The organism is Helicobacter pylori (assembly GCF_001998165.1).
GTDB lineage: Bacteria > Campylobacterota > Campylobacteria > Campylobacterales > Helicobacteraceae > Helicobacter > Helicobacter pylori_DL.
Map to the genome: position 1 here is coordinate 4739 of NZ_MTWR01000023.1, position 42584 is coordinate 47322.

General features: G+C 39.1%; 41 protein-coding genes, 1 tRNA gene and 4 pseudogenes. 31 read left to right on the forward strand and 15 right to left on the reverse strand.

Annotated elements, in window-relative coordinates; all coding sequences use genetic code 11:
- Positions 1-520 (reverse strand): annotated as a pseudogene (locus tag BZK24_RS09575) (hypothetical protein); the annotation flags it as partial.
- A 144-nt stretch (positions 521-664) separates the two neighbouring features.
- Here BZK24_RS09575 and BZK24_RS03325 point away from each other — a divergent pair.
- Positions 665-1207, forward strand: a complete 543-nt coding sequence (locus BZK24_RS03325; RefSeq protein ID WP_000932487.1) for a phospholipase D-like domain-containing protein — start codon at positions 665-667, stop codon at positions 1205-1207.
- A 6-nt stretch (positions 1208-1213) separates the two neighbouring features.
- Here BZK24_RS03325 and BZK24_RS03330 read toward each other — a convergent pair whose 3' ends face one another.
- Positions 1214-1951, reverse strand: coding sequence for an outer membrane protein (locus tag BZK24_RS03330; protein ID WP_171972385.1), 738 nt, complete (start codon positions 1949-1951; stop codon positions 1214-1216).
- Positions 1952-2082: 131 nt separating this feature from the next.
- Between BZK24_RS03330 and flgH the strand changes: the two genes are divergently transcribed.
- Genes flgH through pseH form a run of 4 tightly spaced genes read left to right on the forward strand, consistent with a single transcriptional unit; the run spans position 2083 to position 4899 of the window.
- Positions 2083-2796: a flagellar basal body L-ring protein FlgH gene (flgH, locus tag BZK24_RS03335; protein WP_042629912.1), complete on the forward strand. Its 714-nt coding sequence runs from the start codon at positions 2083-2085 to the stop codon at positions 2794-2796.
- 17 nt (positions 2797-2813) lie between these two features.
- Entirely contained in the window at positions 2814-3497 is a 684-nt protein-coding gene (pseF, locus tag BZK24_RS09785) for a pseudaminic acid cytidylyltransferase (RefSeq protein ID WP_143424371.1), read from the forward strand.
- A complete protein-coding gene (locus BZK24_RS09790) occupies positions 3488-4360 on the forward strand; it encodes a CMP-N-acetylneuraminic acid synthetase (RefSeq protein ID WP_277921257.1) in 873 nt (290 codons plus the stop codon). The genes pseF and BZK24_RS09790 overlap by 10 nt, the downstream gene beginning before the upstream one ends.
- Entirely contained in the window at positions 4357-4899 is a 543-nt protein-coding gene (gene pseH, locus BZK24_RS03345) for a UDP-4-amino-4,6-dideoxy-N-acetyl-beta-L-altrosamine N-acetyltransferase (protein ID WP_000742715.1), read from the forward strand. The genes BZK24_RS09790 and pseH overlap by 4 nt, the downstream gene beginning before the upstream one ends.
- Here pseH and BZK24_RS03350 read toward each other — a convergent pair.
- Positions 4832-5770, reverse strand: coding sequence for a tetraacyldisaccharide 4'-kinase (locus tag BZK24_RS03350; protein WP_077656564.1), 939 nt, complete (start codon positions 5768-5770; stop codon positions 4832-4834). The two genes, pseH and BZK24_RS03350, sit on opposite strands and share 68 nt — an antisense overlap.
- On the reverse strand, positions 5767-6549 hold the full coding sequence (locus BZK24_RS03355; protein WP_077656565.1) for an NAD+ synthase: 783 nt from the start codon (positions 6547-6549) through the stop codon (positions 5767-5769). The genes BZK24_RS03350 and BZK24_RS03355 overlap by 4 nt, the downstream gene beginning before the upstream one ends.
- Before the next feature lie 84 nt (positions 6550-6633).
- Here BZK24_RS03355 and BZK24_RS03360 point away from each other — a divergent pair.
- The 15 genes and pseudogenes from BZK24_RS03360 (at position 6634) to BZK24_RS09875 (ending at position 14951) form a co-directional block, all read left to right on the forward strand.
- Positions 6634-6710 (forward strand) — tRNA-Arg (locus tag BZK24_RS03360).
- A gap of 87 nt (positions 6711-6797) precedes the next feature.
- A complete protein-coding gene (gene ilvC, locus BZK24_RS03365; RefSeq protein ID WP_077656566.1) occupies positions 6798-7790 on the forward strand; it encodes a ketol-acid reductoisomerase in 993 nt (330 codons plus the stop codon).
- A gap of 24 nt (positions 7791-7814) precedes the next feature.
- The gene (gene minD / locus BZK24_RS03370; protein ID WP_001019048.1) at positions 7815-8621 is read left to right on the forward strand and encodes a septum site-determining protein MinD; all 807 of its coding nucleotides are present in this window, start codon (positions 7815-7817) and stop codon (positions 8619-8621) included.
- The gene (gene minE / locus BZK24_RS03375; RefSeq protein ID WP_077656567.1) at positions 8618-8851 is read left to right on the forward strand and encodes a cell division topological specificity factor MinE; all 234 of its coding nucleotides are present in this window, start codon (positions 8618-8620) and stop codon (positions 8849-8851) included. The genes minD and minE overlap by 4 nt, the downstream gene beginning before the upstream one ends.
- 11 nt (positions 8852-8862) lie before the next feature.
- Entirely contained in the window at positions 8863-9663 is an 801-nt protein-coding gene (gene dprA, locus BZK24_RS03380; protein WP_077656568.1) for a DNA-processing protein DprA, read from the forward strand.
- Positions 9660-10064: a Holliday junction resolvase RuvX gene (gene ruvX, locus BZK24_RS03385; RefSeq protein WP_077656569.1), complete on the forward strand. Its 405-nt coding sequence runs from the start codon at positions 9660-9662 to the stop codon at positions 10062-10064. Before dprA ends, ruvX begins: the two co-directional genes overlap by 4 nt.
- Positions 10065-10196: 132 nt before the next feature.
- Positions 10197-10551 (forward strand): annotated as a pseudogene (locus tag BZK24_RS03390) (tetratricopeptide repeat protein).
- 186 nt (positions 10552-10737) lie between these two features.
- Positions 10738-11043, forward strand: a complete 306-nt coding sequence (locus BZK24_RS03395; RefSeq protein WP_000699886.1) for a hypothetical protein — start codon at positions 10738-10740, stop codon at positions 11041-11043.
- Positions 11027-11593 (forward strand): hypothetical protein, encoded by a 567-nt coding sequence (locus tag BZK24_RS03400; protein ID WP_077656570.1) that lies wholly within the window; start codon positions 11027-11029, stop codon positions 11591-11593. The genes BZK24_RS03395 and BZK24_RS03400 overlap by 17 nt, the downstream gene beginning before the upstream one ends.
- A 30-nt stretch (positions 11594-11623) precedes the next feature.
- The gene (locus tag BZK24_RS09355) at positions 11624-12280 is read left to right on the forward strand and encodes a glycoside hydrolase family protein (RefSeq protein WP_240146607.1); all 657 of its coding nucleotides are present in this window, start codon (positions 11624-11626) and stop codon (positions 12278-12280) included.
- Between the two features lie 355 nt (positions 12281-12635).
- Positions 12636-12953, forward strand: a pseudogene (locus tag BZK24_RS03420) (DUF1294 domain-containing protein).
- A pseudogene (locus BZK24_RS09585) lies at positions 12953-13738 on the forward strand (hypothetical protein). The pseudogenes BZK24_RS03420 and BZK24_RS09585 overlap by 1 nt, the downstream one beginning before the upstream one ends.
- The gene (locus BZK24_RS09865) at positions 13728-13913 is read left to right on the forward strand and encodes a hypothetical protein (RefSeq protein WP_001875306.1); all 186 of its coding nucleotides are present in this window, start codon (positions 13728-13730) and stop codon (positions 13911-13913) included. The pseudogene BZK24_RS09585 and the gene BZK24_RS09865 overlap by 11 nt, the downstream one beginning before the upstream one ends.
- A 214-nt stretch (positions 13914-14127) precedes the next feature.
- A complete protein-coding gene (locus tag BZK24_RS09870; protein WP_001874143.1) occupies positions 14128-14772 on the forward strand; it encodes a hypothetical protein in 645 nt (214 codons plus the stop codon).
- Complete coding sequence (locus BZK24_RS09875) at positions 14769-14951, forward strand: hypothetical protein (protein ID WP_001874144.1); 183 nt, start codon at positions 14769-14771, stop codon at positions 14949-14951. The genes BZK24_RS09870 and BZK24_RS09875 overlap by 4 nt, the downstream gene beginning before the upstream one ends.
- A gap of 8 nt (positions 14952-14959) precedes the next feature.
- Here BZK24_RS09875 and BZK24_RS03450 read toward each other — a convergent pair whose 3' ends face one another.
- The 3 genes from BZK24_RS03450 to pyrG are packed head-to-tail and all read right to left on the reverse strand — an operon-like array spanning position 14960 to position 19031.
- Positions 14960-15856: an RluA family pseudouridine synthase gene (locus BZK24_RS03450; RefSeq protein ID WP_077656572.1), complete on the reverse strand. Its 897-nt coding sequence runs from the start codon at positions 15854-15856 to the stop codon at positions 14960-14962.
- The gene (gene recJ, locus BZK24_RS03455) at positions 15856-17406 is read right to left on the reverse strand and encodes a single-stranded-DNA-specific exonuclease RecJ (protein ID WP_077656573.1); all 1551 of its coding nucleotides are present in this window, start codon (positions 17404-17406) and stop codon (positions 15856-15858) included. The genes BZK24_RS03450 and recJ overlap by 1 nt, the downstream gene beginning before the upstream one ends.
- An 8-nt stretch (positions 17407-17414) precedes the next feature.
- Positions 17415-19031, reverse strand: a complete 1617-nt coding sequence (gene pyrG, locus BZK24_RS03460; RefSeq protein ID WP_077656574.1) for a glutamine hydrolyzing CTP synthase — start codon at positions 19029-19031, stop codon at positions 17415-17417.
- 259 nt (positions 19032-19290) lie between these two features.
- Between pyrG and BZK24_RS03465 the strand changes: the two genes are divergently transcribed.
- From BZK24_RS03465 to BZK24_RS03505, 9 genes are all read left to right on the forward strand, one after another.
- A complete protein-coding gene (locus BZK24_RS03465; protein WP_000829835.1) occupies positions 19291-19953 on the forward strand; it encodes a phosphatase PAP2 family protein in 663 nt (220 codons plus the stop codon).
- Positions 19954-19996: 43 nt separating this feature from the next.
- Positions 19997-21700: a flagellar basal-body MS-ring/collar protein FliF gene (gene fliF / locus BZK24_RS03470; protein WP_077656575.1), complete on the forward strand. Its 1704-nt coding sequence runs from the start codon at positions 19997-19999 to the stop codon at positions 21698-21700.
- Positions 21701-21717: 17 nt separating this feature from the next.
- The gene (gene fliG / locus BZK24_RS03475; RefSeq protein ID WP_077656576.1) at positions 21718-22749 is read left to right on the forward strand and encodes a flagellar motor switch protein FliG; all 1032 of its coding nucleotides are present in this window, start codon (positions 21718-21720) and stop codon (positions 22747-22749) included.
- A complete protein-coding gene (gene fliH, locus BZK24_RS03480) occupies positions 22736-23515 on the forward strand; it encodes a flagellar assembly protein FliH (protein WP_000056232.1) in 780 nt (259 codons plus the stop codon). Before fliG ends, fliH begins: the two co-directional genes overlap by 14 nt.
- A 2-nt stretch (positions 23516-23517) precedes the next feature.
- Entirely contained in the window at positions 23518-25368 is a 1851-nt protein-coding gene (gene dxs / locus BZK24_RS03485) for a 1-deoxy-D-xylulose-5-phosphate synthase (RefSeq protein WP_171972386.1), read from the forward strand.
- 14 nt (positions 25369-25382) lie between these two features.
- Complete coding sequence (gene lepA / locus BZK24_RS03490; protein ID WP_171972388.1) at positions 25383-27173, forward strand: translation elongation factor 4; 1791 nt, start codon at positions 25383-25385, stop codon at positions 27171-27173.
- A gap of 65 nt (positions 27174-27238) precedes the next feature.
- Positions 27239-28111, forward strand: coding sequence for a DNA (cytosine-5-)-methyltransferase (gene dcm / locus BZK24_RS03495; protein ID WP_242423417.1), 873 nt, complete (start codon positions 27239-27241; stop codon positions 28109-28111).
- Positions 28112-28172: 61 nt separating this feature from the next.
- Positions 28173-28574, forward strand: coding sequence for a group I intron-associated PD-(D/E)XK endonuclease (locus tag BZK24_RS09360; protein ID WP_171972389.1), 402 nt, complete (start codon positions 28173-28175; stop codon positions 28572-28574).
- A 203-nt stretch (positions 28575-28777) separates the two neighbouring features.
- Entirely contained in the window at positions 28778-28990 is a 213-nt protein-coding gene (locus tag BZK24_RS03505) for a hypothetical protein (protein ID WP_001873794.1), read from the forward strand.
- 230 nt (positions 28991-29220) lie between these two features.
- On the opposite strand, the gene BZK24_RS03510 is transcribed toward BZK24_RS03505, so the two are convergent.
- The 8 genes from BZK24_RS03510 to BZK24_RS03545 all read right to left on the reverse strand — a co-directional run bounded on the left by BZK24_RS03510 (position 29221) and on the right by BZK24_RS03545 (position 40649).
- Positions 29221-30030 carry a flagellar hook-basal body protein gene (locus tag BZK24_RS03510; protein ID WP_077656579.1) on the reverse strand — a complete coding sequence of 270 codons (810 nt, stop codon included), beginning with the start codon at positions 30028-30030 and terminating at the stop codon, positions 29221-29223.
- Positions 30031-30084: 54 nt separating this feature from the next.
- Positions 30085-31371 (reverse strand): MFS transporter, encoded by a 1287-nt coding sequence (locus tag BZK24_RS03515; protein ID WP_077656580.1) that lies wholly within the window; start codon positions 31369-31371, stop codon positions 30085-30087.
- Between the two features lie 387 nt (positions 31372-31758).
- Complete coding sequence (locus BZK24_RS03520; RefSeq protein ID WP_171972387.1) at positions 31759-34317, reverse strand: DNA translocase FtsK; 2559 nt, start codon at positions 34315-34317, stop codon at positions 31759-31761.
- Complete coding sequence (gene addB / locus BZK24_RS03525) at positions 34314-36650, reverse strand: ATP-dependent deoxyribonuclease AddB (RefSeq protein ID WP_077656582.1); 2337 nt, start codon at positions 36648-36650, stop codon at positions 34314-34316. Before addB ends, BZK24_RS03520 begins: the two co-directional genes overlap by 4 nt.
- Positions 36647-38572: a transketolase gene (gene tkt / locus BZK24_RS03530; protein ID WP_077656583.1), complete on the reverse strand. Its 1926-nt coding sequence runs from the start codon at positions 38570-38572 to the stop codon at positions 36647-36649. Before tkt ends, addB begins: the two co-directional genes overlap by 4 nt.
- Before the next feature lie 46 nt (positions 38573-38618).
- Positions 38619-39461: a bifunctional riboflavin kinase/FAD synthetase gene (locus tag BZK24_RS03535; RefSeq protein ID WP_077656584.1), complete on the reverse strand. Its 843-nt coding sequence runs from the start codon at positions 39459-39461 to the stop codon at positions 38619-38621.
- The gene (tlyA, locus tag BZK24_RS03540) at positions 39427-40134 is read right to left on the reverse strand and encodes a 23S rRNA (cytidine-2'-O)-methyltransferase TlyA (RefSeq protein ID WP_077656585.1); all 708 of its coding nucleotides are present in this window, start codon (positions 40132-40134) and stop codon (positions 39427-39429) included. The genes BZK24_RS03535 and tlyA overlap by 35 nt, the downstream gene beginning before the upstream one ends.
- Positions 40134-40649, reverse strand: a complete 516-nt coding sequence (locus BZK24_RS03545) for a hypothetical protein (RefSeq protein WP_000523542.1) — start codon at positions 40647-40649, stop codon at positions 40134-40136. The genes tlyA and BZK24_RS03545 overlap by 1 nt, the downstream gene beginning before the upstream one ends.
- Positions 40650-40715: 66 nt before the next feature.
- On the opposite strand from BZK24_RS03545, the gene pyrB reads away from it, so the two are divergent.
- Positions 40716-41639: an aspartate carbamoyltransferase gene (gene pyrB / locus BZK24_RS03550; protein ID WP_077656586.1), complete on the forward strand. Its 924-nt coding sequence runs from the start codon at positions 40716-40718 to the stop codon at positions 41637-41639.
- Between the two features lie 250 nt (positions 41640-41889).
- Positions 41890-42584: outer membrane family protein (locus tag BZK24_RS03555; protein WP_143424373.1), on the forward strand; the 695-nt coding region annotated here is incomplete at its 3' end.

A 42584-nucleotide genomic window follows, 5' to 3' on the forward strand; every position in this document is an offset into this window, starting at 1 on the left:
CCTCTTCTTTTTCTTCTTGCACATCTAAAGTGGGGAGCAATTGCTCTTCATTGTTAGGCTCTTCTTTGGCTAGGGCTCCTAAATCGCCTAAATTTTCTAACTCGTCCCAATTGGTTTCTAAAACTTCTTGAGTTGGGTCTAAATTCTGGCTAGACTCTAGCTCACTCATGTTAGAGCCAAGCTTTTTTTGAAGGACTTTCAACATTTCAGTGGGTAAAAAAGGCTTTTTGATTTTCATCTCAAAGCCCTCTAAAAAGGGCTGCGCTTCATTGCCCTTTTTATACATGCACACGCTGTTTTTATTTTGAGAGATGGTTTCTTTTAACTCTAGCCAATCCACTTGATCTAGTTTTTCCAAACATTCATCATCGGCTATCAAAAGCCATTCTGGATCTTCTTTAAGGCGCGCGGATAACTCTTGATAGTAGTTAAAATTTTCTATAGATAATTCTAATTTCTTAGAAACACTCTCAAGCAGCTTTTCAATCATGGGGTTTTGGTTGAATAGAATCATTTTCATTTTAGGGACTCCTTATTTACAAGAAACGCTTTTTAAGCCTATCAATTTTCATCGATTTTTTTAAATTTTTTATTATAATCAAAAATACAATCAAAAATCCACTGGGTTGGTTATTTTTATCGCATTATTGATAAGGATCATTTGATGTTAAACAAGTTTAAAAAAATCGTTGGCGTGGGTGTGTTAGTGGGCTGTTTAGGGGTTTTGCAAGCTAAAAACAGCTTATTTGTCTTACCTTATGAGCAAAGAGACGCTTTGAATGCTTTAGTTTCTGGCATTAGTAACGCTAGAGAGAGCGTGAAAATCGCTATTTATAGTTTCACGCACAGAGATATTGCAAGAGCCATTAAAAGCGTAGCGAGTAGGGGGATTAAGGTGCAAATCATTTATGATTATGAAAGCAATCATAATAACAAGCAATCCACTATTGGCTATCTGGACAAATACCCTAACACGAAAGTGTGCTTATTGAAAGGGCTTAAGGCTAAAAACGGGAATTATTACGGCATCATGCACCAAAAAGTAGCGATCATTGATGATAAGATTGTGTTTTTAGGCTCAGCGAATTGGAGCAAAAACGCTTTTGAAAACAATTACGAAGTGCTTTTAAAAACCGATGACACAGAGACAATCCTCAAAGCCAAGAGTTACTATCAAAAGATGTTAGGGAGTTGCGTTGGGTTTTAAAGCCCTTTAGAAGTGGTAATTATACCCCACATAAAAGGCAAAGACCCTACGCATTTGAACCTTGAGTGCATCAGTGGTGTAGTATTTGTTATTAATGGTGGGGAATTTAAAACCGATTTCAAATTCATGTTCATCTACAAATAAAGCCTTGAGACCAAAGTTAAAGAGGAATTGAAAAGAGGTGTTATCAACCGCACTGCTGTTAGTGATGCCTAACAATTCCTGCCCTTTACTGCCAATATACCAGCTATTCCCAGCAATCGCAATCCCCCCAAAAACGCCAATATCCACGCCAATATCATCTTGATAAAAACTCCCTTGGAAGAAATTCCACACCGCATCCACGCCCACGCCATAAGTGATCATGTTATTGCCGCCATAATAGCCTTTAGGGTATCTCATGCCATAGCCTTGCCAATCTAAAAAAGCAAAATAGCGCAAACCCAAGACTTTATCCGGATGGAAAAAGTGGTTATAGCCCATGACTAATCCAATCCCATTAGATCCCATGTTGGTGAGCTTTTTAACGCTATTAATGCTAGTCATTACATTGGTGTAACCGGTTTGATAGTTAGTAACTTCTCTAACTTCATGGATATTAGTCATTAAATTGATAGAACCTGTTTGGTAATTGAATCCCATATACAAATTTTTTGTCCAAGAAGGGGCAGCGCTTTCTTCATTAGCTACTAAGGCGTGTGTCAGTAAGCTTGCGCCAACTAACATTTTTAACAAGGTTCTCAATTTTATCTCCTGCATAGTAAGTTTCATTATAAAGATCTAAATTTTACAACAACTTGCTCAAAATTAAGCATTTATTCTTTATAAGAGAGTATAATCTAGGGCTTAAAATAACTCAAAAGTAAGGCTAGTGGATGAAAAAGGCGCTTTATTTAGGGGCTGTTGCGTTTAGCGTTGCATTCAGCATGGCATCAGCCAATGAGCCAAAAATTGATTTTAACCCTCCTAATTATGTAGAAGAAACCCCCTCTAAAGAATTTATCCCTGAATTGAACAAGTTGGGGAGTTTGTTTGGGCAGGGCGAGCGCCCTTTATTTGCGGACAGGAGGGCGATGAAGCCTAACGATTTGATCACAATCATTGTCTCTGAAAAAGCGAGCGCGAATTATTCTAGCTCTAAAGATTATAAAAGCGCTTCAGGGGGTAATTCCACGCCCCCAAGACTCACTTATAACGGGCTAGATGAAAGAAAGAAAAAAGAAGCGCAGTATTTAGACGATAAGAATAATTACAATTTCACCAAATCCAGCAATAACACGAATTTTAAAGGCGGTGGTTCGCAAAAAAAGAGCGAAGATTTAGAGATCGTGTTGAGCGCTCGCATCATTAAGGTGCTAGAAAACGGGAATTATTTCATCTATGGGAATAAGGAAGTGCTAGTGGATGGGGAAAAGCAAATCCTTAAGGTGAGTGGGGTGATCCGCCCTTATGATATTGAAAGGAATAACACCATCCAATCCAAGTTTTTAGCCGACGCTAAGATTGAATACACGAATTTAGGGCATTTGAGCGATTCCAATAAAAAGAAATTCGCTGCTGATGCGATGGAAACCCAAATGCCTTATTAAAAAGAGCAAAGCCTAGCATGAGAGCGATCGCTATTGTTTTAGCCAGAAGTTCCAGTAAAAGGATCAAGAATAAAAATATCATTGATTTTTTCAATAAACCCATGCTCGCTTACCCTATTGAAGCGGCGCTAAATTCCAAGCTCTTTGAAAAGGTGTTTATCTCTAGCGATAGCATGGAGTATGTTCATTTAGCTAAAAATTATGGGGCGAGTTTTTTGAATTTGCGCCCTAAAGTTTTAGCGGACGACAAAGCCACGACTTTAGAGGTGATGGCCTATCACATGAAAGAATTAGAGTTAAAAGATGAAGATATAGCGTGTTGTTTGTATGGCACTTCAGTATTTTTACAAGAAAAGCATTTAAAAAACGCTTTTGAAATTTTAAAAGAAAATACGGATTATGTTTTCACATGCTCTCCCTTTAGCGCTTCGCCCTATCGTTCTTTTAGCCTTGAAAACGGCGTTCAAATGGCTTTTAAAGAACATTCAAACGCACGCACGCAAGATTTAAAAACGCTCTATCATGACGCAGGGTTGCTTTATATGGGGAAGGCTCAAGCCTTTAAAGAAATGCGGCCTATTTTTAGCCCAAATTCTATCGCTTTAGAATTATCGCCCTTAGAAGTCCAAGATATTGACACTTTAGAAGATTTAGAATTAGCCAAGCTCAAATACAGCCGTTTGAAAAACGCATGCCAGTAAAAATTTTGTGCGATTCGTTTTTAACAAGCGGTTTAGGGCATGTGAGGCGTTGTGAAAAAATCCTTTCTTTTATAGAAAAATTAGGGGTTGAAGCAAGCCTTCATTTATATAAGCAAAACGATATAAGTGCTTTTTTAGAGGGCGTTGGCAATGATGATTTGTTGATTGCAGACAGCTATTGTTTAAATTCAAAGGATTTTTATCTTTTAAAAGAAAAAGCCAAAAGCCTTATGGTGATAGAAGATACAGAGCATGCTAAGGGGTTTTACCCTAAAAACACTAGGATCATGAATTCCACGCTGAACGCTTTAAAGCATTACCATCATTTATCCAAAGATTATCAGTATTATTTGGGGGTGGGGTTTTACCCTGTTGATGCTCGTTTTGTTTATGAGCGCCCTATCAATACAGAAAATAAAGAAGTGCTGATCACTCTAGGGGGGAGCGAGCAAAAAACTCTCAAAGAGATAGTCAAAATTTTAGAAAATAAGAATGTGAATTTGCATATCATTTCACCTTATATCCCTAAAAATCCTCCAAAAAACACGCATTATTACAGCCCTTTAAACCCTTTAGAGTTCAGTTCTTTGATGAAATCTTGCACTTATGCCATTAGCGCTGCTGGTCAAACCCTCTATGAATTAGCCCTTTCTCAAACGCCCTCTCTTATCTTTCCCATTGCTTCTAATCAAATCATTCAAAGCAAGGAATTTGAAAGCTTGGGTATTTTCAAACAAACGAGTTTAAAAACTCTAGCTAAAGATTTTGAAAATTTACAAATTCAAAAAAATCAAGCCTGGGCAAAAACCTTGGTCTTTGGGAGTGAGCTAGAGGGCGCATTGAGGGAGTTTTTAGAAATTTGAAAAAAAATTATTCTTATAAAAATATCCAAGCGATTGATTTTACCCAATTAAACGATGAAGAAAAGCTGTTGGTTTTAGAGTTTCGTAACCACCCAAACACTGCCTTATGGATGTATAGCGCTAATATTTCCTTAAAAACGCATTTGCAATTCATAGAAGATCTCAAAAATTCGCCTAGCCACCGCTATTTTTTGTTTAAAGAAGAGGGCGTTTATTTAGGGGTTGGCTCTATCACTAAAATCAATTTTTTTCATAAGCATGGGTATTTGGGGATTTATAAAAACCCTTTTTTGAAAAATAAGGGAGAAACGATTTTAAAAGCCTTAGAATTTATCGCTTTTGAAGAGTTCCAATTGCATTCTTTACACCTAGAAGTGATGGAAAACAATTTCAAAGCGATCGCTTTTTATGAAAAAAACCATTATGAGTTAGAAGGGCGTTTGAAAGGCTTTATTTCTAAAGATAAGGAATTTATAGACGTTCTTTTGTATTACAAGGATAAGAAAGGATATAACGATCAATCTCCTCTAAAACTTTAGGGCAAATTTCTAGTTTTAAATCCAATACGCTTAAAGGCAATTTGCAGTCTTGTAATTTGACGCGATCTTTTGAAGTAACCAATAAGGAAGTGGCGTTATTTTGATAAAACTCTTTTTCTAAAAGCTTCAAATCAAAAGGGGCATGGTCTCTAAAATACAATTTTTTAACCACTTCTTTGGGTAAAAACGCATCAAGCCTACTGGGATTAGCGATAGCCGTTACTAAAAGCATGCGTTTGGTGGGGTGGGCGATAGAGGTGATTCTTTTATAATCCTTATCTTCTGTAATGACTAAATGGGCTTCTTTATAGCTTTCAATACTTTCTCTATACAACCCGCTAGGCAAACAAAAGGGGTAGTAGGGGGGGACTTTAGGTTTTAAAAGCAAATTGAATTGGTTGAAATTAAACCTAAAACCATCGTCTAAGAACACGATCTTTGATCCTAATTCAAGGGCTTTTAAAACGCCTAGCTCCCTTTTTTCGCTCACAATCACGCTCGCTTGTTTTAAATTTAAGGCTAAAAGATAGGCTTCATCGCCCGCTGTTTTTTGAGGAACTAAAATATTTCCTTTAACGCTCACCACCACTAAGCCTTTAGAATCCCGTTGATACCCCCTAGAAACAATAGCCACTTCTTGGTATCTTGGAGCGATTTCTAAAATAAAGGGCGTTTTACCGCTCCCCCCAGCGATCAAATTGCCTATGCTGATAAGGGGGATTTTAAAATCATGTTTTTTCGCCATTTTTCTTTTTAAGGTGGCGATGCCTTGATAGATCAAAGAAAAAGGATAGAGCGCGAAAATCAACCCCTTTTGCAAAAGAGTGGGATCATAAAAATAGCGCTCTAAAAAGGGTTTATCGCTTTTCATTCAGGGTTAAATCGTTTGGCGATAGTGGGTAATTCTAATTTAAAAGCGTTTTTTTGGATACGGCTTGTGATGTTTTTTACTAAAATTTCATCATGGCCTAATTGGGTGAGTGTTTCTAAATGGATGGGCTTTGTTTGGAACAACGCTTCAATATCCTTCAATAAAGGGTCAATCATGCTATAAGGATAGCCTAAATCTTGTTCATCGCTTTGCCCTACAAATAAATCCGCGCTAGGGGGCTTGTTTAAAATCTTTTTAGGGATATTTAAATAATAAGCGAGTTCATAAACTTCGGTTTTAAATAATTCCCCAATCGGGTTAATCGCGCACGCCAAATCCCCAAATAAAGTGCCATAGCCTAGCATTCTTTCGCTTTTATTGCTCGTGCCAATGACTAAAGAATCGCTTTTTAAAGAATAATCGTATAAAAAAGCCATGCGCAATCTTGCGCAAAAATTCCCCTTTCTAGTAAGGCTCGCGTCTTTAAAGTGAGAGTCAAAGATGGCGTCATAGGGAGCGATAGAATATTCTGTATAAGGGATAGAAAACGTTTCGCACAAATCTAGGGCGTCTGTTTTACTTTCTGGCATAGAGACTGAAGAGGGCATTAAAAGGGCATGGGCGTTTTCTTTAAAAACCTTTTGGCACAGCACCCCAACGACTGTGCTATCTAGCCCCCCGCTCAGCCCGTAAACGACTTTTTTAAAGCCTTTTTTTTGAACTTCTTTTTCTAAAAAATCGCATAAATAGATGATGAGTTTTTGGTAATCTTTTTGCATGCCTTAAATTATAATAGAAAAAACGCACCGCTTAAGTGAAAAATTAGCTTTTCTTGCTATAATTATCGTTTCACTCCTTTAAAAGTGCTCGTAGCTCAGCTGAATAGAGCAACAGGTTGCGGTCCTGTAGGTCGGGGGTTTGAATCCCTCCGAGCACACCATTTCTTAACATTCTGCATGTTTTTAAACATTATCGCTCCCATTATGGTAAAATAAATACTTGCTTAAACACGCTAGGAGATTTGATTTTGGCATTACCCGTTTATTATGATAAAGACATTGATTTAGGCGTTATCCAATCCTTACAAGTGGGCATTATTGGCTATGGCGCTCAAGGAGAAGCCCAAGCACTCAATTTGAGGGATTCTAAAGTAAAGGCGCGTATTGGCTTGTATCAAGGGAGTTTGAGCGCTTTAAAAGCAAAAAAAGAGGGTTTTGAGGTGCTAGAAATCAAAGAATTAGTCCAACAATCGGATGTGATCATGGCGTTACTCCCGGATGAATTGCATAAAGAAGTGTTAGAAAAAGAAGTGATCCCTTTTTTAAAAGAGGGGCAAATTGTGGGCTTTGCTCATGGTTTTAGCGTGCATTTCAATCAGGTTGTTCTCCCAAAAGGCGTGGGCACGATTTTAGTCGCACCAAAAGGGCCAGGGAGCGCTTTAAGAGAAGAATACCTTAAAAATAAGGGCTTATACCATTTAATCGCCATAGAGCAAGAAAGTTCAATTCATAACGCTAAAGCGGTGGCTTTAAGCTACGCTAAAGCGATGGGTGGGGGGAGAATGGGGGTTTTAGAAACGAGCTTTAAAGAAGAATGCGAGAGCGATTTATTCGGCGAGCAAGCGGTTTTGTGCGGAGGGTTAGAAGCGATTGTGAGAATGGGGTTTGAAACTTTACTCAAGGCAGGATACCCTGAAGAATTAGCCTATTTTGAATGCGTGCATGAAGTGAAATTAGTGGCGGATTTATTGCATTATAAGGGGGTAGAGGGCTTAAGGAAACACATTTCTAACACCGCTGAATTCGGGGCGATTAAAGCTAGAGAGCCTATGGGAAATCTGCTAGAAAAACGCATGCAAAAAATCTTAAAAAAGATTCAAAACGGCTCATTCGCTAAGGATTTTTTACTGGAAAAGAGCTTGAATTATCCCAGGTTAAACACAGAGAGGAAAGCCCTTAAAGAGACTAAAATAGAACAAATTGGGGAAATTTTACGCGCCCCATTCAATCATAAAAAATAAATCATTAAAATAAAAGGAATAAATATGGCAATAGTAGTTACTATCACTTCAGGTAAGGGGGGCGTGGGTAAAAGCACCACCACGGCTAATTTAGCGATCGGATTGGCTGAGAGCGGTAAAAAAGTCGTAGCGGTTGATTTTGACATAGGCCTTAGGAATTTGGACATGATTTTAGGCTTAGAAAATCGCATTGTTTATGATGTGGTGGATGTGATGGAAAAAAATTGCAACCTTTCGCAGGCTTTAATCACGGATAAAAAGACGAAAAACCTTTCTTTTTTAGCGGCTTCACAAAGCAAGGATAAAAATATTTTAGATAAGGAAAAAGTAGCGATTTTAATCAACGCTTTAAGGGCGGATTTTGACTATATTTTGATTGACTCACCGGCTGGGATTGAAAGCGGTTTTGAGCATGCGATTTTGCATGCGGACATGGCGTTAGTGGTGGTAACGCCTGAAGTGAGTTCCTTAAGAGATAGCGACAGAGTGATTGGCATTATTGACGCGAAGTCTAATCGGGCCAAAAGGGGCGAAGAAGTGCATAAGCATTTGATAATCAATCGCTTAAAACCTGAGTTAGTGGCAAATGGCGAGATGATTCCTATAGAAGAAGTGCTTAAAATTTTATGCTTGCCTTTAATTGGGATCATTCCAGAAGATCACCATATTATTTCAGCGACCAATAAGGGCGAGCCGGTGATTCGCACGGATTGCGAGAGTGCGAAGGCTTACCAACGCATCACCAGACGGATTTTAGGCGAAGAAGTGGAATATGTGGAATTTAAGGCTAAAAGAGGCTTTTTTAGCGCGTTAAAAGGGATATTTTCATGAGTTTGTTTGATTTTTTTAAAAACAAAGGGAGCGCAGTTACTGCAACCGATAGATTAAAATTGATTTTAGCCAAAGAGCGCACCTTAAATTTACCCTACATGGAAGAAATGCGTAAAGAAATCATTGCCGTTATTCAAAAATACACTAAATCTTCAGACATCCATTTCAAAACCCTTGATAGCAACCAGAGCGTGGAAACGATTGAAGTGGAAATTATATTGCCTAAATAGTTAACTAACGAATGAAAAGCCATTTCCAATACAGTGCGCTAGAAAATATCCCTAAAGCCTTTGACATTCTCAAAGACCCCCCTAAAAAGCTCTATTGTGTGGGTGATACCAAGCTTTTAGAAACGCCTTTAAAAGTGGCTATCATCGGCACAAGAAGACCCACCCCTTACAGCAAGCAACACACGATCACTCTAGCCAGAGAGCTTGCTAAAAATGGCGCGGTTATTGTGAGCGGAGGAGCGTTAGGCGTGGATATTATCGCTCAAGAAAACGCCTTACCAAAAACCATCATGCTTTCGCCTTGCAGTTTGGATTTGATCTATCCTACGAACAACCATAAAGTGATCCAAGAAATCGCGCAAAACGGCTTGATTTTAAGCGAATATGAAAAAGACTTCATGCCCATTAAAGGCTCTTTTTTAGCGAGAAACCGCCTAGTGATTGCTTTAAGCGATGCGGTCATTATCCCCCAAGCGGATTTAAAAAGCGGCTCTATGAGCAGCGCAAGATTAGCCCAGAAATACCAAAAGCCTTTATTTGTTTTACCTCAGCGCTTGAATGAGAGCGATGGCACTAATGAGCTTTTAGAAAAAGGGCAGGCTCAAGGGATATTTAATATTCAAAATTTTATAAATACCCTTTTAAAAGACTACCATTTAAAAGAAATGCCTGAAATGAAAGATGAATTTTTAGAATATTGCGCCAAAAACCCGAGCTATGAAGAGGCGTATCTCAAATTTGGGGATAAGCTTTTAGAATACGAGCTGTTGGGTAAGATCAAGCGCATCAATCATCTCGTGGTGTTAGCATGATTTTGGCATGCGATGTGGGGCTAAAACGCATTGGGATCGCTACGCTTTTAAACGGCGTTATCTTGCCTTTAGAAGCGATTTTACGCCACAACAGGAATCAGGCCTCTAGGGATTTGAGCGATTTATTGAGGGAAAAAAACATTCAGGTGCTAGTGGTGGGCAAGCCTAATGAAAGCTATGCGGATACGAACGCGCGCATTGAGCATTTTATCAAGCTTGTAGATTTTAAGGGCGAAATCGTTTTTATTAATGAAGACAGATCCAGCATAGAAGCTTATGAAAATTTAGAGTATTTGGGTAAGAAAAACAAGCGGCTCGCTACCAAAGACGGCCGGTTAGACTCTTTGAGCGCTTGTAGGATTTTAGAGCGCTATTGCCAGCAGGTTTTAAAAAAGCACTAGATCTGATTGCAATTTGATTATAATAAAGTCTAAATTTTTTAATAAAAAGGAGAGCATCATGTTAGGGAATTTCAAAAAAGCGATTTTTAGGGCTTTGTGCTTGTGTTGTGTGTTGATTGGGGGGGGGGGTTAATGGCAGAGCCAAACCCTAAAGAGCTTTTTGATTTGGGCGTAAAGAGTATTGAAGCGAAAGATTACATTCAAGCTAAAAAATATTTTGAAAAAGCATGCGATTTGAAATATGGTGGGGGGTGTGGTGCTTTAGGGGATCTGTATGATGATGTAGAAAAAAACTTAATAAAAGCCGCTCAACTTTACACTAAAGCGTGTGAGTTAAAAGAAGGTGTGGGGTGTGGTGCTTTAGGGGGGTTATATTATAATGGGAATGGGGTGAAACGGGACTCAAAAAAAAGCCGATCAATATTTCTCTAAAGCCTGCAAATTAGGAGATCAAGAGGCATGCGAGATACTCAAAGAATTGAAATAAGGGACAAAAAACATGCGATAGCCTCACCTAGAAACTATTCCGCAAAAGCCCTATTTTAGGGGATTAGAACATCGCCAAAATGCCCCTTATTCTTTTAAGAAAATATTTTTACTAGGGAGTTTTAATCTTTTTTTGGTATTCTTTTAGGGGTCATTAGTCTTAAAAACTCTTTAAAAACGGATAACCATGAAAATTATGCATCAAGTCAAGGATTTTTTAGATTTTTGCAAACAAACGATCCACAAAAATTCTAATGAAGCGTTTCAAAAAACCAAACGAGCGCTTTTTAAAGAAAAATCTCAAAAAATCAGGGAGCAAGCGGTTAAAATCGTAGAAAAACGCTTGATAAAAGAGAATATGCAACTGAGCGATTTTAATGAAGAAGAATTAAAAATCATGTTTGAAGCGGAAGAAAAAAGGCTTTTAGAACAAATCCAAACCAAGCATTTTAAAGAAGTTTGGGAAAAGGGCGACAATGAGCAAGGAAAATAGCTTTATCTCTGGCTTAATGGGGTTTTTTAGCGAAAAGAATGAACGATGGCTCTTAGCCCACAGGCACACGAGGGGGTTTGTGATAGTGGCGTGGTTTTTTAGGTTTAAAAGCATTGCGTTTTCTATTTTGATCACTTTGTTGGTGATTTGGGTGGATATTTGGGTTTATAGCGATGTGCGCCAGTTTTTATTGGACACTTCTAGCTCTTTCATTTGGCTTTTGATCGCTTTACTAATCAAGTGGGGCGTGATTGTTTTTAGTGCGCGTAAATGCTATAAGTTCAGCCAAAAAATGTTTGCAATCATTCAAAGAAAAAGACAGATTAGAGAGAATTTGAAAAACCGCCCCAATCCATTAGACACCAAAAATTCTCATAAAGAAAGGCTCTCTAGCGTTACTGAAGAAATCATTTCAAAAAAACAAGAAGAATTACAGAGCAAAGAAACCCCAGAAGGCAAGCATGATGGAGAGAGACTCTCTAGCGTTACCGAAGAGATTATTTCAAAAAAACTAGAAGAATTGAAAGCTAAGAATAATAAGGGGAATTAAAAAGGGCGTGGAACGCTCTGTCTTAGCAAATTGATCTTAGCGGCGTCGTTTTTGATAGTGGATTCAGAGGGGTTTTCGCCTTCTATTTATACCGACAAGACAGGGTATCCTACGATTGGCTATGGCTATAATTTGAGCGTTTATTCTTATGAGAGTAAGCGTATCACCAAAGCGTATGGGCTTTTAACTGACATATTAAAAGAGAATCATAAGGCCCTCCTCTCTTATGGGTGGTATAAAAATTTGGATGCAATGAGGAGAATGGTCATCTTGGATTTGAGCTACAATTTAGGCTTGAGTGGGCTGCTCAAATTCAAGCAATTCATCAGGGCCATAGAGGATAAAAATTATGCTCTGGCTGTGGAGAGACTGCAAAAAAGCCCGTATTTCAATCAAGTGAAAAAAAGAGCGTCAAGGAATATGGAGATTTTGAAATTGGGGGGTTGCGAAAAACATTGTAAGAAAAAATACACGATAGAAAAGGTGATCAAAGAGGTGGGGCTTGAACTCAAATCAAAATCGGTCATGCCGTATTTTTTCAACGAATACGATCTGACCAAAAACGCCAACAGAAAAGAGCCTGAGAGGTTGAGAAGCCAAATAATATCTATTTTGATGAAAACCCCTAAGGGGCGAGAGATTTTGAAAGAATATTTGAACGAGAGCTGTATTTTGCTTGGGGAATAAGGAAAGATGTCATGCTAAAGAATTTCAAAAAAGCCTTTTTTAGGGCTTTGTGCTTGGGTGCGTTGTGTTTATTGGGGGAGTGGTGTAGTAATTTAAGGAGGCTTTAAAAAAGCAAGGGAGCGGGAATGTTAAAAAGTAAGGGCTTGATGCGAGCAGGCCAAAAATCATGTTAAAATACCTAGTATTAACTTTTGTAAAGGAATAGATTTGAGAATCAATCTTAAAATTTTGCTTTCTTTCTCTCTCTAAAGCCAAGTGGTAGCGTTTGGGTTGTTAAAACGCTTTTGAAAGGGTGAGCGTTGAATTTGCTTCTATCGTTTGGTCGCTTATAGTCAATATTTTGATTTTTATTCTCATGCTGGTGGATAAAAATTGAGCAAAAAATGTGGCGTATTCCTGAAAAAGCTTTGTGGGTTTTATCGCTCCTTGGCGGGTCTGTCGGGTTTTTGGTCGCTATGGTTGTGTCCAGATCTTAAAGCTTAAGTTTAAATACGGCGTTTCGCTCATTTGCTTGATAGAGAGTGCGATCCTTTACTTTGTCAGCAAGGATCTTTTTTGGATAGTAGCGCTAACGATATTCTCACTATCCTTGATACTGGTAGCGTTTAAGATTTTTCTCCTTAAAGACAACCCTGACAAACGCTTCAAAAACAACAAAAGGGATAAAAGATAATGTCTTATTTTTTTAAAATCATTCTGGGTGCAAGTGTGATCGTTGGGGTGTTGTTGGTCTTGTGGCGTTTGACTTATGATAAGTTCTGTTTCTCGTTGGTCTTTGTGCTGCTGATACTAGGGATTGTCGCTTTTAGCTATATTTCTTTAAAAATGCATCAGAGGAAGTGCTTCGCCAAGTGCTTTGTGAATAGCGAATCTTTTTTATCCAAGATGTTACACTCCCCAATAATGGTAATTTGCTTTTATTTTATTTTTTCAATTTTCACATCCGTATCCATCACTTATAGCGTTCTGGACTATAATTGGATGATGTGGGGGCTTGTTTTTTGCACTATCGTTGTTTGCGCTGTGGTGTTTGGCACGCTTGAAAAAATGCTCAAGAGTATCATCAAATAAGATTATTTGATGCTGATGTCTAGAGAAGTGAGCGCTTTTGTAGGGACTCTTTTCTTCATTGGCTTGAGTTGCTATGTGATCTATCATGGCAACATGCCCGATTATTTGAGACCGGCTTTGATAGACACTATTAAGGCAGCGAGTGATTCCGCTTATTCAAATTGTGATTATACGAGTTATGTTTTAGAATTTAAAAAAATGTTAGAGGGGGTTACTTGGTGGGGCATGCGCAAAGCAGAGAGCATGGGCTTAAATAAGGAGTTTATGGTTGCGGGCTGGGTAGCGTTTATCATCTATAACGCTCTTAGTGGGATAGCCATCAGCAGGCTGAGCGTTCAAATCATTTATTGGTTATCAAAATATTTTAGGGGTGAGTGTGGAAAATGATGTTAAAGAAGATCTAGAGCAAGCAAGACCAAAAGCTAGAACTAAAAAAGCAAAAGCAAGAGCTAGAGGAACAGAAACAAGAAAAACAAGACAAACAAGAGCAGAAGCCAAAGCAAGAAAAAGAAGAGTCAAAGAGCAAGGAACAAGAAGAAATCAAAAACCAAAAGAGATATAGCTATATTTTTTGGGGATGTCTTATTGTTTTATTTGTCGTCTATTTTAGCGTCAAATTCTTTGCGTATAGCGAACTCAGTCAAGAGGCAAAAGCAGACAAGCCAAAAAAACTCTTTAAGTATGCTGAAAAACTTTTACCTACCGATATTATAAAAGATAATATTGATAGCCATCAAGTAGAGATCAACGCCACTCTCAATAGTGGCATAGAGAAAATGAATGGCGTGATAAACACTCAAATAGATGGGTTTTTTAATATAGTAGAAAACAATGTGGATAAGTTCTTGGACTGGCATTATTCTATCAAGGGGGATTATAGCGAGCTTGCCCTTTTTGCAGCTAAAAAGACCGGCTTGAGCGCCGAAGATGCGATGGCTAATGTGTTGCAAGAAAAACTTTTAGGGAAAGATTACAAGCAAAGATTGGACGCTATAACCAAGAAGCTTTCTAAAACTTATGGGAGTTTGTTAAACCAACACGAAAAATTTGTGAGTGAGACCGCTCTAAAAGGAGTGGATACCGATCTTTCTCAAAACGCAAAAATTTTAGACACTCTTGGCGATGAAGTGGCAAGGAAATTGAAAGCCAATTTTACAGGAGCAATAGGGGCAACGGCTGGCGTGAGTGGCTTGGCTATTATGGCAAAGCTAACCCCAAAACTTGTGGCAAAAATTGGCGCTAAACTTGGGGCGAAAGTAGGGGGTAAATTCCTCGCAAAGATTGGCACAGCTTTGAGCGGTTCTTGGACTTGCGGGCCTTTCGCTCCTGCTTGCGCTATTGGGATTTGGTTTGGAAGCGATGCAGCATCCAATTTTATTGATGAATGGATCCACAGAGACGGATTCAAAAAAGAAATTTGAAACAACATCAACGAAGTGAAAGAAAATCTCAAAAACAGCTACAACAGCAATTTAACGATAGCTTTGTTAAAATCAGCCAAGAACTTCAAGAGAGTTACAAAAACGCTCCTGTGGTGGAGAAAAAAACCATCAAAGAACATATAGGCGATCTCAACCAAACCTCAGAAGAGGACAACTAAAAGAACAATCAATAAAAGAGCGGTAGATCTTTTAGAAACGGCATGAAGCGTTTTGGCATGGGGGAGGTGATCTCATAGAACGCTTTTTTAAATTCAAACCCCAGACGAAACGCATGGAGCATGAGTAATGGGGCGTTGTTTTCACGCTTTAATTGAAGGTATTCTCTCGCTTCTTCATCAACCACCCCATAAAGCCCCTCACCCACAATCCTATGCCCCACGCTGCTTAAATGCAAGCGGATCTGGTGCGTGCGCCCGGTGAGTGGGGTGATTTTGAGTAGGCTTATATCCAAAAAAGGGTTATAGCTTAAAGGCTCAACAAGCGTGATTGAAGGCTTGCCTAAAGGAGAAATTTTAGATCGAATGCACAAGTCTTTTTGAATGTTTTGTGGCGTTAGAATGGGTTTGTCTATTTTCATGCTTTTTTCAATCAGCCCATGCACTAGCGCTAAATAAGTTTTTTTTACTTTTTTTTGCATGAAAAGCGCTTTTAAATCCTTAGTGCTTTGTAAGGTCTTGCCCGCTAAAACCAACCCGCTCGTTTCATAGTCTAATCTGTGGGCTGGGTGGGCGTTTTTACCCCAATGCGATTGGATACAATCCAGTAAGCTTTCATGGTAAAAATAGCCTTTAGGGTGGGTATAGACTTGAGCAGGTTTGTCAAACACGCCAAAATCTTTCGTTTCAAAAACAAGCACTTGAGTTTTTTCATTGGGCTTGAAATGAATCAAGCGAACGACCCCTTGAATGATTTGAGATTTACGCACGGCTTGTTGGTTTTGTTTTAAGCGTTGCTTGTCAAGGTGCCGTTGGGCTTCTTTTAGAGAGCATTTTAAAATATCGCACACCAAAAACAAGGCTTTGGTGGGTTTTAAAATTTCAAATTCTTCTTCAACAAAAGGCACTACAACAAACTTTTAACAAACATTTTAGGCTCATTAGAACACTCATCTAATTCCACGCTAAAAAGCACGCTCACCTTTTCACCCGCTTTCAAAAACCGCTCAGCGTTAAAATAAATAGCCTCTTTGACGCATTCTTTATCCTTAAAACGCAAAATCTGGTGGCTTTCTTTAATGATTTTTTCTTCTATGACTTCTAAATTTCTTGCTTGGAATAGGGGTTCAGGGTTTTCTTGCCCATAAGGTTCGCCCGTTTCTATAATCTCTAAAAGCTCTCTGTCAATGTCTTTTAAATTGAGCGTTAAAGGGGGTTCTTTTTCATAAAAAGGCAAGACTTTAAAATCAAAATTTTCTAAAGTTTCAAAGAGCGAGACGATATTGTTTTTTCCAACGCTCAACCCGCACGCTTGCCTATGCCCTCCATAGCCGAGTAATAAAGAAGAAACCCCATTCAAAGCGTCAATCAAATCAATATTTGGAGAGCTACGAGCACTCCCTTTATACACCCCTTCTTTAAAGGTGAAAACCAGGCTTGGCTTTTGGGTGGCTTCCACTAATTTTGAAGCCACAATCCCAAGCACGCCCTCATGCCAATTATCCTTAAAAGCGATGATGATTTTTTCTCCAACCATCGCGTGCTTAAAGGCTTCTTCAAAAACCTGCTGTTGGATCATTTTGCGCTTCAAATTGCATGCTTTCAAGCGTTCATACAAAGAATGACCATCTTGGAAATTATTCGCGCTTAAAAAATCCAGGGCCATTTTAGCGTCTTGCATGCGCCCTGCGGAGTTGATTAAAGGGGCGATATTAAAAGAAATATCGCTCGCTTTTAAAGAGCGTTTTCTAAAAACTTCTCTTTGGCGTAAAAACCCCATCGCCCCTAAGGATTCTTTTTGCAAAAAATACAAGGCTTTAGAAACTAAAAAGCGGTTAAAAAAAGTCAAAGGCATCATATCAGCAATAGTCGCCACGCCCGCTAAGCACAACAATTCACTAGAATGGCTTTTTTCTTTTCCTAAAAGCTTGTGGATACCATAGCACAAATAAAACGCCACCAACGCCCCGCACACTTCCTTTTGGATAAAATCACAATCCGGTTGCTTGGGGTTGATCACCGCATAAGCGTCTGGGACTTCATCATTATTTAAGCAATGGTGATCGGTGATGATAAGGGTGTAATTTTTTTCTTTGCAAAATCGTGCGGCTTCAAAGGCGTTAATCCCGTTATCCACCGTGATGATTAAAGGGGCGTGGTGTTTTTCTAAAAATTTTTTAGAAATCCCATAGCCATCCATGAAGCGATTAGGGATTATAATGCGGACATGCTTGTAGTTTAGGCTTTCAAAAAATTTTGCCATGATAGCAGAGCTAATCACGCCGTCAGCGTCATAATCGCCCACCACTAAAATTTCTGTGTTTGCGTGCATGGCTTCTATGATTTTGAGCGCGGCTTTTTTCAAGTCTTTAAATAAAAAGGGGCTAGGAAACCCTTTTTCATTATAAGCGATAGAAGCCACTCGCTCTTTGATTTGAGCTTTAAGCTTTTGTTTCATTCTTTAGATTAGGATTTAGAAAGAGCGTTCTTAATGAAATCCAAAATAATAGGGTTAGGGCTTTGCAGCCTGGAGGTGAATTCCGGGTGGAATTGCACCCCTACAAAGAACGGGTGATCTTCTAATTCAATCGCTTCAATCAAATGATTCGCTCCAAAACCCACCACTTTCAAGCCCTTATTTTCCCACTCTTGGCGGTATTTGGGGTTGATTTCATAACGATGGCGGTGCCTTTCTTTAATGCTAGGCTTTTTATAGGCTTTTTCTAGTAAGCTATTAGGCATGATTTCGCATTCGTATTCGCCTAATCGCATGGTGCCACCCAATGGCGAATTATAGGTACGCACCTGTTTTTGGTGGTTTTGATCCATAAAATCTTCAATCAAATACACCACAGGGTATTCGCAGCGTTGGTTAAATTCCGTAGAGTTAGCCCCTTTCAAGCCTAAAACATTGCGGCAAAACTCCACGATCGCTAATTGCATGCCCAAACAAATCCCTAAAAAGGGGAGTTTTTCCACCCTAGCCCTTTGAATGGCGCAAATTTTGCCCTCAATCCCCCTTTCTCCAAAGCCCCCAGGCACTAAAATCGCATCAACGCCCTCTAAATTGGTTTCTTCATTAAAATTCTCGCTATCCAGCCATTCAATATTGACTTGCGTATCCAGATGTGCCCCCGCATGGATTAAGGCTTCAATCAAGGATTTATAAGATTCTTTTAAGCTTAAATACTTGCCTACAAAACCAATTTTGACTTTGTGTTTAGGAGCGATAATCTTTTCTACTAAAGTGTTCCAAGCCGCCATTTTGGGGTGCAATTTATTCAAATTAAAGCGTCTGGCAATGGGGGTTAAAATGCCTTCTTGCAAGAAAAGAATGGGGCATGCGTAAATGCTTTTAGTGTCTGTGGCCACAATCACGCTGTCTTGTTCCACATCGCAACTCAAAGCGATTTTCTTTTTCAATTCTTTATCCAAAGGCTTAGGCGATCGCGCCAAAATGATTTGAGGGGTTACGCCAAGACGCCTTAATTCCTGGACAGAGTGTTGCGTGGGTTTGGTTTTTAATTCGTTAGTGGTTTGGATATAGGGGATCAAGGTTACATGCACATTGATGACTTTTTCATTCCCTAATTCCAGTTTAAGCTGGCGGATCGCTTCCAAATAAAACATGCCCTCCATATCGCCCACAGTGCCACCCACTTCCACGATTAAAAAATCCAACCCCTTAGCCGCGCTTTTAATGCGCCTTTTGATTTCATCGGTTACATGGGGGACGATTTGAATGGTTTTGCCTAAATATTCCCCTTTCCTTTCGTTTTCTATCACGCTTGAAAAAATCTGCCCGGTAGTGAAATTATTCAACCTCGTTAAATTCCTGTTCAAAAAGCGTTCATAATGCCCGATGTCTAAATCCGTTTCAGCGCCATCGCTAGTTACAAACACTTCCCCATGCTCTAAAGGGCTCATGGTGCCTGGATCAATATTAATATAAGGATCAATCTTCAAAATAGAAACCTGGTAATTGCAATGCTGCAAAAGCGTAGCGATTGAAGAAGATGAAATCCCTTTCCCTAGAGAGCTTAACACGCCCCCTGTAACGAATATAAATTTGGCTCTATCCATAAGTTATTGCGTTCCTTTGATTTTTACTTCTTAAAATTGTAGTCTAAAAAGGGTTAAAAAGCTTTAAAAGAGGGCAAAAATTAAAGCGATTTCAAAAAAAAAAAAAAAAACAATTTCAGTTTCTTATTAGCTAGGTTTGATTAAAATAAAAAGCTTTTATGTGTTTAAACTTCATTGTCTTAAATTTTTTAAGAGCGATTTTAAAATTCGTTGGCGTATAATATAAGTTTTGAATTAACTACTAGAAGGGTTTTAAATAATGGCTGAAAATTCTTTCAAAAATGTTTCTGCACAACCCAAAGCATTTTTTTTATTACCAGTTAAAACCCTGTTTCTTTTAGGAGGCGTTTTTAGCGCGTTTTTTATCCTTATTGCTGGCTTGGTTTTTTTTGATTACACTAATTCAATGGACCATGCCATTTTTAGCTTGATGCGTTCAAATTCTTCTAACCCTATTTTAGATCAAACGCTCCGACGCGTTGTTTTTTTAGGCTATTCTCAATTCGTGTTGCCTTTGAGCTTGTTAGTGGGGGTGTTTTTAAGCCTTTATCGTAGAAATTTAGCGCTTGGGGTGTGGTTTGTGCTAAGCGTGATCTTATTTGAAGCCCTTTTAGAATCTTTAAAACACCTTTTGGCACACTCCATTCAATGGCTTTCGCACAGCGCTAATTTCCCTAGCGCTATTGCGCTTTCTTTAACGCTATTTTATGGGTTGCTTGTTTTATTGATACCCCATTTGATCACGCATCAAATATTTCAAAACATTCTTTCTTATAGTTTGCTTGGTTTGATTTTTTTAATAGGCTTAGCGCTGATTGTTTTAGGGGTGTCTTTTAGCAGTGTTTTAGGAGGGTTTTGTCTAGGAGCGTTAGGGGCTTGTTTTTCCATAGGGATTTATTTGAGCGTGTTCCAAAAGATCTAAGCGAACGGCTTAAAAGAATGAAAATTTTATCAAGGTTTTAATATTGGATTTAAAGATATTATTGCAACGGATTGTTGATTTTTTCATCAAGCTCAATAAAAAGCAAAAAATCGCTCTGATCGCAGCGGGGGTTTTGATCACCGCTTTGCTTGTGTTTTTATTGCTCTATCCCTTTAAAGAAAAAGACTACGCACAAGGGGGCTATGGGGTTTTATTTGAAAGATTGGATTCTAGCGATAACGCTTTAATCTTACAACACCTCCAGCAAAACCAAATCCCTTATAAAGTCTCCAAAGACGACACCATTCTTATCCCTAGAGATAAAGTATATGAAGAAAGGATCACTCTAGCCTCTCAAGGGATTCCTAAAACGAGTAAAGTGGGCTTTGAAATCTTTGACACTAAAGACTTTGGGGCGACTGATTTTGATCAGAACATCAAACTCATTCGCGCTATTGAGGGGGAATTGTCGCGCACGATTGAAAGCTTAAACCCCATTCTTAAAGCCAATGTGCATATTGCAATCCCTAAAGACAGCGTGTTTGTGGCTAAAGAAGTCCCCCCTAGCGCTTCGGTGATGCTCAAGCTTAAGCCTGACATGAAGCTTTCACCCACTCAAATTTTAGGGATTAAAAACTTAATCGCTGCAGCTGTGCCTAAACTCACGGTAGAAAATGTGAAAATCGTGAATGAAAATGGCGAATCAATAGGCGAGGGCGATATACTAGAAAACTCCAAAGAATTAGCCCTAGAGCAATTGCATTACAAACAAAATTTTGAAAACATTTTAGAAAATAAGATTGTCAATATCTTAGCCCCTATTGTGGGGGGTAAAAACAAGGTGGTCGCAAGGGTCAATGCGGAGTTTGATTTCAGCCAAAAGAAAAGCACTAAAGAGACTTTTGATCCCAATAATGTCGTAAGGAGCGAGCAAAATTTAGAAGAAAAAAAAGAAGGCGCTCCTAAAAAACAAGTCGGCGGCGTGCCTGGGGTTGTGAGCAATATCGGGCCTGTGCAAGGATTGAAAGACAATAAAGAGCCAGAAAAATACGAAAAGTCTCAAAACACGACCAATTATGAAGTGGGTAAAACCATTAGCGAGATTAAGGGCGAGTTTGGCACTTTAGTGCGTTTGAATGCGGCGGTTGTGGTGGATGGCAAGTATAAAATCGCGCTCAAAGATGGGGCAAACGCTTTAGAATACGAGCCTTTGAGCGATGAATCGCTTCAAAAAATCAACGCTCTGGTGAAACAAGCCATTGGCTATAATCAAAATAGAGGCGATGATGTGGCGGTGAGTAATTTTGAGTTTAACCCTATGGCGCCTATGATTGACAACGCCACTTTGAGCGAAAAAATCATGCATAAAACTCAAAAAATCTTAGGCTCATTCACGCCTTTAATCAAGTATGTTTTGGTGTTTATAGTGCTATTTATTTTCTATAAAAAAGTGATCGTGCCTTTCAGCGAGCGCATGCTGGAAGTGGTGCCTGATGAAGATAAGGAAGTGAAATCCATGTTTGAAGAAATGGATGAAGAAGAAGATGAATTGAACAAACTGGGCGATTTGAGGAAAAAAGTAGAAGATCAATTAGGGCTTAATGCAACCTTTAGCGAAGAAGAAGTAAGATATGAAATTATCTTAGAAAAGATTAGAGGGACCCTTAAAGAACGCCCTGATGAAATCGCCATGCTCTTTAAACTCCTAATCAAAGATGAAATCTCTTCAGACAGTGCGAAAGGTTAAAAGATAAAAGGTTAAAAATGGCAACCAAGCTTACCCCCAAACAAAAGGCTCAATTAGACGAACTTTCCATGAGTGAAAAAATCGCTATTTTACTCATTCAAGTGGGCGAAGACACCACAGGCGAGATTTTAAGGCATTTAGACATTGACTCCATTACAGAGATTTCTAAGCAAATCGTGCAATTAAACGGCACAGACAAGCAAATCGGCGCGGCGGTTTTAGAGGAATTTTTTGCGATTTTTCAGTCTAACCAATACATCAATACCGGCGGTTTAGAATATGCTAGAGAGCTTTTAACCAGGACTTTAGGGAGCGAAGAAGCTAAAAAAGTGATGGATAAACTCACTAAAAGCTTGCAAACGCAAAAAAACTTCGCTTATTTAGGCAAAATCAAGCCCCAACAACTCGCTGATTTCATCATTAACGAACACCCTCAAACCATTGCCTTGATTTTAGCCCACATGGAGGCCCCTAATGCGGCTGAGACTTTGAGCTATTTCCCTGATGAAATGAAAGCGGAAATCTCCATTAGAATGGCAAATTTAGGCGAAATATCGCCCCAAGTGGTTAAAAGGGTTTCCACGGTGTTAGAAAACAAACTAGAATCGCTCACCAGTTATAAAATTGAAGTGGGCGGCTTGAGAGCGGTGGCTGAAATCTTTAACCGCCTAGGCCAAAAGAGCGCTAAAACCACGCTCGCTCGCATTGAAAGCGTGGATAACAAACTCGCCGGCGCGATTAAAGAAATGATGTTCACTTTTGAAGATATAGCCAAACTAGACAATTTCGCTATCAGAGAGATTTTAAAAGTAGCGGATAAAAAAGACTTGTCTTTAGCCTTAAAAACTTCCACGAAGGATTTAACCGATAAATTCTTAAACAACATGAGCAGTAGGGCTGCAGAGCAATTTGTAGAAGAAATGCAATATTTAGGGGCGGTTAAAATCAAAGATGTGGATGTGGCCCAAAGAAAAATCATTGAAATCGTGCAGAGCTTGCAAGAAAAAGGCGTGATCCAAACTGGTGAAGAGGAAGATGTCATTGAATAGCCGCAAAAATTTGATCCAAAAAGACCATTTGAATAAGCATGACATTCAAAAATACGAATTTAAGAGCATGGCAAACTTACCCCCTAAAACTAATCCTAATGGCGCGTCTTTAGAAACGCCTAACCACCCCCAAGAGCCTTTGGAAAAAAAAGCGATAGAAAACGATTTGATTGATTGCTTATTGAAAAAAACCGACGAGCTTTCAAGCCATTTAGTGAAATTGCAAATGCAATTTGAAAAGGCCCAAGAAGAGAGCAAAGCTTTGATTGAAAACGCTAAAAACGATGGCTATAAAATCGGCTTTAAAGAGGGCGAAGAAAAAATGCGTAACGAGCTCACTCACAGCGTGAATGAAGAAAAAAACCAGCTTTTGCATGCGATCACCGCTTTAGATGAAAAAATGAAAAAATCACAAGATCATTTAATGGCTTTAGAAAAGGAACTGAGCGCGATTGCGATAGATATAGCTAAAGAAGTGATCCTTAAAGAAGTGGAAGACAACAGCCAAAAAGTAGCCCTAGCTTTAGCTGAAGAGCTTTTAAAAAACGTTTTAGACGCAACGGATATTCACTTAAAAGTCAATCCCTTGGATTACCCTTATTTAAACGAGCGTTTGCAAAATGCTTCTAAAATCAAATTGGAGAGCAATGAGGCTATTTCTAAAGGAGGCGTTATGATCACTAGCTCTAATGGGAGCCTTGATGGGAATTTAATGGAGCGCTTTAAAACGCTCAAAGAAAGCGTGTTGGAAAATTTTAAGGTGTGATTTTGCAAAATAAAACTTTTGATTTAAACCCTAATGATATTGTAGGCTTGGAGTTGGTGTGCCAAACGCTGCGGAGTCGTATTTTAGAAGTGGTGAGCGCTAATGGGGGGCATTTAAGCTCTTCTTTAGGGGCTGTGGAGCTGATTGTGGGCATGCATGCCTTATTTGATTGCCAAAAAAACCCTTTCATCTTTGACACTTCGCACCAGGCTTACGCTCACAAGCTTTTAACCGGGCGCTTTGAAAGCTTTAGCACTCTAAGGCAATTTAAAGGCTTGAGCGGCTTTACTAAACCCAGCGAGAGCGCATACGATTATTTCATTGCCGGGCATAGTTCCACTTCGGTGTCTATAGGCGTGGGGGTGGCTAAAGCTTTTTGTTTGAAACAAGCGCTGGGCATGCCTATAGCTTTATTAGGCGATGGGAGCATTAGCGCAGGGATTTTTTATGAAGCCTTAAACGAACTGGGCGATAGAAAATACCCCATGATCATGATTTTGAACGATAATGAAATGAGTATCAGCACGCCTATTGGAGCCTTATCCAAAGCCCTTAGCCAGCTGATGAAAGGCCCGTTTTACCAGTCTTTCCGCTCTAAAGTTAAAAAAATCTTAAGCACCTTACCTGAAAGCGTGAATTACTTAGCGAGCCGTTTTGAAGAATCTTTCAAGCTCATCACCCCGGGCGTGTTTTTTGAAGAATTGGGCATTAACTATATAGGGCCTATTAATGGGCATGATTTAGGTGCGATTATTGAAACCTTAAAATTAGCCAAAGAGCTTAAAGAACCGGTGCTAATCCATGCGCAAACCTTAAAAGGCAAAGGCTATAAAATCGCTGAAGGGCGCTATGAAAAATGGCATGGGGTGGGGCCTTTTGATCTGGATACCGGCTTGTCTAAAAAATCCAAGAGCGCGATTCTATCGCCCACTGAAGCGTATTCTAACACCCTTTTAGAATTAGCCAAAAAAGATGAAAAAATCGTAGGCGTAACCGCTGCGATGCCTAGCGGCACAGGATTAGACAAGCTCATTGACGCTTACCCTTTGCGCTTTTTTGATGTCGCTATCGCTGAACAACACGCTTTAACTTCTAGCAGCGCTATGGCTAAAGAGGGGTTTAAACCTTTTGTGAGCATCTATTCTACTTTTTTGCAAAGGGCTTATGATTCTATTGTGCATGACGCTTGTATTTCTAGCTTGCCGATTAAATTAGCTATTGATAGGGCTGGGATTGTGGGCGAAGATGGCGAAACGCACCAAGGGCTTTTAGACGTGTCGTATTTGCGCTCTATCCCTAACATGGTCATTTTTGCCCCACGAGACAATGAAACTTTAAAAAACGCCGTGTATTTTGCCAATGAGCATGATTCAAGCCCTTGCGCGTTCCGCTACCCTAGGGGGTCGTTTGCACTAAAAGAGGGGGTTTTTGAGTCTAGCGGTTTTGTTTTAGGCCAAAGCGAATTGTTGAAAAAAGAGGGCGAAATTTTACTCATAGGCTATGGTAATGGCGTGGGGCGGGCGCATTTGGTCCAACTGGCTTTAAAAGAAAAAAACATAGAATGCGCGCTCTTGGATCTCAGGTTTTTAAAGCCCTTAGATCCAAATTTAAGCGCGATCGTTGCCCCTTATCAAAAGCTCTATGTTTTTAGCGATAATTACAAGTTTGGGGGGGTGGCTAGCGCGATTTTAGAGTTTTTGAGCGAACAAAATATTTTAAAGCCTATTAAAAGCTTTGAAATCATTGATGAATTTATCATGCATGGGAACACCGCTCTAGTGGAAAAATCCTTAGGCTTAGACACAGAGAGTTTGACTGAGGCTATTTTAAAAGATTTAGGACAAGAGAGATGAAAACAAAAGCGCCAATGAAAAATATCCGCAATTTTTCCATTATCGCTCACATTGACCATGGTAAAAGCACTTTAGCGGATTGCTTGATTTTTGAATGCAACGCTATCAGTAACAGAGAAATGACGAGCCAAGTGATGGACACGATGGATATTGAAAAAGAAAGGGGCATTACGATTAAGGCTCAAAGCGTGCGCTTGAATTACACTTTTAAGGGGGAGGATTATGTTTTAAACCTCATTGACACCCCAGGGCATGTGGATTTTAGCTATGAAGTGTCGCGCTCTTTGTGTTCGTGCGAAGGGGCGTTATTGGTGGTGGATGCCACTCAAGGCGTGGAAGCGCAAACCATCGCCAACACTTATATCGCTTTAGATAACAATTTAGAAATTTTACCGGTGATTAATAAAATTGATTTGCCGAATGCGAATGTTTTAGAGGTCAAACAGGATATAGAAGACACGATAGGGATTGATTGCTCTAACGCTAATGAAGTGAGCGCTAAAGCTAAGCTTGGCATTAAAGATTTGTTAGAAAAAATCATTACGACCATTCCTGCCCCTAGCGGTGATCCTAACGCTCCCTTAAAAGCGCTCATTTATGATTCATGGTTTGACAATTATTTAGGGGCGCTGGCGTTGGTGCGCATCATGGATGGGAGCATTAATACCGAGCAAGAAATTTTAGTGATGGGGACGGGTAAAAAACACGGCGTTTTAGGGCTATACTACCCCAACCCTTTGAAAAAAATCCCCACTAAAAGTTTAGAATGCGGTGAGATTGGCATTGTGAGTTTGGGGCTAAAGAGCGTTACTGATATTGCGGTGGGCGATACGCTCACAGACGCTAAAAACCCTACCTCTAAACCCATTGAGGGCTTTATGCCGGCCAAACCCTTTGTTTTTGCGGGGCTTTACCCTATAGAAACGGACCGGTTTGAAGATTTAAGAGAAGCGCTATTGAAACTCCAGCTTAACGATTGCGCTTTGAATTTTGAGCCTGAAAGCTCTGTGGCGCTTGGCTTTGGCTTTAGGGTGGGCTTTTTAGGGTTATTGCACATGGAAGTGATCAAAGAAAGGCTGGAGAGAGAATTTGGTCTTAACTTAATCGCTACCGCTCCCACGGTGGTGTATGAAGTGCATTTGACGGATAATAGCATCAAATACGTCCAAAACCCTAGCGAATTGCCCCCTGAAAATTGTATCGCTTGCATCAAAGAGCCTTTTGTGAGGGCGACGATCATCACGCCGAGTGAATTTTTGGGTAATTTAATGCAGTTATTGAACAATAAAAGAGGCATTCAAGAAAAAATGGAATATTTGAACCAGTCTCGTGTCATGCTCACTTATTCCTTGCCGAGCAATGAAATTGTGATGGATTTTTATGACAAACTCAAATCTTGCACGAAAGGGTATGCGAGCTTTGATTATGAGCCTATAGAAAACAGAGAGGCTCATTTGGTGAAGTTAGATGTTAGGGTGGCAGGCGATGTGGTGGATGCGCTTTCTATCATTATAGATAAAAACAAGGCGTATGAAAAGGGGCGCGCTTTAGTGGAAACGATGAAAGAGCTTATCCCAAGACAGCTTTTTGAAGTCGCTATCCAAGCGAGCGTGGGGAATAAAATCATCGCCAGAGAGACGATTAAATCTGTCGGTAAGAATGTAACGGCTAAGTGCTATGGGGGCGATATTACACGAAAAAGAAAACTCTTAGAAAAGCAAAAAGAGGGCAAGAAACGCATGAAAGCTATCGGTAAAGTGGAACTTCCCCAAGAAGCGTTTTTAGCGATATTAAAGATTGATTAGGGCGTTTGATGAAAGTAGGCTCACTTTTTGCTGGGATTGGAGGGTTTGAATGCGCGTTTTTGTAAGTGGGCTTTGAAATTGGTTGGGCGAACGAATTAGACAAAGACGCATGCAATACTTATAGGGCTAATTTCAAACACAAGCTTTTAGAACAAGACATTAAAGATTTAAACCCTAATGAGTTAGAAGATGTTGGGTTGATAAGCGCGGGGTTTCCTTGTCAAGCGTTCAGCATTGCTGGGTTGCAAAAAGGGCTTAATGATGAAAGAGGGGCGATTGTTGTGGAAATGTTTCGCATCATTCAAGCCAAAAAACCTCAAGTTCTATTATTAGAAAATGTCAAAAATTTAGTGAGCCACAATAAGGGGGAAACCTTAAAATTTATTTTAGAAACTTTGAAAAACTTAGGCTATTTTATCCATTATAAAATACTAAACACCTATGAATATTCTACTATACCACAAAATAGAGAGCGGATTTATATCATAGGATTTTTAGACAAAAACCATTACAAGCGCTTTCATTTTCCTTTAAAAATCAATCACACGCAAAGCATTAAGGACTTATTAGAAATAAAAGTGGGTGAGGAATTTTATTACAAGCAGTATCGTTTTTATGAGACTTTAAAAAAAGAAATCACCAAAAGAGACACTTGCTACCAATGGCGCAGGCATTATGTAAGAGAAAATAAAAACAATCTTTGCCCCACTCTTACAGCCAACATGGGGACAGGAGGGCATAATGTGCCTTTAGTTTTAGATGAGAAAGGCATAAGAAAACTTACGCCTAAAGAATGTCTGAATTTTCAAGGTTTCGCTAAAGATTATGTTTTACCTAATACCGCTAAAAGCAAACTTTATAAACAAATTGGTAATTCTGTGAGTGTGCCTGTGATTAAAGCTTTAGCGTTAGAAATTAAAAAGGTTGTTTATGGATAATCATACGCATCAAACTTGGGTTATCAATTTAACCGGTATTGACAAGGGGATTTTTCGCACAATGAATGGCAACGCTGATGAACTCATTGCTATAGGAAGGGTGATTAAAGCAGGATTTCCTTGCAGTAGGGTAGATGTTACAAACGCTAAATATGATGCCATTGTGGATCTAGGAGGAAAGCAGAAATTATTGAGAATACAGATTAAAGGCACAGGGGGAGATACCTTGAATTTTACAGGGGGCTATAGGAGTGAGGTTCAAATTGATAGGAATGCCCCCAAACGCACTTATAAATACACCAAAAAAGATTGCGATTTGATTTTAGGGATAGACACTCGCACGAGCGAATGCTATATTATCCCTATTGAAGACACACAAGAATGGGGCAACACAAAGAGTTTGTCGCAACTCCAACACTATAAAGAGAATTGGCAAATTTTGATTGACTTGGCGTTGGAGTAAAAATATAAAATCACATTTATAAATAAGAAAAAAGATCCCTTTAGATAGGGTGTTGGTTATGCTAAAAAGGCACAATCAAATTAGAAAAGAATGACTTGCTCTTAAACCCTAGTTTAGTGGAAGCAGAAAGAAAATTTTTACAAGCTTTTAAAATGGCTCTATCTTAAAATGAATGCTGATAATCAAGTGGGTAATCAAAAAGCTTGATTGGGGCAACAAAAATATTAAGGGAATTAGAAACCAATGGGACACTCTCTAATCATTACGGAGACGGCATCAACTATAGCGTCTCAAACCTTAATGGGAATATCCTGCCACAAACGAGCTTAAAACACAAGAACCATAACAATCAAAATTGGGACACTTGCTTACAGAATGCCACAATAAAGAGCGTTTTTAAACAACAAACGAAATAATTAAAAATTGAATTATCGTTGAGTAGTCAGCGGCTATAAACTACGAAATAAAGAGAAGCTTGCGATTGTTTAGACTTTGCAAGCGATTACAAAAGAAAAGGTATTTAATTCTTTAAACTCTTTTAAAACTAATCCTATATAAAAAAGATTAATAAGGCTTTTAAAAAAGCGTTATTAGGGAGTTAAGGTATCGTAAAAACTCTCCTATGGATTTTAAAATCGCCAAAAGTTTAAGCTTTTGTAGCGAGTTTGTTGATTGCTTCAGCGTTCATGTCATCTTGATGGGTTTTTAACACTTTAGAATACATGTCCAAAAAGCGGTTGATTTCAATCAAAGCGCTCATCTCACGCACCGCATTGACATTGCTTTTTTCTAGCATGTATTGTTTTAACGCGCCAGAGTCAGAGACTTGATGAGCGCCTTCGCCCTGATAGGTATAAAGGTTTTGCCCTATTTTTTTAAGGTTTTTTGGTTCGCTAAAACTCACTAAAGCCAACGCGCCCGCTTGAATTTGGGCTTCATTATCCCTAAAAGTGATTCCGCCATTTTGATCCACTTCAATTTCAGCGTTAGGCATGAGCATGATCCCTCCTTTTTCATTCAAGCCAGAGCGTGAAAGCACCCTAAAGCCATTAAGAGTAACTAAAAAGCCGTCTTTATCCACGCTAAAATGCCCATCTCTAGTATAAGCGACGCCCTCATTAGTTTGTATCGCAAAATAGAGGTTAGGGCTTGTTAGGGCAAAATCTAGGGGGTTATTTGTCCCTTCAAATGCGCCAAGACTCCTATCCGTATAGATTTCTGATAGAATAGGCACACGATTGAGATTGCGGTTTAGATACTTCGTGCTCGCTTTGGTTTGATCTTCTAAGGGCAGTTGCTCTCGGTATTCTTGGTAAAGCCTTAAAAAATCGCCTGTAATCGCATCGTCCCTTTTAAAGCCGTTGGTGTTTAGGTTGGCTAAATTGTTAGAGGTTAAATCCAAGCGGTTAAATTGTGTCGCCATAGCGCCTGTGGCCGCATAATACCCATTTTGCATGCGAATAATCCTTTTAAAAGGAAAAATTATAGCAAAAATTAAATAAAAACAGATTCATTCCAAATAGGTTTTTTTAGGGAATATGATAACCATAACCATAAAGATAACAATACTCAACATGACATAGCCCACAAACCCCCATTCAAAACCATGCTGTTTGAACTCTAACGCTACATAACTCGCGCTCCCTCCAAAAAGCGCATTGGCGATCGCATAGGCCAAACCCACGCCAAGCGCTCGCACATGTTCAGGGAATAATTCCGCTTTAATGACCCCAGCAATGCAAGTGTAAAAACTCATGCTGCTTAATGCAAGCATTTCGTAAAATAGGGCTTCATACACGCTAGTGGCATGCTTGATACCATAAAAGACAACAGGCGTTACAATAAGCCCTGTGATAGCAAAAACCATCAGCATTTGGGTGCGTTTGATTTTATCCGCAAGCATCCCGCATAGGGGTTGTAAGAAGATGAAATAAGAGAGCGCTAAAAGCATGATGAAACTGCTTTCTTTAGGACTAAACGATGAGCTGTTGGTTAAAAAGATTTTTAAATACACCGTAAAAGTGTAAAAACACAAACTCCCTCCCATGGTTAGCCCAAAGACTATCATTAAGGCTTTTTTATGGTGGAGCAATTCCTTTAAACTGCCTCTTTGGGTTTCTTCTTTAATAGTGTTTTTGGAAGTTGTTTTGCTATCCATGGTTTCTTCCATGATATTTCTTAAAAAGAGCGAAAGTAGGGCTAATATACCCCCTAAAGCGAATAAATAACGCCAAGCAAACGCGCTGATTTGCTCATGCGTGTAAATGTTTTCAACGATAAAGAGCGAAAAAATAGCTAAGAGTTGCCCTCCAACTAAAGTTACATATTGGAAAGAGCCATAAAAACCTTTTTTGCCATTCTTGCCTAATTCAGAGAGATAAGTGGCGACCACGCCATATTCTCCTCCCACGCTAAAGCCCTGTAAAAGCCTGGCTAACAATAAAAACAAGAACGCCCATTCCCCCACGATTTCTTTAGTGGGGAGCAATGCGAGCAAAAAAGAGCCTAGCGCCATAAGGATAATGGAATACACCATAGAAGTTTTACGCCCCTTTTTATCCCCCAATTTACCAAAGAACAAACTCCCCAAAGGGCGCATGAAAAACCCTAGCATGAAAACCAAAAAAGCTGAGATGAGTGCTAAAGTGGGGTCATTGGTGTGGGTAAATTCCTTAGCAAAATAAGGAGCGAGGAACGCATAAGCGTAAAAATCATACCATTCCACTAAATTACCTGAACTAGCGGCTAAAAGGGATTTTAAGGGTTTTTTGGTGGCGGGTTGAATCTGGGGGTTCATGGCTATCCTTGAACATGAAATTTTTAGGTAATTTTACTAGGAGTTAGGGAAACCACAGATAATATTTGATTAATGGGTTAAAGGTTAGTGCTGTTTGTATCATTGAGAAAAGTTTTTGTTTTTAATGAAGCGTTGGTGATAAAATCTAAAAAATGCGCAAAGGCATTTTTTACAATCCAATAATAAAGGGCTTGCGAAAAGCGGGCGGTAACTTTTTAAAGCGGTCTTTTGGGGGATTTAGTTGGGGTTTTTAGGGGAGAATGATTTCAAAATAGCCCCTATCCCCTTAAGAAAATGAATTTTAAAATAAAACTATTAAATAAAGTTTAAAAAAATTTAAAAATTAAAAACAATGTTTTTATTGCCAACATTCAATGAAAACAAAACCTAAAAATTTTGCAAAATCTCTCTGTTGCCTTTGGCGTTTCTTGGGGATAAAAAGCCTTGAGCTTCTAATTCGTCAGTAATGGTGGCGGCTTGGTTGTAGCCGATTTTTAATTGCCGTTGTAAAAAACTCGTAGAAGTGATCTTTTTTTCTAAAATCACCGCCTTAGCCCTTTCTAGAATGTCATCGCCTTGATAGTTAGGGGTGTCTAAAGGCATGCGCGATTCTTCTAGCAAGAAATCTTTATCGTATTGTACTTCTTTTTGGGCTTTAATAAAATCCACGATTTTTTTGATTTCATCTTCAGTGGCAAAGGGGGCATGCAAGCGCACTAACCCGTTTGTTCCTGGGGGGGTAAAGAGCATATCGCCCCTTCCTAGCAAGCTTTGCGCCCCATCGGTGTCTAAAATCACTTTAGAATCAATCTTAGTGCCTACCCTAAAACTCACCCTTGAAGGCAAATTGGTTTTAATCAAGCCGGTTACGACATCCACGCTTGGGCGTTGGGTCGCTACAATGAGGTGCAAGCCGCTCGCTCGCCCCATTTGAGCGATCCTAGCGATAGGAAACTCCGCTTCTTTGCCTCCTGTCATCATCAAATCTGCTAATTCATCAATCACCACAATCAAATAGGGGAACGCTTCAACGCCGTTATTTTCCGCCTGCTCGTTATAAGAATCAATGGTTTTAACCTTGTATTCGCTCATTAAAGAATATCGGCGTTCCATTTCTTTAGCCACGCTTTGCAAAGCCCCGATAGCTTTTTTAGGGTCGGTGATAATGGGCGTGAGTAAATGAGGGATGTCCGCATAAATGCTAAATTCCACCATTTTGGGATCTATCATCACTAATTTGAGTTGATCAGGGGGGTTTTTATAAAGTAAGGATAAAATCATCGCATTCACGCCCACGCTCTTACCGCTCCCTGTCGTGCCAGCGATGAGCAAGTGGGGGAGCTTTTTTAAATCCGTGATGAAAGGGTTACCCACAATGTCTTTGCCTAAAGCTAGAGTTAGAGGCGAGCTGGATTTTTGAAACAATTCGCTCTCTAGAATTTCTCTTAAATAAATAATCTGGCTTTGGCTGTTAGGGATCTCAATACCGACAACATCCTTACCCTTGATAGGGGCTTGAATGCGGATGGATTCAGCGCATAAAGTCATCGCTAAATCATCGCTCAAGCCTAAAATGCGGCTCACCTTAACGCTAGGGGCTGGGCGGAATTCAAAAGTGGTTACAATAGGGCCTGAATAAGTGCGGATAATATCGCCATCAATTTTAAAGGTGCGCAGCTTGCTCAATAAATCCTGGATTTTTTGGTCAATCTCGTTTTCGTCTAAAGAAGTGTCCTTCAAACAAACCGCATTCAATAATTGCGTTGTGGGAAGCTCATAATCTTTGGGTTTTTGCACTTCGCCATAATCCAACCCGTCTAATATCTCTTTATTTTCGCTCAATTCTTTAACCATAACGGGTTTTTTAGCACTGGTGGGGGTTATTGGGCTAAAACTTGGGGCGTTTTGCGTTTCTTTTTCTTCTTCTTTGAGATTTTCTTTTTCTTCTATATTTTCTTTTTGATTTTCTTTTTGTGGGTTTTCTTGTGGGCTTCCTTGTAAAGCATCTTCTTTTATGGGGTAGTTAGGGGTTTTGTGGTTTTCTGTTTTGTTGTCATTTTCTGTGTTGGGTGCGGATATGGGCATGATAGGTTTGAGTGTGGTGGGCGTTTCTTTTTTTAGCGTGGGTTCTCTTTCTTTGGTTTCTTGTTGGGGTTCTAAAGTGGGGTTAGTGGGGTTAGTCAAATCATCAAATCGGTTTTTTTTAGGGTAAATGGTGTAATGGGTAGGGGGGTGGGAGGAAATTTGGACTAAGCCTTCTTGCGGCTCTGAATTATTTAAAGTCGTGTTATAGGGGGTAGGGATCGCTAGAAACGATTCTTCGTTGGGGGTTTTGTGGTTTTCATCAATGGGGTTTTCTTTGAGGTTTTCTTTTTCGTTGTTGGTTTCTTTTTTTTGAAGATCTGATAAGGTGTTTTCAAAACCCTCTTTTTTCAGGCTAAAATTAGGGCTAAAGGCTTGTAAGCATTGTTTGTAAATCTCTTTTAAAAGGCTTTGTGTCTTGTTTATATAAGGGTAAAAAACGCTTTTAGGGGGCAATTTGAATAAAATCAAATAAGAAATAACTACCATAAGCATTATCAGTGCATAAAGCCCAAAGTCCCCTATAAAAGGGTGTAAAAACAAACGCGCGCTGTTGCCGATTTCCCCTTGATTTAATAGGCTAGATTGCAAAAAGAGCAAAGATAAAATGCCCAATAGATGCCCTAAAGTTTTTTCTAAAACGATTTCTGTAAAAGGGTTTTTAGCCTTGTATAAAAGGAATAAAACCCACGCCAAATAGGGTAAATTAATCAATGAAAGATACCCAAAATATTTTTTATTGAGTGCGGCAAACCACACCCCAAAACGCCCCACTAACCCACTATTACCCAGCCATGAAGATAGGGTTAAAAACGCTAATAAAACCCCTATGATTAAAACCAAGTAAAGTTTTTTAGATTTCATCGGTTGCACATGTCTTTAAAAGAGCAATACTCACAATCTTTAACCTCTAAAGTTTTTTCAAAATCAATTTCTTGCTTGAGTTTGGGGATAAGAGAAAATTCCAAATGATCCATTTTAGCCTGCAAAGTAAGCTCGTCTTCTTCTAGCAACTCGCCCTTCCTCAAATCATAAAAAAAGGCTTTTATAGGCTCTTTGTAGCCTAAGTTTTTAAGAGCGCACGCGTAGATGGCCATTTGATAATCGGTTCTGATTTGAGCGATTTCTATGGGGCTTAAGCCTTCTCTTTGTGTTTTACTCATGTTGTCTAATTTCAAATCGCTTTTGAATTTGTAATCTAATAAAATAATCTTATTATCAGCCGTTTTGTCAATCCTGTCTATACGCCCTTTAAAAATAACGCCTTGAATGGTTGTTTCAAAGCTTTTTTCAAGATCAAGGATTTTGATTTTTGCGTTAAAGCGTTCTTTTTCTTTAAGATAAAAAGCCTGGATTTTTTTGAGCGCTACAAGAGTGTCTAAACGCTCTTTAGGGGTAATGTTTTCTCTTGTTTCTAAGAGCCAAATGAGTCTCTCTTCTAATGCATAGGGGTTTTTGTCTTTTTCATAAGCTTCTTTTAAAAGTTCATGGAGCAAACTGCCCACAGCACTATTATTTTCATCTTTAGGGCTTTCTTTGAATCGCTTAATGTAATGGTAGTAAAAACGGCGCTTGCAAGTTAAAAAAGCGTTTAATGAGCTAGCGCTAAAGCTAAAATCTTTAGGGATAGCGGCTTTGATTTCTTCTTCTTGGTAGTCTTTTAAAGGAGTTGGTGCAAAAAGCGTGTAAGCGTCTTTGATAGGCTCTGTGTGTAAATCCAATTCTAAAAGCATGTTAGAGGCTTTTGAAGTTTCACTCTCTATATAAGAAAGCACCATTTCTTTAGAGTTTTTAAAGAGCTGGTAGTAATAATGTTTTTGCAAATTTTTCTTATCCAATAAAGTGGGGAGGTTGAGCGATTTTCTTAAAGCAGAGTTTAAAAACAAATCGCAATCTTTAAGGCTTGGCACGCAAGTTTCATTAAAATCCACGATAACCACTTTATCAAATTGCATGCCCCTTGTCTCTAAAGTGTCCATGACTCGTATTTTGCCCCCACTAGAATCGTCTAAGCGGAAGTTGGCTTCAAATTCTTGCAAATACAAATGCAATAAATCTTTAAGGCTGTAGTTTTTAAGCGTGTCTTTTAAAAGATGATACTGGTGCATGATTTGAGAATGTGCTTCTTTTAATGGCACTTTTTCTTTAGAGCTTTGTTGTTCTAAAAGCGCAAGGGTAATATTTTCTAAATCTAATAGAGCAGATCCGCTTAAATTACAATCGCTTGTTTGTAAATCTTCTAAGATTTTGACAAGCTCTGTATAATAAGGGCTGTTTTTAGCCCCTAAGCCCATCGCAAAATTCAAATTGTTGTTTTTGTCTAAGAGTTTTAAAAAAGGCAAAAAATCCGCATTAGGCGTGATGATCGCCATTTTATTAGGATCGTTATCTTTTTGCAAATATTCTTCTATGGTTTGTAAAACTAAAGCGCCTTGTTTTAAATAGCTGGAGTTGGCATAAAGCTTTGGCTCTATTTTTTGATCATTAAAAGTTTGAGAAAGGATCTTTTGGGTTTTAAAATCAATGGAATAATCGCAATCTGTCTCTAATTTGAGATTCAAAAATTCCAAAAATTTTTGGTTGTATTTATCGCAAGATAGGTGTAAAGTGATAGGCACTAATTCGGCCACTTCTAATAAGCATTGCCTTTCAAAAACGCTCATAAAGCCGTCTAAATACCATTCAATGGAGGAAAAATGTTCAAAAAATTCTTTTAAAATCGTGGGCTTTTCTTGCATGATTTTGTCATAAAAGCCTAATTCCTCTAGCTTTTTAACATAGCGATCATAAATCATTTCTAAGACTTCTAAATGCTTTTCATAATCCAAGTAAATGTCTTTAAAAGAAAGTTCATTGAGCTTGATACAAGCAGAACTTAACTCATCAAACAAATCAAACAAAAAGGAGGTGCTTTCCAAATACCCTAAAAAGCTGTTTTCAAAAAGTAAAAGCCCTTCAAGAATGGATTTTTTTTCTTTAGCGATGGCTTTAATGGTGTCTATCATTAAAATTTGGCGTGTGCTTTTAGGGATTTTCTTTTTATTGGGGATGTAAAAAGCCTGTTCAAAAAAACTCCCCATGCTCATTGCGTTAGGCAAAAACCCTTCGCCTTGCTCTAAATAGAAATGTTTTAAACGCCTGGTGGAGCTAAAAACAAATAGGGGGGGTTTTTCTAAAAAAAGTTTTTCTAAGTTCATGCGTTGAGCAACCTTTTAGCTTGAGCGGTGATGTTTTCAACGCTGAAGCCGAATTTTTCAAAGAGTTTATCGCCCTTTGCTGAACTCCCAAAAGAATCCATGCCAATGATTTTATCCGCAAAACGATACCACTCTATCGCGCGACTCGCTTCAATCACTAAAACCTTACCCTTAAAGAGTTCTTTAAGATAGCTTTCATCTTGCTCTATCAACAAATCAAAGCAAGGCGCGCTCACCACTTGAGTGGGGATATTCTCTCGCTCTAACATTTTAGCGCTCTCTAAAGCCAAAGAGACTTCGCTCCCGCTCGCAACGAGCGTGATAATGGGATCTTTAGAGTGGTGTTTAACATACGCCCCTTTTAAAACCTGCTCTTTAGAAACCTCATCAAGCACGGGCAAATTCTGGCGCGATAAAATAAGAGCGCTAGGAGCGTTCAAACTTAACGCTACTTGCATGCAAGCCGTATTTTCAAAAGCATCGCTAGGCCTGAAAGCATAGAAGTTGGGCAAAGTGCGTAAATGGCTCAATTGTTCTATGGGCTGGTGCGTCGCTCCGTCTTCGCCCACGCCAATGCTGTCATGCGTGAAGATAAAAAGGGCTTTTAATTTCATTAAAGCGCTCAAACGAATGCTGGGCATTAAATAATCGCTAAACACAAAAAAGGTCGCGCAAAAAGGCACAAACAAGCCATACGCCGCTAAAGCGTTAGTGATAGCCCCCATGGCATGCTCTCTGATCCCAAAATGCAAGTTTTGCCCTAAAGGGAAATCGCCAGAATGTTTTAAATGCGTGTTATTAGAGGGGGCTAAATCCGCACTTCCCCCTAAAAAGCCCTCGCATTCTTTGGCGATAGCGTTTAAAATCATGCCGTTACTCACTCTCGTGGCTAGAGATTCGCCTTTTTTAAAGGTGGGGTAATGGATGGCGTTAAAATCAAAATTCTTTAACGCATGGATCTTTTCTTTTGTTTTAGGGCTTAAGGACTTTTCCCATAAGGCTTCTAAGCTAACGCCCCTAACTTTCACTTCTTCAAAATGCATTTTGTTTTTTGGGCTAATTATAAAGCTTTCATTAGGATTGATTTGAGCGTTTTCTTTGGATTGTTTCAACACTTCTTTATTTAAAGGCGAGCCATGCGTTTTTTCACTCCCCTCTAAGCCAATAGCCCCCTTACCAATGATCGTATGAGCGATTAAAAGCGTGGGTTTAGGGGATTTTTTGGCTTCTTCTAAAGCGTTGTGAATTGCTTGATAGTCATGCCCATCGCATTCTAGCACTTCCCAATTTTGCGCCACAAACCGCATTTTAACCTGTTCGCTAAAACTAATATTAATAGCGCCTTCAATGCTTATCTGATTACTATCATAAATCACAATGAGGTTATCAAGGCGAAGGTGCCCGGCTAAAGAAGCGCTCTCATAGCTAATGCCTTCTTGCAAATCCCCATCCCCACACAAGCAATAGACTTTATGAGAAATCACTTCTTTATCTAAAAGGGTTTGAGCGTATTGACTCGCCATGCTAAAGCCCACAGCGTTAGCAAAACCTTGCCCCAAAGGGCCTGTGGTGATTTCAATGCCTTCGGTGTGGTGCAATTCGGGGTGTCCTGGGGTTTTAGAGTGTAATTGCCTGAAACGCTTTAAATCTTCTAAACTCAAATCAAAGCCCCACAAATGCAACAAACTATACGCCAACGCGCTCGCATGCCCTCCGCTAAAAACCAACCTGTCCCTATTGAGCCATTTAGGGTTGGTGGGGTTAAGGTTTAGGTGCAAGCTTAAAACCACCATCACATCGGCTAATCCCAAGCACACGCCCGGATGCCCGCTATTAGCCTTATCTATCATGTCCGCGCATAAAAAACGAAGCGTGTTCGCCATGCTTTTTAATCGTTCTAAATCAGCGTTACTCAATCGCATCAAATTTTTCCATTTTTAAGGTTTTTAAGAGCCATTTTAACACAAATTATCTCAAAATCTCTTTGGCTCTTAAGATGTCTTGTTGGATCTGATTTTTAAGCTCTTTTAAAGAAGAAAAACGCATGTTGTCTCGTATTTTTTGAACCCAACGCAAAGCGATTTCTTTGGGCGGATTTTCTATGATAGTGTCAATTGCATGGCATTCTATGGCGAAATTGTGATCCGTGCTTAAGCGATTGCCTATAAAACTCACGCTTTTTTGATAAATCTGATCTTTTATTTCCACTAAACTCGCATACACCCCAAAGCTAGGGAGGATAAAATCTTTAGTTTTGATATTTAAAGTGGGCGCTAATTCTTTATGCCCTAAACCTTGATCGCTAATGACTTCCCCACACACTTCATAAGGCCTGCCTAAAAGCTTGTTAGCTAAAAGCAAGTCGCCATGACTTAGGGCTAGTTTGATCATCTTAGAATGCACGCTAATGTTTTGGACTTTCACTTCAGGCACAATAATGGTTTTTTCAAAACGCTCTTTTAAAAATAAAGCGTCATTTTGCCTCCCATGCCCAAACCTGAAATCATAGCCCACGACTAGGCGTTCTAAATGGGGGAATTTCTTTTTTAAAAGCTCTAAAAATTCTAAAGCATTCAATTGTGAAATCTCTTCTAAATACACAAAAAATAAAGGCATCTTAACGAGTTTGGCGCGGTATTTTAAGGGGGTTAAATAGCCTTTAGTGTAATGTTTTTTTTCTATGATTAAAAGGGCTTTAGGATCTTTTAATTCCTTAAAAAGGGCTTGATGCCCTAGATGCAAGCCATCAAATTTACCGATAGCTAAGCTTTTAATCTCAGGCTCGCTTGAAATGGATAAAAAATTCAACATTCCCGTTTTTCCCTTTCACTAAGCTTTCTTGGATCTTTAAGATTTGAAAATCCTTTGTTTTTAAATGGTTTTTAAAGTTTTCTAAAGCGTTCAAAATGGCTTCCTTATCCATTATCACCCCCTTTTTATTGCGTTTTATTTTTCTGCCCACTTCAAATTGCGGTTTGAAAAGCGCTAAAAATTCACCGCTTAAAGGCAAAATCGCTTCCAAAATACAATATAAAGAAATAAAGCTCACATCACAAAGCGCTAAATCAATTTTTTCTGGCGTTTTAAACCCTCTAATATCGCATTCTTCATAACATTCTATGCGTGTATCGTTTCTCAAACTTTCATCTAATTGCATTTTCCCCACATCCACGCAAAGCACTTTTTTAGCCCCTTTTAAAAGAGCCACTTGACTAAAGCCCCCCTTACTCGCTCCCACGTCTAAAACGACCTTTTCTTTAAAATCTATAAAGTGATTTTCTAAAAAAGCCCCTAATTTTTCCCCAGCCCTGCTAACGAATAGATTGGGAGCGATGAGTTCAATTTGATCACCCTCTTTAACGATAAAAGAGGGTTTAGAAACCACTATTTTATTGACTAAAACCTGATTTTTTAAAACCAACGCTTTAGCTTTTTCTCTGCTATTTGCTAAATGCTGGTTGAATAGGGCGTAATCTAAGCGCATTAAAATTGAGGCAAGGGGACTTGGTAAGCGAAATTAAAAACAATTTTGCCTAAACTATAGGCATCAAGCTCTAGTTTGGCTTCTTGCACCGCTAAATAATCCAATTTGTCAAAAGCGAGCAAAAAGGCTCGGCTCCACCTGTTCGTGGTTTCTAAAATGCCATCAAATTCATCTTTTGTGATTTCTCGCACCCATAAAGGCTCTGAGCCTATAGGTTTTGTGCCAAAAAGTTCATAAGAAATATAGCCATCATCTATCCAGTCGTTATTTTGCGTGAAAATCTCCACTAAAAAATACTCATGGTCATAGTAAGTGCCGCTATCCACATCGTTTAAATGCGTAGCGATAGCCGTGATGATAGGCACATTATTTTGGGTGATTTCGCCTTTCCTGCTGGCTTGGATCTTTTTTTCTAACACTAAGTCTAGCGTGTAAGTGTCTTCATTAAAATTGCTCACACACCCCAAACAAAAGAATAAAAACACCAGAAGTGTTGAGAGATTTTTCAAGCCCATTCCTTGCTAAAACCCATGCCATTTTTAGCTAAAATAAAACCGATATTATAACTAAAAGGGGGTTTTATGCCAAAAAAATGCCGACACTTGCTCCAAACCAGCGATTTAAGCCTAGATGAAATCAAGCTTTTATTGAACAAAGCGAGCGTTTATGTGAACGATTTTAACGCCGTATCTTTAGAGACAAAAGAAAAAATGCACAATAAAATCATCGTGGCGTTGTTTTTTGAAAATTCCACCAGAACGGTGTCTAGTTTTGAAATCGCAAGCTTGAGATTAGGGGCAAAAATAGTGAAATTAAACATGCAAACGAGCTCCACTTCAAAGGGTGAAACCCTAATAGACACTTTTAAAAATATCCATGCCATGCAGCCTGACGCTATCATCACACGGCATGCTTTTTCAAGCGTGCCTTTTAAATTAGCCGAATTTTCACAATGCCCCTTGATTAACGCAGGAAGCGGCACAAGCGCTCATCCTACCCAAGCGTTATTAGATTTGCTCACCCTTTATCGGCATTTTGGCAGTTTAGAAAATCTAAAAGGGAAGAAAATCGCTTTCATAGGCGATGTGAAAAATTCCAGAGTGGCTAATAGTAACATTAAATTGCTCCAACGGCTAGGGCTTGAGATCATGCTGTGCGCTCCAAGCTCCATGCTCCCTACCACTCCTTTAAAAACGACGCACAACATTGAAGAAGCGATAGCATTTGCAGATATTTTAATGAGTTTGAGGACCCAAACCGAACGGCACAACGCACCCATTTTTGCGAGCCTGAAAGATTATGGCAACGCTTATTGCATCACCCAACAACGCCTAGAGGCTCACGCTAAAAATAAAGAGGTCATTATTTTACACCCAGGCCCGGTGCATAGGGATATTGATATAGAAAGCGCGGTGTTAGAAGACAAGCGATCTAAAGTCTTAGAGCAAGTCAAAAATGGCGTGGCAATGCGCATGGCGGTGTTGGAATTTTTGCTATTAGATTGATTGTCAAACTTAAAAATGCTTTTTGGCATTTTTTAAAAAATGGGTTTGGTTGTAAAACGGCACAAAAACCCCACTTTGATTAAATTTTGATTTACTTTATCTCATTTTATGATGAAATTAAAAAAATTTCATTATAATCTAAAATAGTTGAGTTAATTAAAAGTAAATAAATAGCTTGATTATACTTCTTTGTTTTTAGATCAGTTAAGAATTGTAGTCTTTAGATGTATTGGCTATTAAAAGGAAAAAAATGAAAAATAGCGCGCCTTTAAAGAATAAAGTTTTTTGCGGGTTATATGTTTTAAGTTTGAGCGCTTCTTTGCAAGCGTTTGATTATAAAATTGAAGTTTTAGCGGAGTCCTTTTCTAAAGTTGGCTTTAATAAAAAAAAGATTGACATAGCTAGGGGGATTTATCCTACAGAGACTTTTGTAACCGCTGTAGGGCAGGGCAATATCTATGCGGATTTTTTATCTAAAAGCCTTAAAGATCAAGGGCATGTTTTAGAGGGAAAAGTCGGCGGCACGCTAGGAGGGGTCGCTTATGATGATACCAAATTCAATCAAGGCGGATCGGTTATTTATAACTACATCGGTTATTGGGATGGCTATTTAGGGGGTAAAAGAGCCTTGCTTGATGGCACGAGTATCCATGAGTGCGCGCTTGGATCTGATGGCAAAGTGATTGATTCCATAGCATGCGGGAACGCTAGGGCCAATAAGATCCGCCGTAATTATTTGATGAATAACGCTTTTTTAGAATACCGATATAAGGATATATTTGCGGCTAAAGGGGGGCGTTATCAATCCAACGCTCCTTATATGAGCGGCTATACGCAAGGTTTTGAAATCAGCGCTAAAGTCAAGGACAAAAATGAAGCAAGCCACAAATTATGGTGGTTTAGCTCATGGGGTAGGGCGTTCGCTTATGGGGAGCATCTAACTAA

Coding starts and splice junctions, on each gene's coding strand:
- BZK24_RS03520 (WP_171972387.1), bottom strand. CDS start 34,317: ATGAAATCTAAAAAACTTTACTTGGTTTTAATCATAGGGGTTTTATTA.
- flgH (WP_042629912.1), top strand. CDS start 2,083: ATGAAAAAGGCGCTTTATTTAGGGGCTGTTGCGTTTAGCGTTGCATTC.
- BZK24_RS09360 (WP_171972389.1), top strand. CDS start 28,173: ATGAATGGCAACGCTGATGAACTCATTGCTATAGGAAGGGTGATTAAA.
- recJ (WP_077656573.1), bottom strand. CDS start 17,406: ATGAAACAAAAGCTTAAAGCTCAAATCAAAGAGCGAGTGGCTTCTATC.
- fliH (WP_000056232.1), top strand. CDS start 22,736: ATGTCATTGAATAGCCGCAAAAATTTGATCCAAAAAGACCATTTGAAT.
- fliG (WP_077656576.1), top strand. CDS start 21,718: ATGGCAACCAAGCTTACCCCCAAACAAAAGGCTCAATTAGACGAACTT.
- BZK24_RS09790 (WP_277921257.1), top strand. CDS start 3,488: ATGCCAGTAAAAATTTTGTGCGATTCGTTTTTAACAAGCGGTTTAGGG.
- BZK24_RS03510 (WP_077656579.1), bottom strand. CDS start 30,030: ATGCAAAATGGGTATTATGCGGCCACAGGCGCTATGGCGACACAATTT.
- minD (WP_001019048.1), top strand. CDS start 7,815: ATGGCAATAGTAGTTACTATCACTTCAGGTAAGGGGGGCGTGGGTAAA.
- BZK24_RS03325 (WP_000932487.1), top strand. CDS start 665: ATGTTAAACAAGTTTAAAAAAATCGTTGGCGTGGGTGTGTTAGTGGGC.
- BZK24_RS03350 (WP_077656564.1), bottom strand. CDS start 5,770: ATGAAAAGCGATAAACCCTTTTTAGAGCGCTATTTTTATGATCCCACT.
- BZK24_RS03535 (WP_077656584.1), bottom strand. CDS start 39,461: ATGTTGAATTTTTTATCCATTTCAAGCGAGCCTGAGATTAAAAGCTTA.
- dprA (WP_077656568.1), top strand. CDS start 8,863: ATGAAAAGCCATTTCCAATACAGTGCGCTAGAAAATATCCCTAAAGCC.
- tkt (WP_077656583.1), bottom strand. CDS start 38,572: ATGCGATTGAGTAACGCTGATTTAGAACGATTAAAAAGCATGGCGAAC.
- pyrB (WP_077656586.1), top strand. CDS start 40,716: ATGCCAAAAAAATGCCGACACTTGCTCCAAACCAGCGATTTAAGCCTA.
- BZK24_RS03465 (WP_000829835.1), top strand. CDS start 19,291: ATGGCTGAAAATTCTTTCAAAAATGTTTCTGCACAACCCAAAGCATTT.
- addB (WP_077656582.1), bottom strand. CDS start 36,650: ATGAACTTAGAAAAACTTTTTTTAGAAAAACCCCCCCTATTTGTTTTT.
- tlyA (WP_077656585.1), bottom strand. CDS start 40,134: ATGCGCTTAGATTACGCCCTATTCAACCAGCATTTAGCAAATAGCAGA.
- ruvX (WP_077656569.1), top strand. CDS start 9,660: ATGATTTTGGCATGCGATGTGGGGCTAAAACGCATTGGGATCGCTACG.
- lepA (WP_171972388.1), top strand. CDS start 25,383: ATGAAAAATATCCGCAATTTTTCCATTATCGCTCACATTGACCATGGT.
- BZK24_RS03545 (WP_000523542.1), bottom strand. CDS start 40,649: ATGGGCTTGAAAAATCTCTCAACACTTCTGGTGTTTTTATTCTTTTGT.
- pseF (WP_143424371.1), top strand. CDS start 2,814: ATGAGAGCGATCGCTATTGTTTTAGCCAGAAGTTCCAGTAAAAGGATC.
- pyrG (WP_077656574.1), bottom strand. CDS start 19,031: ATGGATAGAGCCAAATTTATATTCGTTACAGGGGGCGTGTTAAGCTCT.
- BZK24_RS03395 (WP_000699886.1), top strand. CDS start 10,738: ATGAAAATTATGCATCAAGTCAAGGATTTTTTAGATTTTTGCAAACAA.
- BZK24_RS09870 (WP_001874143.1), top strand. CDS start 14,128: ATGAATGGCGTGATAAACACTCAAATAGATGGGTTTTTTAATATAGTA.
- BZK24_RS03515 (WP_077656580.1), bottom strand. CDS start 31,371: ATGAACCCCCAGATTCAACCCGCCACCAAAAAACCCTTAAAATCCCTT.
- minE (WP_077656567.1), top strand. CDS start 8,618: ATGAGTTTGTTTGATTTTTTTAAAAACAAAGGGAGCGCAGTTACTGCA.
- BZK24_RS03355 (WP_077656565.1), bottom strand. CDS start 6,549: ATGCAAAAAGATTACCAAAAACTCATCATCTATTTATGCGATTTTTTA.
- BZK24_RS03400 (WP_077656570.1), top strand. CDS start 11,027: ATGAGCAAGGAAAATAGCTTTATCTCTGGCTTAATGGGGTTTTTTAGC.